Annotated in this window: 53 protein-coding genes (1 of these 53 only partly in view); 8 read left to right on the forward strand and 45 right to left on the reverse strand. The window is 43.3% G+C overall.

Going from position 1 to position 57671, the window contains the following annotated elements; all coding sequences use genetic code 11:
- Positions 1–50: 50 nt before the first annotated feature.
- From JJ692_RS00355 to JJ692_RS00370, 4 genes are all read right to left on the reverse strand, one after another.
- Complete coding sequence (locus JJ692_RS00355) at positions 51–1283, reverse strand: PucR family transcriptional regulator (protein WP_024424315.1); 1233 nt, start codon at positions 1281–1283, stop codon at positions 51–53.
- 126 nt (positions 1284–1409) lie between these two features.
- A complete protein-coding gene (gene pruA / locus JJ692_RS00360) occupies positions 1410–2957 on the reverse strand; it encodes an L-glutamate gamma-semialdehyde dehydrogenase (protein WP_103132586.1) in 1548 nt (515 codons plus the stop codon).
- 23 nt (positions 2958–2980) lie between these two features.
- On the reverse strand, positions 2981–3898 hold the full coding sequence (locus tag JJ692_RS00365) for a proline dehydrogenase family protein (protein WP_206534113.1): 918 nt from the start codon (positions 3896–3898) through the stop codon (positions 2981–2983).
- Between the two features lie 161 nt (positions 3899–4059).
- Positions 4060–4830 carry a nucleotidyltransferase domain-containing protein gene (locus tag JJ692_RS00370; protein WP_103132622.1) on the reverse strand — a complete coding sequence of 257 codons (771 nt, stop codon included), beginning with the start codon at positions 4828–4830 and terminating at the stop codon, positions 4060–4062.
- A gap of 92 nt (positions 4831–4922) precedes the next feature.
- Between JJ692_RS00370 and JJ692_RS00375 the strand changes: the two genes are divergently transcribed.
- Entirely contained in the window at positions 4923–5237 is a 315-nt protein-coding gene (locus tag JJ692_RS00375) for a hypothetical protein (protein WP_024424319.1), read from the forward strand.
- Positions 5238–5272: 35 nt separating this feature from the next.
- Here the strand turns inward: JJ692_RS00375 and JJ692_RS00380 are convergent, their stop codons facing one another.
- Positions 5273–6229 carry an acetylxylan esterase gene (locus JJ692_RS00380; RefSeq protein ID WP_133744729.1) on the reverse strand — a complete coding sequence of 319 codons (957 nt, stop codon included), beginning with the start codon at positions 6227–6229 and terminating at the stop codon, positions 5273–5275.
- Between the two features lie 211 nt (positions 6230–6440).
- Between JJ692_RS00380 and JJ692_RS00385 the strand changes: the two genes are divergently transcribed.
- Entirely contained in the window at positions 6441–7226 is a 786-nt protein-coding gene (locus JJ692_RS00385) for a carbon-nitrogen family hydrolase (protein ID WP_044333518.1), read from the forward strand.
- Positions 7227–7271: 45 nt separating this feature from the next.
- Here JJ692_RS00385 and JJ692_RS00390 read toward each other — a convergent pair whose 3' ends face one another.
- Positions 7272–8189, reverse strand: a complete 918-nt coding sequence (locus JJ692_RS00390) for a LysR substrate-binding domain-containing protein (RefSeq protein WP_103132588.1) — start codon at positions 8187–8189, stop codon at positions 7272–7274.
- 116 nt (positions 8190–8305) lie between these two features.
- On the opposite strand from JJ692_RS00390, the gene JJ692_RS00395 reads away from it, so the two are divergent.
- On the forward strand, positions 8306–9079 hold the full coding sequence (locus tag JJ692_RS00395) for a class I SAM-dependent methyltransferase (protein ID WP_206534114.1): 774 nt from the start codon (positions 8306–8308) through the stop codon (positions 9077–9079).
- A gap of 211 nt (positions 9080–9290) precedes the next feature.
- On the opposite strand, the gene JJ692_RS00400 is transcribed toward JJ692_RS00395, so the two are convergent.
- From JJ692_RS00400 to JJ692_RS00420, 5 genes are all read right to left on the reverse strand, one after another.
- Positions 9291–10667: an MFS transporter gene (locus tag JJ692_RS00400; protein WP_025092801.1), complete on the reverse strand. Its 1377-nt coding sequence runs from the start codon at positions 10665–10667 to the stop codon at positions 9291–9293.
- A gap of 121 nt (positions 10668–10788) precedes the next feature.
- Positions 10789–11796 (reverse strand): LacI family DNA-binding transcriptional regulator, encoded by a 1008-nt coding sequence (locus JJ692_RS00405; RefSeq protein ID WP_197172459.1) that lies wholly within the window; start codon positions 11794–11796, stop codon positions 10789–10791.
- A gap of 77 nt (positions 11797–11873) precedes the next feature.
- Positions 11874–12821: a dihydrodipicolinate synthase family protein gene (locus JJ692_RS00410; RefSeq protein WP_024424325.1), complete on the reverse strand. Its 948-nt coding sequence runs from the start codon at positions 12819–12821 to the stop codon at positions 11874–11876.
- A 344-nt stretch (positions 12822–13165) separates the two neighbouring features.
- The gene (locus JJ692_RS00415; protein ID WP_003214270.1) at positions 13166–13723 is read right to left on the reverse strand and encodes a shikimate kinase; all 558 of its coding nucleotides are present in this window, start codon (positions 13721–13723) and stop codon (positions 13166–13168) included.
- Between the two features lie 85 nt (positions 13724–13808).
- Complete coding sequence (locus JJ692_RS00420) at positions 13809–14582, reverse strand: IclR family transcriptional regulator (protein WP_149126016.1); 774 nt, start codon at positions 14580–14582, stop codon at positions 13809–13811.
- A 148-nt stretch (positions 14583–14730) separates the two neighbouring features.
- Between JJ692_RS00420 and JJ692_RS00425 the strand changes: the two genes are divergently transcribed.
- Positions 14731–16089: a hypothetical protein gene (locus JJ692_RS00425; protein WP_206534115.1), complete on the forward strand. Its 1359-nt coding sequence runs from the start codon at positions 14731–14733 to the stop codon at positions 16087–16089.
- A 39-nt stretch (positions 16090–16128) separates the two neighbouring features.
- On the opposite strand, the gene JJ692_RS00430 is transcribed toward JJ692_RS00425, so the two are convergent.
- The 9 genes from JJ692_RS00430 to JJ692_RS00470 all read right to left on the reverse strand — a co-directional run bounded on the left by JJ692_RS00430 (position 16129) and on the right by JJ692_RS00470 (position 26223).
- Entirely contained in the window at positions 16129–17442 is a 1314-nt protein-coding gene (locus JJ692_RS00430; protein ID WP_025092799.1) for an MFS transporter, read from the reverse strand.
- Positions 17443–17487: 45 nt separating this feature from the next.
- On the reverse strand, positions 17488–18690 hold the full coding sequence (locus JJ692_RS00435) for a CaiB/BaiF CoA transferase family protein (RefSeq protein ID WP_024427254.1): 1203 nt from the start codon (positions 18688–18690) through the stop codon (positions 17488–17490).
- A gap of 125 nt (positions 18691–18815) precedes the next feature.
- Positions 18816–19196 carry a cupin domain-containing protein gene (locus tag JJ692_RS00440; protein WP_024424330.1) on the reverse strand — a complete coding sequence of 127 codons (381 nt, stop codon included), beginning with the start codon at positions 19194–19196 and terminating at the stop codon, positions 18816–18818.
- 23 nt (positions 19197–19219) lie between these two features.
- A complete protein-coding gene (locus JJ692_RS00445; protein WP_133744725.1) occupies positions 19220–20980 on the reverse strand; it encodes a thiamine pyrophosphate-binding protein in 1761 nt (586 codons plus the stop codon).
- 38 nt (positions 20981–21018) lie between these two features.
- Positions 21019–21792 (reverse strand): type I 3-dehydroquinate dehydratase, encoded by a 774-nt coding sequence (aroD, locus tag JJ692_RS00450; protein WP_133744724.1) that lies wholly within the window; start codon positions 21790–21792, stop codon positions 21019–21021.
- 9 nt (positions 21793–21801) lie between these two features.
- Positions 21802–23235 (reverse strand): aldehyde dehydrogenase family protein, encoded by a 1434-nt coding sequence (locus tag JJ692_RS00455; RefSeq protein WP_133744723.1) that lies wholly within the window; start codon positions 23233–23235, stop codon positions 21802–21804.
- Positions 23232–24089, reverse strand: coding sequence for a citryl-CoA lyase (locus JJ692_RS00460; protein WP_080780825.1), 858 nt, complete (start codon positions 24087–24089; stop codon positions 23232–23234). Before JJ692_RS00460 ends, JJ692_RS00455 begins: the two co-directional genes overlap by 4 nt.
- 517 nt (positions 24090–24606) lie before the next feature.
- Positions 24607–25428, reverse strand: a complete 822-nt coding sequence (gene nadE, locus JJ692_RS00465; protein ID WP_024424335.1) for an ammonia-dependent NAD(+) synthetase — start codon at positions 25426–25428, stop codon at positions 24607–24609.
- A gap of 198 nt (positions 25429–25626) precedes the next feature.
- Complete coding sequence (locus JJ692_RS00470; RefSeq protein WP_024424336.1) at positions 25627–26223, reverse strand: DUF1989 domain-containing protein; 597 nt, start codon at positions 26221–26223, stop codon at positions 25627–25629.
- Positions 26224–26334: 111 nt separating this feature from the next.
- On the opposite strand from JJ692_RS00470, the gene JJ692_RS00475 reads away from it, so the two are divergent.
- A complete protein-coding gene (locus JJ692_RS00475) occupies positions 26335–27651 on the forward strand; it encodes an amino acid permease (RefSeq protein ID WP_029706583.1) in 1317 nt (438 codons plus the stop codon).
- Here JJ692_RS00475 and JJ692_RS00480 read toward each other — a convergent pair.
- The 7 genes from JJ692_RS00480 to JJ692_RS00510 form a co-directional block, all read right to left on the reverse strand.
- Positions 27646–28404 carry a YqcI/YcgG family protein gene (locus JJ692_RS00480; protein WP_133744721.1) on the reverse strand — a complete coding sequence of 253 codons (759 nt, stop codon included), beginning with the start codon at positions 28402–28404 and terminating at the stop codon, positions 27646–27648. The two genes, JJ692_RS00475 and JJ692_RS00480, sit on opposite strands and share 6 nt — an antisense overlap.
- A 317-nt stretch (positions 28405–28721) precedes the next feature.
- Positions 28722–28937 (reverse strand): hypothetical protein, encoded by a 216-nt coding sequence (locus tag JJ692_RS19225; protein ID WP_481747503.1) that lies wholly within the window; start codon positions 28935–28937, stop codon positions 28722–28724.
- Between the two features lie 103 nt (positions 28938–29040).
- Complete coding sequence (locus JJ692_RS00490) at positions 29041–29670, reverse strand: LysE family translocator (RefSeq protein ID WP_144472820.1); 630 nt, start codon at positions 29668–29670, stop codon at positions 29041–29043.
- 109 nt (positions 29671–29779) lie between these two features.
- Entirely contained in the window at positions 29780–30970 is a 1191-nt protein-coding gene (locus tag JJ692_RS00495) for an MFS transporter (RefSeq protein ID WP_206534116.1), read from the reverse strand.
- Between the two features lie 54 nt (positions 30971–31024).
- Positions 31025–32071: a Gfo/Idh/MocA family protein gene (locus JJ692_RS00500; RefSeq protein ID WP_024424339.1), complete on the reverse strand. Its 1047-nt coding sequence runs from the start codon at positions 32069–32071 to the stop codon at positions 31025–31027.
- Positions 32068–32934, reverse strand: a complete 867-nt coding sequence (locus tag JJ692_RS00505) for an HAD-IIB family hydrolase (protein WP_073203693.1) — start codon at positions 32932–32934, stop codon at positions 32068–32070. The genes JJ692_RS00500 and JJ692_RS00505 overlap by 4 nt, the downstream gene beginning before the upstream one ends.
- Positions 32909–34234: a DegT/DnrJ/EryC1/StrS family aminotransferase gene (locus JJ692_RS00510; RefSeq protein WP_206534117.1), complete on the reverse strand. Its 1326-nt coding sequence runs from the start codon at positions 34232–34234 to the stop codon at positions 32909–32911. Before JJ692_RS00510 ends, JJ692_RS00505 begins: the two co-directional genes overlap by 26 nt.
- A 109-nt stretch (positions 34235–34343) precedes the next feature.
- Between JJ692_RS00510 and JJ692_RS00515 the strand changes: the two genes are divergently transcribed.
- Entirely contained in the window at positions 34344–35333 is a 990-nt protein-coding gene (locus JJ692_RS00515) for a LacI family DNA-binding transcriptional regulator (protein WP_024424341.1), read from the forward strand.
- 249 nt (positions 35334–35582) lie between these two features.
- On the opposite strand, the gene JJ692_RS00520 is transcribed toward JJ692_RS00515, so the two are convergent.
- The 3 genes from JJ692_RS00520 to JJ692_RS00530 all read right to left on the reverse strand — a co-directional run bounded on the left by JJ692_RS00520 (position 35583) and on the right by JJ692_RS00530 (position 39848).
- Positions 35583–37205: an L-lactate permease gene (locus tag JJ692_RS00520; RefSeq protein WP_024427240.1), complete on the reverse strand. Its 1623-nt coding sequence runs from the start codon at positions 37203–37205 to the stop codon at positions 35583–35585.
- Positions 37206–37248: 43 nt separating this feature from the next.
- Positions 37249–38196 (reverse strand): L-lactate dehydrogenase, encoded by a 948-nt coding sequence (locus JJ692_RS00525; protein ID WP_122631524.1) that lies wholly within the window; start codon positions 38194–38196, stop codon positions 37249–37251.
- A gap of 221 nt (positions 38197–38417) precedes the next feature.
- Positions 38418–39848: a YfcC family protein gene (locus JJ692_RS00530; protein ID WP_024424344.1), complete on the reverse strand. Its 1431-nt coding sequence runs from the start codon at positions 39846–39848 to the stop codon at positions 38418–38420.
- 153 nt (positions 39849–40001) lie between these two features.
- Between JJ692_RS00530 and JJ692_RS00535 the strand changes: the two genes are divergently transcribed.
- Positions 40002–41129, forward strand: coding sequence for a M20 peptidase aminoacylase family protein (locus tag JJ692_RS00535; RefSeq protein ID WP_034623963.1), 1128 nt, complete (start codon positions 40002–40004; stop codon positions 41127–41129).
- A gap of 47 nt (positions 41130–41176) precedes the next feature.
- Here the strand turns inward: JJ692_RS00535 and JJ692_RS00540 are convergent, their stop codons facing one another.
- From JJ692_RS00540 to JJ692_RS00610, 15 genes are all read right to left on the reverse strand, one after another.
- On the reverse strand, positions 41177–41899 hold the full coding sequence (locus JJ692_RS00540) for an SDR family NAD(P)-dependent oxidoreductase (RefSeq protein WP_172881257.1): 723 nt from the start codon (positions 41897–41899) through the stop codon (positions 41177–41179).
- 110 nt (positions 41900–42009) lie between these two features.
- Positions 42010–42762 (reverse strand): alpha/beta fold hydrolase, encoded by a 753-nt coding sequence (locus JJ692_RS00545; RefSeq protein WP_241258006.1) that lies wholly within the window; start codon positions 42760–42762, stop codon positions 42010–42012.
- Between the two features lie 107 nt (positions 42763–42869).
- Positions 42870–43751: a glycine betaine ABC transporter substrate-binding protein gene (locus JJ692_RS00550; RefSeq protein WP_206534118.1), complete on the reverse strand. Its 882-nt coding sequence runs from the start codon at positions 43749–43751 to the stop codon at positions 42870–42872.
- A complete protein-coding gene (gene opuAB, locus JJ692_RS00555) occupies positions 43751–44596 on the reverse strand; it encodes a glycine/proline betaine ABC transporter permease subunit OpuAB (RefSeq protein WP_039182966.1) in 846 nt (281 codons plus the stop codon). The genes JJ692_RS00550 and opuAB overlap by 1 nt, the downstream gene beginning before the upstream one ends.
- 10 nt (positions 44597–44606) lie before the next feature.
- Positions 44607–45872: a glycine/proline betaine ABC transporter ATP-binding protein OpuAA gene (gene opuAA / locus JJ692_RS00560; protein WP_024424349.1), complete on the reverse strand. Its 1266-nt coding sequence runs from the start codon at positions 45870–45872 to the stop codon at positions 44607–44609.
- A gap of 399 nt (positions 45873–46271) precedes the next feature.
- Positions 46272–47366: a toxic anion resistance protein gene (locus JJ692_RS00565; RefSeq protein WP_206534119.1), complete on the reverse strand. Its 1095-nt coding sequence runs from the start codon at positions 47364–47366 to the stop codon at positions 46272–46274.
- A gap of 14 nt (positions 47367–47380) precedes the next feature.
- Complete coding sequence (locus tag JJ692_RS00570; protein WP_206534120.1) at positions 47381–48997, reverse strand: YceG family protein; 1617 nt, start codon at positions 48995–48997, stop codon at positions 47381–47383.
- Positions 48998–49067: 70 nt separating this feature from the next.
- Positions 49068–49883, reverse strand: coding sequence for an HAD family hydrolase (locus tag JJ692_RS00575; RefSeq protein WP_206534121.1), 816 nt, complete (start codon positions 49881–49883; stop codon positions 49068–49070).
- Positions 49880–50989, reverse strand: a complete 1110-nt coding sequence (locus JJ692_RS00580) for a cysteine protease StiP family protein (RefSeq protein ID WP_024424352.1) — start codon at positions 50987–50989, stop codon at positions 49880–49882. The genes JJ692_RS00575 and JJ692_RS00580 overlap by 4 nt, the downstream gene beginning before the upstream one ends.
- A complete protein-coding gene (locus JJ692_RS00585) occupies positions 50982–52313 on the reverse strand; it encodes a phosphoribosyltransferase family protein (RefSeq protein WP_206534446.1) in 1332 nt (443 codons plus the stop codon). Before JJ692_RS00585 ends, JJ692_RS00580 begins: the two co-directional genes overlap by 8 nt.
- Positions 52303–53490, reverse strand: coding sequence for an HpcH/HpaI aldolase/citrate lyase family protein (locus tag JJ692_RS00590; protein WP_103132611.1), 1188 nt, complete (start codon positions 53488–53490; stop codon positions 52303–52305). Before JJ692_RS00590 ends, JJ692_RS00585 begins: the two co-directional genes overlap by 11 nt.
- 99 nt (positions 53491–53589) lie before the next feature.
- Positions 53590–54369 carry a TerC family protein gene (locus tag JJ692_RS00595; RefSeq protein ID WP_024424355.1) on the reverse strand — a complete coding sequence of 260 codons (780 nt, stop codon included), beginning with the start codon at positions 54367–54369 and terminating at the stop codon, positions 53590–53592.
- Between the two features lie 140 nt (positions 54370–54509).
- Positions 54510–55088, reverse strand: a complete 579-nt coding sequence (locus JJ692_RS00600; RefSeq protein WP_007498343.1) for a TerD family protein — start codon at positions 55086–55088, stop codon at positions 54510–54512.
- Positions 55089–55129: 41 nt separating this feature from the next.
- A complete protein-coding gene (locus tag JJ692_RS00605) occupies positions 55130–55711 on the reverse strand; it encodes a TerD family protein (protein ID WP_024424356.1) in 582 nt (193 codons plus the stop codon).
- A 20-nt stretch (positions 55712–55731) separates the two neighbouring features.
- Positions 55732–56334, reverse strand: a complete 603-nt coding sequence (locus tag JJ692_RS00610; RefSeq protein ID WP_024427228.1) for a TerD family protein — start codon at positions 56332–56334, stop codon at positions 55732–55734.
- Positions 56335–56740: 406 nt separating this feature from the next.
- Here JJ692_RS00610 and JJ692_RS00615 point away from each other — a divergent pair, with 406 nt between their 5' ends.
- Positions 56741–57671, forward strand: partial view of an LLM class flavin-dependent oxidoreductase gene (locus JJ692_RS00615; protein ID WP_044333581.1) — the 5' portion only. The gene runs 62 nt beyond the window's last position; only the first 931 of its 993 coding nucleotides appear in the window; the start codon lies at positions 56741–56743; its stop codon lies beyond the right edge, outside the window.

Below are 57671 nucleotides of genomic sequence, written 5' to 3' on the forward strand. Positions count from 1 at the left end.
TCACATGAAAACCCGCAGGTGATCCTGTGCACCTGCGGATTCCATCATGATTATTGATCTTTTTTCATCAGCATCAATTCAATAAACAACTCACACCGCTGGCTAAAATGACTTAAGTCGATCGAGGTCATATCAAAAATTTGTTTCATTCGATAGTTTAATGTATTTTGATGAATAAACAACTGCTCCGCCGCTGGCTTTAGCTTGCAGTTATTCAATAAGTAGACTTCCAGCGTTTTTAAAAACGAAGTTTGACTCTCGCGGTCTTTTTCCTTCAAGCGTAACAAATCTGGATTGAAGTCGTTTTTCTTTTTTTGATGGCTGTAAATAGAGTCTAAAAACCGGAAGACCCCTAAATTCTCATAATCATATGGAATCAGTTCTTGTCCTCCGACAATTTTTACTGCCTTGACGACCTCTATCGCTTCAAATCGACTTGTACTCATTTTCATGACATCACGATACTCCCTTCCCATCCCGATATACAAAGGGGAAGGATGTGCATTCGTTTTTGATTGCAGATGTGCGATGACATCAGCGGCAGTCGCTTTTGGTGAGTGCCGGTCTGACAGGCTGCCTAATATAACGACAATATCTGCTTGAACCGAATAAACGTGATTCACTTTATCCTCTAGCTGCAAGTACGTTCGAATGACATCCTTCACATCTTCTGCCGTCTCACTTTTGTTATCGGCAGCGTGCACGACCATGACGGTAAATACGGCTGGCAGTGGAATGCTTAAGTTCTCAGCCTCCCATTTCAGCTCTTCTTCTGTATAAAAATGATCATCCATGACCTTTTTGAAAAACTCTTCAATCTTGCCTTCCTTTTTCTCAAGCTGTTTCTTATTCTTATAAATCACTTTTCCAACCTGAAAGGAAGCTTCGTGTAAAAATTGCAGCTCCTCCTGAGAGAGGGAGTCCTCAATGTCCTGCACCCAAATAAAGCCTACTACCTCTTGTTTATGCTTGGCGCTCACAGCCACCCGCCGATTAAATCCGAGCTCGTCATGGCCGCTCACATAAAAAGGCTTTGACTCCTTGTGAAGCCGCTCAATTACCCCTGTTTTCTTTAACCAATCGACCACAGACCCCGGACATTCCTTGGAGAAAATCGTTTGCTGATTGACTGGGTCAAACTGCTGAATGCTGTAAGAATTATAAGCAAGGAGCTGACACTCTGTGCTTTCTAAAATGACTGGTTTTTTTAAATAGCCGCTAATAAATGCAATTAATTTATCGACATCAAAAAATGTATGAAGCTTTTCTAATATCTCTTCCATCCCGATTGCTCCCTGATTAAGTGATACATTTATCATACTTCTTTCCAGTCAGATTTGTATAGAAACAAGTCGCAAGCAGGCAAAAAAAGCATGAACCCGTCAGTGCAGGTTCATGCTTTTTCCATATTAAAACATTTCACTAATCGTTTTTGCCTGCATGTGCAGAGCTAGGTAATCTGGACCGCCTGCTTTTGAATCCGTTCCTGACATTTTGAAGCCGCCGAATGGGTGATAACCAACGATGGCACCTGTGCAGTTACGGTTAAAGTAAAGGTTCCCTACATGGAACTCCTGCTTCGCAAGGTTGATGTGATCACGATTATTCGTAATGACAGCACCTGTTAAACCGTATTCTGTGTTGTTGGCTACCTCAAGTGCCTCATCAAAGCTAGAGACTTTCGAGAAAGCCAAGACTGGTCCAAAGATTTCTTCTTGCATTAAACGGGAAGTTGGCTCAAGATCTGCAAAAATGGTCGGGTGGATAAAGTATCCTTCTGAATCATCACTCGTTCCGCCAGTGACTAAGCGGCCTTCCTGTTTGCCAACCTCGATATAATCCGTGATCTTGTCAAAGGACGCTTGATCAATGACAGGTCCCATGTAAACATCGGCAGAAAGTGGGTTGGCTGTTGTTTTCGTTTCTGTGATTTCCTTCACTCGCTCAACCACTTGGTCATACAGCTTCTCATGGACGACAGCCCGAGATCCAGCTGAACATTTCTGACCTGAAAATCCGAAGGCTGATGTGAAAATGGCATTAGCCGCTAATTCAACATCTGCATCCTCATCGACAACCACTGTATCCTTACCGCCCATTTCAGCAATGACACGTTTTAAATGCTGCTGGCCTGGCTGCACTTTTGCCGCGCGTTCAAAGATACGTGTCCCTACTTCTCTTGATCCAGTGAATGTAATCAGGCTTGTTTTCGGATGATCTACTAAGTAATCCCCGACCTCTGCTCCGCTTCCTGGTACAAAGTTGACAACGCCCTTTGGAAGACCGGCTTGCTCAAGCTCTTCCACAAAACGGGCTGCAATGACAGGCGTCGCACTTGCGGGTTTTAAAACAACTGTATTCCCAGTGACGATTGGGGCTACTGTTGTTCCTGCCATGATCGCAAACAAGAAGTTCCACGGCGGAATCACGAGCGTCACGCCAGTTGGTGTGTAAACATATTGATTGCGTTCGCCTTCGCGGCTGTTCACTGGTTTGCCTTTTGCCAGCTCCAGCATTTGACGGGCATAATATTCTAGGAAGTCAATCGCTTCTGCTGTATCTGCATCTGCTTCATTCCAAGGCTTACCTGCTTCTTTGACAAGAAGGGCTGAATACTCATGCTTTTTACGGCGAATGCTTGCCGCAGCTCGGAATAATACGCCAGCTCTTTCTTCTGGAGACGTGTAGCGCCATGTTTCGAATGCTTTCGCTGCTGCTTGAACCGCCTGCTCTGCCTCTTCCTTCCCGGCCTTTGATACGGTTCCAACCACTTCATCCTTTTTCGCTGGATTGATCGAAACAATCTTGTCTTTCGTTTCAATTCTTTCTCCATTAATCACGAGCGGATAGGTTTGACCAAGTGATTCTGTTACTTTAGCTAATGCTTGTTCAAACGCTTTGCGGTTTTCTTCCTGGCTAAAATCCGTGAATGGTTCATGCTTGTAAGGTGTTGTCATTTTTGTCACGCTCCCGTTTCAAATTATTTTCTCGTCATCCCTTTTAAAGCAAAGGCAATGTTTGCCGGCCGTTCTGCAAGGCGTCTCATGTAGTAGCCATACCACTCTCGTCCATACGGAGTATAGACCCTCATTTGATAGCCTTCTTTCACAAGTGCCTGCTGCGTTTCTGATCTCATGCCGTACAGCATTTGAAATTCGAACTGACTTGTCTGTATATTGTGTTTTTTCACAATATTTTTTGTGAACTCGATCATTTGATCGTCATGTGTCGCAATGGCTGTATAGTTCCCTGAGAGCAATTGCTTTTCGATCAGCTTTTGATAATTCAGATCGACATCTTTTTTGTTTGGATACGCCACTTCGGCGGATTCCTTATAGGCACCCTTTACAAGTCTTAAAAATGGCTGCAGCTCATTTAGGTCATCAAGATCCTTTTCTGTTCTGTACAAATACGCCTGCAAGACCGTACTGACATACTCATATTGAGATTTCATCTCTTTAAAAATGTCCAGCGTTTTTTGACAGCGCTGTTCATCCTCCATATCGATTGTCACCATGATACGGTGTTTCTCTGCCGTATCTAAAATACGTTTCATATTGCGATACACAAGGTCATCGTCAATATCCAGGCCAAGTGATGTCATTTTGAGTGACACATGGGAATTGAGTCCCGACTCAGCAATCCGCTGAATGGTTTGAATACACTCAGTCGTCCGTTCATTGGCAATCTCTGCCTTTGTAACAAACTCACCAAGGTGATCAACTGTCACAGCCATTCCTTGGTCATTTAATCGTTTTATGACAGGGATGGCACTCTCAAAATCCTTCCCTCCGATGATTTTCTTAGATGCAACAGCACTTCCCCAATTACGAGCAATATGGTTCAAGAGACTGCTCTTTGACAAAAACAAGAAGAAATTTCTTGTGACCGACTCCATAAAGGGCACCTCCCACTCTTTGTAAGCTATGTCTTTATTGTAAAGCTCATAAGCTGTCCGCTACAATATTTGAAGATGACAAAAATTCTGACTTTTTTTGTGGTTTTATCACAATAAGAGATAAAAAAGAGCCTGCCGTGATCCGGCTGGCTCTTCCCTGCTTACGCCCACACCTCATCAAGGGTAGACTGCAGCAGCTCATTTAATTCTTGCAACAGGTTGTCTTTCGGCTGATTGTAGCTTTTCACCAATTCATCAAATCGCGCGAGCTCTTTGTCGATAAATGGATGGACATAAGCGAGGCGGTTTTCTACATCCATTTCTTCTCCGTCCATTTTACGTTTGAGCAGCTCATGGATTTCCGCTAAAAGCGGACCTTCCTCCACTAGTTCTTCAAGCAGTTCATGAAAGTCCATCGGCGGAACCGTCCGGTATCGTTCAATCCACTGACAGGCAAGCAGCGGACGAAGCACATAGAAATACTTCTTGATTCGCACCTGCTCTCCTCGTAAATGCCCGCTTTCATTCCGCTTCGCCATATTGAGGTAATGATACATCAATGCTGGAGGATAAAACGCTCGATCCTTTAATTCTCTTAGCCGCTTTGCCAAAGAGAAGGATTCAGCATAGATGATGTCAGACGACAGCCATTCCATGATGGACGGATTCGATTTATTGAATAAGCGAAGTGCCTTTCTAAGCTCCCAGCCGCTGATATCAAGCACATCATCAATCGGCCGTTCAATGACATCACGATGTTCTTCCATTGCCCAATACCATTCTTTTCGAGGAACATATAAAAAACGGACATCGTAATCACTATCAGTCGAGGGGAATCCCCATGCTCTGCTGCCTGATTCAACCGCGAGGCAAATCTTTACGTCATACGTTTCTTCGATGATTTTCAGCTCTTCCTTGATTCTCTCTCTCATCATCCATCAACTCTTTCTATAGAAATCTGCATGACTTCTTCACGTTTTGGTAAAATACGAATAAGACATATATGAAAAAGGAGTTGGATCTCATGTCTATATCTCGCATCATGAAATGGATCACCGGGATTTTTGAAGCCTGTCTTGCCATCCCTGTCATCGGAGGACTATTTATTATTAGCAATGGCTATTCACCGCTCATGGTCATGCTTATTCTGCATATTATCACACTCGTCTTATCGAAGCGAGACCAAGGACCAATGATTGGCAGCATCATTGGGATTATTACATCCTGCCTCGCCTGGATTCCGATACTTGGATTCATCCTTCATATCATCACAGCTCTTGCTCTTATTATCACCGCGTTAGTGCCTGATGAAAAAACGAGACAAAATACGAGTTATTAAAAAAGAGGCCCTCCTAGAGCGGCCTCTTTGTTCTTTTATTTGAGTAAGTGCTTTTGTAAGAAGGAGAGCTTCTCTGTTTGAAAAGCCGGGATAAACTCGTGTCCAAAATAGCGATATACCTTAAGGTCTTTATCTGTTTCTAAATGGTTGTATGCCGCAAACACAGTAGATGGCGGGGTAATTTTGTCAATCAGACCGATCGCCATCAATGTTGGCTGTTTCACCCATCCAGCTAAATTGATTAAATCAAAATAGCTTAATGTCTCAAATGCCTTTTCTTCCACTTCCGGGTCACTATTTCTCCGAAAGTATGAATTGATTTCTAAATAAGGCTGCTCCAATGCCACGTCCACTGCACGCTCGAAGTTTGATAAATAAGGGTAATCTGCCGCGACGACCTTCGGAATATCTGAAAGAGCTGCTGCTGCTACCGCTAATGCGCCTCCCTGGCTTCCACCAATTACGCCGATCCGGTGTTTATCCACTTCAGGGAAGGACTGAATGACTTCGAGTGCACGAACCGCATCTAAATAAACACCGCGATAATAGTAGGTCTCCTTTGATAAAATGCCTTTTGTCATCCACCCTAAAGCGTGACCGCCTGGTGTCACTGTCTGATCTTCACTGCCGCCTTGACCGCGGACGAGCATACCAAATGTGGCGTAGCCGTGGAGCGCCCAGTTGACGATGTCGTGAATGCCGCCGTCATAGCTGGCATTATAGCCATGAAAACGAACGAGCGCTGGATGCGGGCCAGTTTGATCAGGTACAGCATAAAAGCCTTCAATTTTAGAATGTCCAAAGCTTTGATATGTCAGGCGGTACACCTTGACGCCTTTCACTGGATAGTCATACGGTTCAAGTGATGGCTTTGCCTCCACTTGGCGCAGTTCTTCGAGCGATTTCTTCCAAAAGTCTGAGAAATCAGGACGTGCAGTTTTCTTTGGTTTATATTTTTTTAGCTCTTCTAGTGATAAATCGAACAATTGCATATCATACTATTCCCCTTTGTTTTATTAGTTATAGGTATCATACCACTCATTTCTTGATTGAGAAAGTCATTTAACAAAACCTTCTGACATTTCTATTGGCAAAGATGATGGAAACCTTTATGATAAAGAAACTGGCCTTGAAGACTAGAATAAACCATTACATACATTCATGATTTTCACATGACATATAGCGAATAAAGGAGGAACCCATATGAAAATCGCCCTTGTCCAAATGGACGTACAAATTGGAGAACCTGAAGTGAATTTTAGAAAAGCAGAAGCGTTTTTAGAAGAAGCGGTCCGCGAGCAGCCTGATCTGATCATTTTACCCGAAATGTGGAATACCGGCTACGCCCTTGAACAAGCCGATCAGCTTGCGGATATAAACGGTGAACGCACAAAACAGCTCTTTTCCTCCTTTGCACGGAAGCACCAAGTGTATCTCATCGCAGGCAGTGTATTAAATAAACGGACAGAAGATGAACACATTACCAACACAATGTATGTTTTTAACCGCCAAGGTGAGCTTGTGTTAGATTATGATAAAATTCATTTATTCCGCTTAATGGATGAGCACAACTATTTAACCGCTGGTGATCAGCTTGGTTTATTTGACTATGGTGAAGATGTAACGATTGGTGCGATGATTTGCTATGACCTCCGCTTCCCGCAGCTTTCCAGAACACTTGTGAACAAAGGAGCGAAGGTGCTCGTCAATACGGCACAATGGCCGTCAGCAAGAGTGGACCATTGGCGCAGCCTGCTCATCGCAAGAGCGATTGAAAACCAGTCATTTATGATTGCTGTGAACAGAACAGGCACAAGCAGAGACACGGCATTCCCTGGACACTCTATGGTAATTGATCCACTCGGCCGCATCCTGCTTGAAACAAAAGATGACGAAGATATTTATTATGCGGAAATTGATCTTCAGCTGGTGGATGAAGTCAGACAGCAAATTCCGGTTATGACGGATCAGCGTCTGGACTTATATTAAAAAGCAGGGGAGCACCCTGCTTTTTGCGTTTAATTAAACGTTTGTTTAAGCTTTCCCTTGATTCTGATAAAGGTCCATGAAGGCTTGAGCGGCTTTCGTTAAATACCTTTCTTCCACATATGCAAACACAAGTGTGCGGGTTGGGCATGAATCAATGTGTAAATAAATGACCCCGTCCCTATCCTCTTGTGCCACCATTTTCGGCACAACGGTCACACCTAGTTCGTTTTTGACCAATGCCTGTGCTGTTTGAATATGACTTGTTTCAAAAGCCGCTTTTGGCTGAAAACCGTGATGACGGCACAGTTCCATGACTACTTGCCGAAAACCGTATCCCTCTTTCAGCATAATAAATGGGATACCTTCAAGAAGCTGAAAGGGAACGATTTCGTGACCGGACGCTTTTTGCCCTGCTTGCTTGATGATCTCGTTCAATTCCTCTGATAACCATGGCTGAGCAGCTTGCGGAACTGCAAGAAGGAGCGGCTCTGTCAGCATTTGTTTCGTTTTCAATGATTCATGCTCGACAGGCATAGATAAAATAGCCAAATCCAGTTTTCCAGCCAATAGTCGTTTTTCGAGCTCACGAGGAGACTCTTCTATCAGTTGAACGTGAACATGGGGATACGTTTGACAAAAGGTTTTTAATAAACCGGGCAAGACATATCCCCCAGTCACTGCTGGCGCTCCAATGTTCAGCTCTTTCCCGATTTCATAAGCTGCTTCTCCCATTTCACGCAGCAAATCATCTCTTTCCTTCAAAATATTCTCAGCCCTTTTAATGAATCGTCTCCCTTGAGGTGTGGGCGTTACTGGTCCATACTTTCGAATAAATAGCGGTGTGTCTAATTCCTCTTCCAGCTTCTTCATTTGCTGGCTTAAAGAAGGCTGTGCAATATGAAGTTGATCCGCTGCTTTTGTAAAACTTTGCTGCCGGTACACTTCAATGACATATTCCATCATTCGTATATCCACTTTCATCACCTCATAGGTTTTAACTATCCATGTCATATCTTTTATGTCTTAGACAAATAACAGAAGGAATTCTACGATAAAGAGACCACAAAGGGGGAAAAGAAATGAATCCATATGCTAAAGCCGAAAACCAATTTTCACAAAATGCCGAGAACTATCGAGATTCACCTATATTTGCAGCCGGAGAAGAGCTGAAATGGATGAAATCAACAGCAAATGCGAAGGGACATGAGCATTTACTTGATATTGGCTGCGCGGCAGGACATACCATTTTTTCCTTTTCAGACGTTATCTCTAAAGGGGTCGGCATTGATGTCACGCAAAAAATGATCGAGATTGCAGCAGCACTAGCGGAAGAACGCCACCTGAACCACATTACTTTTGAGCAGGCAGCCGCAGAAGCATTGCCCTTCTCTGATGAATCATTTGATTTAGTGACGTGCCGATTTGCTGCTCACCACTTTCCAAACCTTCCGGCAGCCATGTCGGAAATCAGTCGAGTCTTAAAAAAAGGCGGCCAATTTCTGCTCGTCGACCATTATGCACCTGAAAACCCTGCACAAGATTCATTTATTAATCACTTAAATAGACTGAGAGACCCTTCTCATGTGCGGGAAAGCTCGTTATCAGAATGGAAAGAGCTCTTCGATGACAACCAATTGACTCAGAAAGAGATTCGTTACTGGGATCTGCATATTGATTATCAGGACTGGATTATACGTGGACGCACGCCAGAGAACATTCAAAAGGAGATCGTTTCCCACCTTCAAGCCGCAGACTCTGACACACAGCAGCTGTTTCAGCTTCAATTCGATGCACAGCATCAGCCCATTTCCTTCTGTTTAAAAGCTGCACTGCTTCAGGGAATCAAGCATTAAACTGATAGAAAAAGTCTACCATCGCCGGTAGACTTTTTTAATCTTCACTTTTTCACAGGTGGCTTTTCATGTTCGTGACACGTCTCTCTTCACGACTAGATTATGTTTCTATTATATGATAATTGAACGAAGATAGGTGAGGCATTTTAGATCCTCTGAATAAAAAAAGAACCTACCCTCTTTGGAATAAGTTCTTCCCTGCATGCGTAACTTACGGTGCAATATCCTCTAATACTTTCTCGCGCGTTTCGATCATTTTAAAAGCAAGAATTGCTCCCACTACCGTCACACTTGCAAAAAGAATAAAAATAGTTGAAACACCGCTTACCTCTAAAATAAAACCTATCATAATAGGAGCGATCGCTGAGGCCAGTCTAAGCCACGCTGTAGCAAATGCCGTTCCAATCACCCTCATACGTGTCGGATAAATTTCAGGTGTATATAGATAGAGGAGAACTGTAATTGTCCCCATCATTCCGTAAGCAGCAGATCCTAAATAGATGACGCTTTCTGGTGAAGTCGCTCCGCTGATCCATAAAGCCGTTAATAAAACACCTGTTAATACAAATGCAATGGTTGCCCAGCGCTTCCGTCCCACTTTATCAATTAAAAATGCACAAGCGAATACCCCTATGGTCTGTAAAATATTTGTGAGAGATGCTGCCCTTAATGAATCTCCGACTGGCAAATGGTAAACAGTATTATAAAGACTCGGTAACCAGTTATTTAAACCATTCGATACAAAGTAGGCAGAAAACCATAGTCCCCATACGACCAATGTTCTTTTACGGTAAAAAGTTGAAAATAGCTCTTTCCAGTCGCCTTTTTCAGTACTGCTGGATACTTGATTTGCGACAGGCATTCGTTTGTCAGTACTAGCTTCAATTTCTTCAATAATTCTTTCGGCTTCATCTAACCTGCCTTTCGAAATAAGCCACCTTGGCGATTCACGCAGCATGAAAAAGAATCCAAAGACGATTAAACCTCCAATGCCTCCAATCAAGAACATCCATTTCCACCCAAAGCTAGGTACAACAAATGCACCAATTTGAGCTGAGATCATTAATCCTAATGGAAAAATCATCTCATAAAGCATAAAAAATCTGCCTCTTCCTTGGGCTCGGGACAACTCATTAATATATGAGGCTGCTACCGGCACCTCTCCTCCAACTCCAATCCCTTGTATAAAGCGGAAAATAAAAAGGGCCATAAAATTACCTGAAAATACACATGCGATACTCATAATAGACATGAGGAACACCGTCCACTTTGCACTAAATACACGGCCGCGCCTTTCTGCTAACCACCCAAAGAAAATAGCACCAATCGCTTGTCCTATATAACCAGACCCAATAAGAAGGCCAATTTGAGCAGGTGATAAATTCCACATGCCGATGAGGACCGGGAGAACAAACGCTAAAGATAGCGCATCAAAAGCATCAAAAAAGGTAGCAGATCCCATAATGATCCGAGGTTTTAAATGCCACCTCGAAAAAGGTACACTTTCCATCCTGGTCAATAGTTGTGAAGCTCTATCAACAACTTGCCCACCTTGAGAATTTGAATTTCCGCTGAGTTCTAACGTCATGGTATCTCCTCCTTATTAGAGGAAATGATGCAAAAGTACATGCCGAAGAGCGCTGAAGAAATCGCTTACATTTTAAATCTAGCTGAAATTCTGTAGCGTTCATACGATTTTTCAGCATCTATCAAATCTTTTTTGGCGTTCCCGTGGTGCCCCGATCTATATAATACATAGGGAAGATATGCTCCATCGCCTCTAACTGTTCTCCTTCTAATAACTGTGTTATTAAAGAAACAGCTTTTCTTCCCATTCCAACTAAATCAACATGAACAGAAGATAAAGAAGGGGTTAGGAAACTTGCAATGGGCACATCATCGGCACCAACGACAGACAAATCATGAGGTATTGACACATTTGCGTTTTCTGCCGCTTTCATGACCCCTATCGCCAAAAAATCTGAAGAGCAAACAACTCCAGTCATGTGCTGGTTTCCTTGGAGAAATTGAGAAACCACTTCTACTACTTTTCCCCCATCAAATTCATCTAACTCAAACACAAGCTCTTTGTTCATTGTTAATCCTAAACGTTTCAGTGTGCGCTCATACCCCTTGTAATACCTCACACTATGCATCGAACTCATTGGACCATTGACCAGCCCAATGGTTCGATGACCTTTATCAAATAAGGCCGTTACAGATTGACAAACACCTTCTTCATCATCTGGCCTGACACATGGAAATGGTGAATCCTCTAAGTAACTTCCGACAACGATAATGGGAATAGCCAAACTTTTTAGCCAATCCATGCTCAATTCTTCATTTCTTGGAGAAAATAAAATGGCACCATCTACAGCCTGCGTCTCAAGTAACCGCTGCTGCTGCACAGATGTAAATGACATCAGCATATTGAATTCGGTCTCATCTAATTCCTTCGCTATGCCGTCTAAAATCGTTGAAAAAAATGGATTATTCAAAATATATGAACCGCGGGGAACCACTACAGCGATATTCCCAGTCTTTCTTTTCACGAGTCCTCTTGCTCCTAAATTAGGGCGGTAGCCTAACTCATCAATCACTTGTTTGATTCTTTCAGCCGTTTGAGCGCCTACTCCTGGTTTTCCACTCAATACTCGGGAAACAGAGGCTATAGACACTCCTGCTTTTAATGCGACATCTTTAATACTTACTGACACATTTCATACCTCCGGGAGTCTGTTGTTTTATACCCTATTATAACCTGACTCACCTTCATCATGAAATCAATGGTCTGTTATCTACTGACGTTTTCCTTAAGCAAACCAACACTTTGAAGGCCTTGGCGAATCTCTTCTTTTTCCTTTTGAGTTAAAGGTAATACCGGCTTTCTAGCAAGCGAACTGCTGATCAAACCTCTCTGGAACATCGCTTCCTTCATTCGCAGATGAGAGGTAGAGGAAGGTTCATCCATTTTATATACAGCATGCTTTAATTCAAAGATTCTATCGTACACTTTATTAGCTGCTGCAAGGTCTTGTTCTTCCACACATTTCACAAGTTCAGCGATCAAATCTGGCACAAAACAGCCGAAACCGACAAGCGCCCCATCAATCCCTTGAACTAATGTTGGCAATAAATATTCATCGTGACATGTGAGCAGCGATACATCTGGTGCATGCTTTTTCAGTGCGCGCACATCGACTTCATATTGTGCCATGTCTCTTTGACCAATTTTGAATGAGACAACATTTTCAATTTCCGACATTTCTAGTAATTGATTCGTTGTATATGAGGTTTTTGTCCACGTTGGATATTGATGGACGATGATTGAAATGTCAATCGCTTCTGCAACATCTTTAAAGAATTGGACAGGTGATTCAGGCTGCATACCGAATCTCAGCCATGAATGCGGCGGCATGAGAAGGATACCTTCTCCACCAGCTTCTTGAACTGCTTTTGCATGCTGGATCGCTTCAATTGTCCCTTCAGCTGAAACCCCAGAAATGACAGGTACTTCCCCTTTTAATTCGTCGGCTGCAATACGCACAGCCTCAGCTCGTTCATGTGGCAGCAAAGTCATAATCTCGCCCGTATGTCCATTGACAACAATCCCGTTAATTCCTTCGTGCTCCGCCACCCAGCGAACAAGCTTACGAAAAGCAGGTTCATCAATTGAATAGTCATCTTTAAAAGGAATTAAGACCGCCGGGAATACACCGCTCCATTTTTCTTTATTTTTCATCAACAAATTCCTCCCCATTCGATTATAGTAAACGTTTACCGTAAGCGTTTACGTAAACAATCATAGAATGTGCTCACGGAAGATGTCAACATTATTTTTTAAAGATTATCATAATTCAAAAAACTCTAATTAAAATTTAGATACTATTTTATTTTTCCGAAAAAGAAAATGATCTATATCAAAAAACTCATCATCATGAATTGATTGAAGGAGGATCACCGCTTTTTCCAAACGGCTGCACTCCAAAAAAAGGATAAATACATTTTGGCTGTCAAAGCATCATCATATGTACGAAGGAAAAGAATTCAATAGAAAAAAAGTCTACCCTCAACGGTAGACTTTTTTTATTTCGAATATAAATCCCAGCCAAGCTTGAGTGTGTCCACAATATAATTGGCGACTTCCTCAGCCTCTAAATGATCTGTTTCCACTCTTGAGTTATGAAGAGAATAAATCTCCCGGCGCTCTTCAAACAGCTCTTTCATCTCATCAAGCGTCCGGTTGTGAAGAACAGGGCGGTTTTCGATTAAAATATCAAGCCGCTGCTTCCAATTCTCCCACGATAGATCAAGGAAAAGAACGGTACAATGCTTCAAGCAGGCGCGTTTGATTTCTTCCTGTTTGAATGCACCGCCTCCAAGGGAAACGATCTTGAGCTGTGTATGTTCACATAAATCGACGATATAATCCTTTTCAGCCTGCCTGAAGAATGCTTCTCCTTTTTGCTGAAACATCTCTGGAATCGTCATGTTGTACTTTTTCTCAATCTCCTGATCGACATCAATAAAATCTCTATATAGCTTTTTGGCAACCAGCTGCCCAATGGTTGTTTTCCCAACACCCATAAAGCCAATGAGGACAATATTCCGCTGTCTTACAGGAATTTCTCTATTGATTTTCATGGTCGTGACACGTCCTCCCTACGACAAGGAATGCTACATAATGTTTCTATTATATGATAAATGGAGCGCGAAAAGATAGGCAATCTTAAAAATTGTGTTTGACGACGTAGCCGAGCTGTTCAGAAAGCCGCTGTGCCTGTTCTTTCACTTTTTGCTGCAACTGAGGAATGACTTCTTCAGTAAACCGATGGGTTGGACCAGATATGGATAAACAGGCTTTCACTTCACCATGAATGTTAAAGATTGGTGCCGCTACTGCCGCAGATCCTACCTCGCGTTCATCGATGCTGCAAGAAGTATATGTGTCAAGAATATGTTTACGTTCCTTTTGCCAGTCACCCTTCATCACATGATCAGCCTCATACGCTAATACTTTTTGTTGAAATTCTTCACTTTGAAATGCCAATAATACCTTTCCGCCTGCACCTGCGTACAATGGCAGCTTTTCACCAATCTTGACAAGATGCCGAATCGATTGCAGCCCTTCCGCTTGTTCAATACAAACCCTGCTTGTTGAATCCAGTACATACAGGTTGACGGTTTCCTTTGTTTCATCACGAAGTGAGTACATGAGTGGCTTAGCCAGTTCCCTCAATTTAATGGACTTCCCTGCAATGTATCCGAGGAGATAAAGCCTTTGACCCAATCGGTATTTCATTGTTTCTTGATTCTTCTCCACAAAATGATTCATTTCAAGTGCCTTGAGCAGTCTCGTTGTCGTAGACATTGCTAAATTCATCTCTTTTGAAATATCCGTTAGCGTCAGCTCTTGACGTTCTTCACTAAAACAATAAAGAATATCCAAAGCACGCTGAACTGTACGCAGTCCTGATTCTTCTTTTGACTTTTTATCAGCCATATTCACTTTCTCCTTTTCCCCTTTGATTTCTTATCGACATCAACGATCGATTTTGCTATAATCCATTTTAAACGTTCCATTAAAAGAAAACAAATTCCACCAGACGGAATAAAATCAATTGAAGATATTTGATGGAGGAGATATTTGAATGTACCTGCTCTTTTTTACACTGCTTATCAGTCTATATATAGTTCATCAACTATTTCCTGCTCCCATACTCTCCTATTTTGTTGGTCTGCTGGCCGCTGCTTCGCTCACCATTTCTTTTAAGAAAGCAAGCGGGCTTTATTTGAAAACAGGTGCTGTATTTCTCATCATTGGGTTGTTCTTATTCTTCTTATCCGGCCAGCCATTGCACACGTTTTTTCTTCACTTTCATTCCATGCTGGGCTTGCTTTCTCTCTTTTTCATGCTGCCTTTTATTCATTCTCTCATACATGTTGGACATTTCGATACACAATTAAATAAACTGCTCACACTGCATACAACGAGCTCAAATCAGCTTTATCGCAAGAGTTCATTTGTCACTCATATACTCGGCATGTTTTTAAATATCGCGACGATTCCCTTACTCTATACATCGCTCAAACCGTCGCTTGAATCCCTAAAAGAACAAGTGAAACAACATCTTTATACACGCAACCTCTTAAGGTCATATGCATTATGTTTAAGCTGGAGTCCTGTTGAAGTGCTGGTAAGCGTCACCATTGATGCAACCAAACTAAAATATTATCAAATTGCACCTATTACTTTTGGTTTAATGGTCGTTGTGCTGGCGATAGATTGGATGCTTTTTTCTCGTCAAAGCAAACGATTACCAAACATCATTCAGTCTTCAGAAACAAACGCCAATCCTCATCGAATTAAGCGAAAAACCCTTCAGCTCGCTTTCATGCTGCTGGGTTTTATGACAGTCGTCTCACTTGTCGATGCATGGATTGGGAAAGGCTATTTATTCGCTGTAGTACTGACGATTATTCCATTTGCTCTATTATTCTCTTCTGTTATCAAAAAAAGAAAACAATATATCGCTGTCTCTGTGCCTCATTGGAAAGAAAGAACCCGTCAGCTCTCCAACTATATGTGTCTATTTTTAAGTGCAGGCTTCTTTGTTGATATGCTCCTTGCGACAAACAGTATGCAGCCGATTCAAGCATTTATTGTCAGTATATCAGACCATGCCATTTGGGTTTATTGTGTCATTGGGTTGTATTTTCTGATCACCGCCCTTTGCGGTTTTCACCCGCTCGTCTCACTTGCTTTGTTAGTCAGCATGATGGCACCAGTCTTCCATGAACTGCCTGCTCTTCCCATTGCCATCATGCTGATCGTTGCTGGCACATCAACTGTTATGTTTAGTCCTTTTAATGTTTCTGTCTCCCTATTAGCTGATTTGATGAAGGTCAATCCTTACCGTATCACTCGCTGGAATATATGGTTTGCCAGCCTTTATATCAGCATGGGTATCGCATGTGCAGCGATCATCACCGTTATCTTTTATACATAAAAAAGAGAACTCATCCTTGAGTTCTCTTTTGCTTTCTCTCTATGGCTTTAATTGAATACGTTCAATTTTACCTACGATAAAGATGTACGACAATGCCCCGCCTAAAGCGACTAAACTGACGAATAAAATGCCTCCATTGTAAGAGCCTGTCGCCGACACGATGAATCCGATAATCAGCGGAGTGATGATCCCAGCTAAATTAGCAAAAAAGTTAAATACGCCGCCAGCCAGCCCCACCATTTCCCGCGGTGCCACCTCAGACAGCATCGTCCAAGAGATATTAGACAGTCCTTGCGCAAATGAAGCGATGGATAAAATGGTCAGCACAAGCGGGATATTTGTTGTAAAGTTTGCTAAAACAATGGTACTCGTCATCAGCAAGCCAACCACTACTGGCAGCTTTCTCGCTACATTCACTGATACGCCCTTTTTAAGCAGCCAATCAGACACATAACCTCCAAACAAGACCCCAAAGAATGCAGCAATATAAGGAAGAGACGCAGCAAAACCTACCTTGAGAAACGCCATATTTTTCGCCTCTGCCAAATAGGTCGGAAACCATGTTAAAAAGAAAAAAAGGGTAGACGCAACAGAGAATTGGCCAATATAAAGCCCGATCAATTTACGATATTTTAGAAGGGCGGCAAAGTCTGCCCATTTCAGCTTCTCCTGTGATGCGACTGTCAGCCCATCGCCTTGCCGGATTAATTCTAACTCATCCTCATTTATCTTCGGATGCTCTTTCGGTTCGTGATAATACTTGTACCAAAAGAAAGCAAATATGATACCGAGCGCACCTGCTGTAATGAAGACGGTTCTCCAATCGAAAGTCGTCATGATCCAAAATAGAAGAGGTGTCGCAAATGCAAGACCCACATACTCTCCAGCAGTATAAACACCTGTTGCAAAAGCCCGTTCCCGCCTTGGAAACCATGTGGTGACAATACGGTTATTTGCAGGAAAAGCGGGAGATTCTGTAATCCCAATAAACAAACGGCAGCCGAATAAAAAGGCAAAGCTGTTCGCAAACGCCTGTAAGCCTGTGAAAATAGACCAAGTAACAAGTGATATCCCATACGTTACCTTTGAGCCAAATTTATCGAGAATAAAACCGCCTGGTATTTGCATCGCTGTATATGTCCAGCTAAATGCTGAAAAAATCAAGCCTAATAAGGCAGGATTTAATTGCAATGAAGATTGAATTGCAGGAGCAACAATGGATACACTGGCTCGATCAATATAATTAATAGCGGTAATAAAAAACAACAGAATCAATATGCCAAAACGGGCTTTCGTTGGTTTCACATATGCGGGCTGCAATTCATTCCCCTTCAGTTCTGAATGCACTTTCATAACCATCCTCCTTTGTTTCCGCAGCGTGCGGTTCGGTTGAGCGTATTAAATTACCCCTTTTTCTTCTAACTGCTTACACTCTTCTTCTGTTAAGCCAAGCATATTTGTTAAAATTTCATAATTATGTTCGCCTAAATCAGGTGCAATGTGACGGATACTTCCAGGTGTTTTTTCAAACTTCGGAATGATCCCAGGCACCTTCACTTTTCCAAGACGAGGGTGATGCACCTCGACGATATTCTCTCGTGCTTTAAATTGCGGATGCTCAAAAATATCCCGAATACTTAAGATTGGGCTCACAGGAACACCATGTGTATCTAAAATTTCTAATACATCATCCCTTGTTTTCGACGCGATCCATTCAGAGACGATCGCATCCATTTCTTTGTTATGCTTCAGCCTGGATGCATTGACCGCGAATTTTTCATTCTCTAGTAAATCTAATCGATTCATCGCCTCTGCCAATCGATTGAAGGTCGAATCTGTACTCGTCACAAGAACCAAATAATGACCATCCTTTGTCTCATAGGTGCCGGCAGGGCTTGAATGTCCACTCAACCCCGGTGAACGCTCACGCACCTTCCCAAGCTTGTCATATTCTGCAACCAAAAACTCTAACATACGAAACACAGATTCATAGAGGGCCAAATCCACCATTTGCCCAGTTCCTTCTGGATGTGTATCCCTGTAATACATCGCTGTCACAGTAGCAAACGCCACATAGATGCCAGCAATATAATCAGTGAGAGAAAAGGAAGGGCTGACTGGATGCCGGTCTGGAAACCCTTGAATATATGTAAAGCCGCTAAACGCCGTCGCTGGTGTTCCAAATCCGGCTTTGTCCTTAAACGGGCCCGTTTGACCATAACCTGATACACGAATCATAATTAAACGAGGGTTGATTTCTTTTAACACATCGTACCCAACGCCCCATTTTTCGAGGGTGCCAGGGCGGAAATTTTCAATCAGCACATCGACCTGACCCGCAAGCTTTTTAAAAATGTCTTTTGCTTCGTCTTTGTGCAGATCCAGTGTAAGGGATTTCTTATTCCGTGAGAGACCAGACCATCTAAGTGGTTCCCCATCTGCAAAAGGACCGACATGCCGCAGCGTATCGCCTTTGCCAGGAATCTCAACTTTGATGACCTCTGCTCCAAAATCCCCTAGAAGCACCGCGCCATAGGGTGCAGCAATCATCGTAGAGACGTCTAATATTTTTATTCCTTCGAGCGGTGTGTTCATATTCATTGCTTGACTCCCTTTCATTCAAGTGATGAAGGGCTAAAATCATTCCTAATTTTAGCCCTTTTCATCTTTCTGATTGACCCGGAAAGCCCTGATGATTCAAAAAGAGGGCTTACCGGTACAGTTGTTTAATCCTTCGGAAGCTGCCCTTGCGGTGTGTAGAGCCAAATGAGCCATAAAGGTTCATCTCCTGTATTGACATGCTGGTGCGGGACACCGTCAGGAATGAACATAAAATCATTTTGTTTAAAGGACTGCCTTTCTCCATCACAAATGACTTCGCCAGATCCTTTAATCACAAAATCAAATTCCTCTGAACCCGGGTGATTGTGCACTGAACTTGCTTCCCCTGGTTCAAAAATGGTGAGACCCGCCATCATATGTTCTGAACCAACTGTATCCGGTGTAATGGTTTGAAATACCTTTCGAACCATTTGCTCCTCTGGACGATCTAAGCCTAACCATAATGGGTTCCCATCTTGAAACGGATTCAATACTTTAATTTTCATTGTTAATTCCTCCCTCGTTCTGATTAATTCACGCTGACATGTGAGCGCTTTGAATTTGGTGAATAAATGTCATTAATATTCCAATGTCCATCCGTAGGAACAGGATCATTTTTCATTGCGACATCAATAACGCAAGGCTCCTGAGAAGCAATGGCTTCAGCTAAAGCTTCTTTGAATTCAGAAGCAGAGGTGATTTTAATCCCCTTCATTCCATAACCTCTCGCAATGGCAGCAAAATCTGGTGAATAGCTTTCTCCATCTTTTCTGAAAACAGTGCCGTACGTCGTTTCATAGTGCGCCATTTGCAAGCCGGCTATTGTGCCAAATGCACTGTTATTCATCACAATCCACACAACAGGAATGTTCTCTTCAACGGCTGTTGCGAGAACGGATGGATTTTGACCGAAGCCGCCGTCTCCAACGAGTGACACAACAACACGGTCAGGCTGGGCAATCTTCGCCCCAAGTGCGGCAGGGGCTCCAAATCCCATCGTTGCAAAGCCGCCTGGCGTTAAAATGGTTCCTGGCGTCAACACTGGAAATTGCTGTCCGACCCCATTTTTGTTCCAGCCAACATCCGTTGTAATAAACGCATCTGGCGGCAATACTTCCCGCACTTCCTGCAAAATACGCTGCGGCTTCATTGGGAAGGATTCATCTTGAATATTCGTCAGATTGCTAGCGTGAAAATCCTTACGATATGCCGCAATTTCCTTTTTCAATTCAGGACGATTCAGTCCTTTTGGCAGCCTTTCTCTCGCCACTCGATTGAGTACAGTCAAGGCTTGCTTAAGATCGGCTACTGCTCCAATTTCAACAGGATAGTTACGTCCAATTTCATTCGGGTCAATGTCAATATGAATGAGCTTGGTTGATGGGAAGCGGAACGTATAATCTGATTCCCACGAGCTCGCATCAGCTTCAGCAAAACGAGTGCCTAAAGCCAATATATAATCCGCCTCTTTGCACTGATCATTGATAAATTTCGTCCCCCAAAATCCTGTCATTCCAAGGGTCATTGGGTGATCATCCGGCATGGCTCCTTTCCCCATTAAAGAATGGGCGACAGGAATACTTAGATGGTCAGAAAATGCCTTTAATTCTTCAGCTGCATCAGCTAATAAAATGCCTCCCCCTACATATAAGAGCGGCCTTTCTGCCTGCAGCAATCGATCTAATATCCGATTGGCCGTTTGATCATCAATAGAAGGTTTTTCAATGGTGTGTGTATGATGGTTGATTTGTTCAAACAGGGACACATCTAGGTCTTTTGAGAACACATCCATTGGAACAGAAATAAGCACCGGGCCAGGACGGCCGCTTTCAGCTAACTGAAATGCTTTTGATAAAATCTCTGGAAATAATTCTGGAATATCGACTCGCCATGCTCTTTTCACAAACGGCCGGTAAATTTCGTATTGAGAGGCATCGGAATGAAGATTGATCTCTTGATGTGGGTGCTTTCCGTAATAATGACTTGGAACATCTCCTGCAATGACAACCATTGGAATGGAATCAAGTGCTGCATTCGCTACCCCTGTTGCGGCATTGGTGAGTCCAGGTCCTAGATGACTGAGAACAACAGCCGTCTGTTTCTTTGCCCGCGCATAACCATCTGCTGCATGTGCCGCTATCTGTTCATGTCTGACATTTACAAATTGAATCGAGCTTTTTTCAAGCGCTGATAAAAAAGCAATATTCGTATGACCGCAGAGACCGAAAATATGCTCGACTCCCCGATTTTCTAAGTACTGAATAACCTGTGTAGAAATATTCTTCTTCATGTTTCTCTCCTCTCACGGTGCAGCTATGAATCTGCTACTCACTTATTCTTTGAAAACACAATAGATAGAACATTGTTCAAATCCTGTATCGCCACTTGCCCGGGAGCTGAGCTTTCTTTCCCTACAGCAAAGGTCATCACAGAACCAAAAAGCCCGCCAATCATTCTTGTAAAAGCCCCGTATTCCGCCATTGCCATGGAAATAATGGGAATTGAGAGCTGCTTTTTCGCATGGCTGGTCGCCGAGAGCAGTGTTAATGCATCGTCATAGGAATGCGGCATCACTGCGATCTTTGCGATGTCGGCGCCGACTGATTCTGCATTGACGAATAGCTGCACGAGACGATCCACCTCAGGGGTGCGATCGAAATCGTGATACGACACAATCAAGGTAACGCCATGTCTTTTAGCAGCCTGACTGACTTGCTGTATATGTGTCACATCATGCATGAATTCATAATCAACGGCGTCCACAAGCTGTGTGGAACAAAGCTCGGCAAGCAGAGAAACCTTCTCAGATTCTGAGAGTGATATCCTTTCGCCTCCCTCCTTTTCAGAACGAATGGTGAATAAAAATGGGATGTCCTTTGCCTTTTCTACCATTCCCTTAAGGGTTTCTATCACTTGATCCTTGTCATGAAGGTGATGAAAAAAATCCGCCCGCCACTCGATCACATCAGGCTTCTTCTCTGTTAACACCTCGACCTCATGAAACAATTCTTCCTTTGTTTGTCCGATGAGCGGCGTACAAATCATTGGCTGACCGCCTTCCTGCACACTTTTTACCTTTTGCTGAAATGCATTCACATCCATACGCCCCTTTCACAGACCATTTGGAAGCACGACCATTTTGGTTTCGGTCATCTCCTCGATGGCGAAACGCGGACCTTCTCTTCCAAGGCCACTTCGTTTAATCCCGCCATAAGGCCAATGATCCAGTCTAAAATTCGATGTCCCATTGATGACAACCCCGCCAGCTTCAAGCTCTTTTGCTGCGTGTAATGCCACATCCAGCTGATTCGTAAAGATCCCTGCCTGCAAACCATATCGACTATCATTTGCTTCTTTAATTGCCTCCTCCAGCTCCTCATAAGGGAGAATGCTGACAACTGGGCCGAACACTTCCTCACAGACGACCTTGGCCTGTTTCGGAGGGTTTAGCAAAATAGCCGGTGTGATGCTCGCTCCATTTCTTTTCCCCCCGCATAAAAGCTGGGCACCCATGCTCTCTGCCTCTTGTATCCATGCCTCAACACGCTGTGCGGCCTGTACATCGACCATACAGCCGATATCACTCTCGCTGGACAGCGGATCTCCAACAACAAGCTGCTCTACTTTTTGTTTTAATACCTCAGTAAACGACGGCATCATTTCCTGGTGGACATAAATTCTTTGAACAGAAATACAGCTTTGACCGGAATTACTAAAGCCTGTTTTGGCACACATGGATGCGGCTTGTTCAATATCTGCATCGTGATGAACAATCGTCGCTCCATTCCCTCCGAGTTCGAGCAGTACCTTTTTTAATCCCGCAGAGGTTGTAATGTGTTCGCCTCCGGCAGCCCCGCCGGTAAAAGAGATGAGATTCGTTCTTTCATCAGTGACTAACTGTTTCCCGGCGTCGACTCCGCCAATCACAAGCTGCAAACCAGCCTCAGGAAATCCTGCTTCGAGAAGGAGTTCGACAAACGCTGTGGCAACAGCTGATGTTTGCGGTGCAGGCTTCAAAATGATGACATTCCCTCCCGCAAAGGCCGGACCGACTTTGTGACAAATTAAGTTGAGCGGTGCATTAAAAGGGGTAATCGCCAGCACAACTCCGACTGGTACTTTAAATGTCATGGCCATTGCTCCCTGTCCGCGCGATGATACATTGCCAGGAATGGTCTCACCTATTAATCGATTCGCTTCTTCCGCCGATTGCGCCAGCGTCTCGATTGATCGCGAAACTTCATCTCTTGTATTTTTAAGCGGTTTGCCTAATTCTAGCGAAATCAATTTTGCAAAATGGTCTTTTTGTTCTTCAAGCAAGGTGGCTGCTTTTGTTAGAAGCTTTGAGCGGTCGATTGCCGATATTCCCGCTATTTGTTTTTTAGCATGCTGCGCACTAGAAAGTGCCTGTTCTATGTCTTCTGATGAGGCGAGATAGGATGTACCGAGCCTTTCTCCTGAGTAAGGATTGATGATATCTGTTTTCACACGACCGATATCCAGCCACTCGCCGTTTATATATGACAACGCTTTTAAACCACTCAAATTTTTTCTCCCTCCTTCAAGTGCCGCGTTCCATGTCCTGCATAACGAACCAATCTTTCTTCATTCGGACAAGGTCCTTTCACGAGGGCTCCTTTTGTCAGCTCCTCATATGCATGCGCCACGATGCCCATTCCTCTGGACAAGGAAAAAATGCCTTTTGCTGCTTCTGCTGGAATGTTTAATTCACATTGGATGGCAGCAGATACACCATCTATATTCATCGTGATTTTCTTCCCTTTCAGTTGTTCAAGCTCATGCCTAATTGCTTCGGCTAACCGTAAATATGTGCCGCTGATAAGACCTTGCTGGACATATGTGTGACTCAGCTCATATAGACGTCTCACCCTCGGATCATCATCATGAAGCTGATGGCCGATTCCTGGGATTTTTTCCTTGCGATTTAACCATGTTTGGCACACTTGCTTTGCCGCAGACTGTATATCCTTTTGATCATCGTAGATCGCTTTGGCCTCGTATAGCATGCGCATGGCCTTCTCTCCGGCTCCGCCATGAATGTCACCTAATAGATTCACCCCTGTTGCAACAGAGGAATTAAACGAAATGCCGCAAGTCACCGCCATTCTAGCTGCTGCAATAGATGGCGCTCTTGGTCCATGATCCGCACCTGCGACAAGAACACTTTCAAAAAGAGCTGCTTTTGAATCATCCAATAATTCACCAACAAGCAGTAAATAGAGCATTTGTGGATACGACAATTCACCAATCAGTTCTTCAATCGGATACCCTCGTAGTTCAATTGAATTTTTTTGAATATGACTAATCTCAGTCTCCCACCAAGCGCCTCCCTCTTTGTAAATTTCCAGTGCACTTCGATTTTTCATTGCGTCAATCATTCCTTTAGCTTCTTATTTGGAGGTGAATCACCCTTTTATTCCATCCAGCGGAATATAATTTCACTTTTCGGAATGTGGTTTCATTGTAAGCGCATTCTTTTCGTTCGTCAATAATCTTTCTGAAAATACTGTCAATAGAAGAGAAATTAAGTGAATCGAACTAATTATTTTTTATTTTTTTGATCAAAAAAAGCAATATTTAGCTAAATTGACTTAAGTAGATCGTTCTACTAATTTAATGAATTTTTGGTTATTTTGTCAAACCCAATTGAAATTCGACATAAAAAAACCTCTCCATCTGGAGAGGTCTCTGATTATTGACAAAGGGCTAAAATGATCTTTATTTTAGCCTTTTGTCTTCTTTTTAGCGTGATAGAAAACCTTTGCAGTCTAGAAAGGACGAGCACCGGAACGGAACGAATTTGACATTCGTGAGTACCGGCGCACAGACCTGACAAAGAATGCGAGGGTTTGTCTACACGCTGAAACCTCTCCATCTTCTGGAGAGGTTTCTTTTTTATTTCCACCAGTCATCAAACATGGAAGCGGGTACTTGGCGTTTATGCTCTGATTGAACATAACGCTTTTCAATCGCTTCGGCGGCTTGATCTGACACTGGTTTTCCTTCTAAGTAATCATCAATTTCATTGTACGTAATGCCGAGTTCTGTTTCATCCGTTTGCTGAGGTTTATCATCCAGCAGATCGGCTGTTGGTTTCTTTAAATACAGGCGTTCCGGTGCTTCTAGGGCTTCTAAAAGCGCACGGCCTTGGCGTTTTGTCAAACCTGTGAGCGGGAGAACATCTGCACCGCCATCACCATACTTCGTGAAGAAGCCGGTTACTGCTTCAGCTGCATGATCTGTACCGATGACAAGCAATCCCTCCTCACCACCTACAGCATATTGCGCGATCATTCTCATGCGTGCTTTGACATTCCCTTTATTAAAGTCAGACAATGGGCCGCCCGTTTCCTTTTGATATTGATCACTGAATGCTGACACGGCAGGTGCAATATCATATTTCCACGACTTGTCTGGCTGAATAAATGATAGGGCGAGCTGTGCATCATCTTCATCCTGCTGCACACCATGCGGAAGGCGTACCGCAATAAAGACCGCATCCTCTTTTCCTTCTTGACGAAGCTCACTGACAGCAAGCTGTGCAAGACGTCCGGCAAGCGTTGAATCCTGCCCGCCGCTAATGCCGAGTACGAATCCTTTTGCCCCGGTTTTTTTCAAGTATTCCTTTAGAAATCCAACCCGTTTTTCGATCTCCTGCTTTGGGTCAATTGAGGGCTGCACATGCAACTCTTGGCTGATCTTTTTCTGCAAACTCATACACTTTTCCTCCTAAGCATCCTCTACATGAAGAGAACAGGTTTTACTCACAATTCATTGATTTAACAACGTTTTTTGAATCTCCATTATACCATGTTTTCATCAAGAACATTTTGTTAGACGTTCCCCTATTTCTTAGATGATCAAACATTCACAAGTGAAAAAGACCACGTCTTTATGGACTGGTCCTTTTCATTTTTAATCAATTTCTACCCGTATAGATGTACAGCTTGATCCATTACACTTCCCAATATCAGCAGGACATGCGGACACGGCCACAATGAGGTCCATTTCAGCCCGCAGGCGAATGTAGTCACCTGGCAGCGATTTTGGCTCCTCCACAGACAGCTTTCCTTTTTCATCAATGACTGTATTCATAAAGGCGTTAAAAGGATAGTACATATCCTCCTTTGGAATTCCAAAGGGCTCAAAGGCAGTCCGCAAATTGTCGTAGCATGTATGCATGACCTCTAAGTGCGTCCGGCCGTATAAAAGCTGATACATCTCTTGCCGGCAGGCGGGCATGTATAAATCATGGCATTCTACTGTATCTTCAATGATCGTAAACATCGGTTTATATAAATTAGAATAAAGCTTATCGCCTTTTTTCACTTTAGACGAGAACAAACTGTCCATCGTCGCACCTTGGTCAAATTTTTCATAAAAATCTTTTTCATGATAGGCCATCACATCTGCTACTTGCTGGCCTTCGACATCAACCACTCGCATACATTGGCCTTTTCCTAAACGAAAGCCGAGTCTACCCTTTGGTAAAATGACGTGTTCTCCGTTCATCACATGCACTCCTTTCCATGACAGTATGCCCAAAATGTCCCCTTGATCATGTATAAAAAAAAGACGCGGTCACAAGCTAATGTCATGAAATAGAAAGGTGTTGCACTTGCATTGAAAGAAGAACAATCTTTATCTTGGTGGCAGCTTTCTCTCATCGGAGTCGGCTGTACAATTGGCACTGGGTTCTTCCTTGGTTCCAGCATCGCCATTACAAAATCCGGTTATTCCGTCTGCATCTCCTTTTTGCTTGCTGCGGCCGGAACGTATCTCGTCTTTAAACATTTAGCTGCGATGACAGCCGATAATCCTGATAAAGGGTCATTTTGTTCCTATGCTCGTAAAGCATACGGACGCTGGGCAGGGTTTAGCAATGGCTGGGTGTATTGGTTTGCAGAAATGCTGATTACAGGAAGTCAGTTAACCGCCATTTCTCTGTTTACCCGCCACTGGTTTCCTTCTGTTCCGCTTTGGGTGTTTTCTGCGATTTATTCCGCTCTTGCCCTGCTCGTCATTATCATTGGGCTTTCTTCTTTTCAAAAGACAGAAAATGTTCTTGCGGTACTGAAAACAGCGGCGATTTTTCTATTTATGATTCTTGCGGTGCTTGTATTATTCGGCATTTTGACAGAACATAAACCGACCCTTCATCTGCCTAACAAGGATCACGAATGGATGCCTCTTGGTCCGCTTGGTCTTTGGAATGGATTGATTTATGCGTTTTATGCATTTGGGGGAATTGAAGTCATGGGGCTGATGGCGGTTCATTTAAAGGACCCGAAGGATGCGGCAAAAGCTGGACGTGTCATGCTGATCATTCTAGCGGTCATCTATATCGTCTCGATCGGACTTGCTCTCTTGCTTGTCCCAGTGACAGCTTTTAATGAGAACAGCAGTCCATTTATTACTTCATTAGAGCCGTTTCATTTATCGATCTTTCTTCATATCTTTAATGGCATTTTCATTATTGCTGGTTTTTCGACATTGGTTGCCTCTCTCTATGCGGTCACAACGCTGCTCGGCACAATGTCAGAGCATCAGGATGCACCTGCTTGTTTTAAACAAAAAGATCCTTCGCATGTGAGATGGTCTTCGATTATCTTAACTGCTGCTGGCTTAATTGTCTCGATTTTGCTTGCACTCTTTTTGTCCAAACACATCTACGAGCATCTCACAACAGCAGCCGGTCTTACCTTGCTGTACACATGGATTTTTATTCTGTTCTCAAGTAAAAAGCTATCCAAGCCATCCACCCGCCAAACGTGCGAAATGATTCTTGCGCTGCTCTTAATTGGAGCCGCTGTATCAGGCACATTAACAGAGGCAAGCGGACGACCTGGCTTTTTTATCAGCCTTGGGATCATTGCAGTGATTGCCATCATGGTGCTATTTATGAGGAAAAAGTGGAAGCAGGATCAGACCGCATCATAATTTCATCATGTTTTTTAATGCAGTAAATGGACATTTGGCGGAGGCTGGTTTCTCCGCCTCTTCATCTGGGAGAAAGTATTGCTTCCATTCATGATTGGTCGGGTCCCCGTACCATTTTAATGATGGGTGAACACTGACCTCATCATATGCTTTGAGCCGCTTGCGAACGAGCTGGCTCATTTTTTGTCCAAACTTGGTCGATCCATTCAATTTCTCAAACACCCATCTAGGCTGAAATGCCATCAAGAGATAAGGGAAGTGGCGGCTTTTTCTGAGTTTGTGAGCAGGAGTGGAACACAAAATAAAATACGCTTCCCCATGGAAGCAATACTCCCACTCATGATGATGAGTATCTAGCGAAATCTCCTCAGGCCACGGTTCTTCATCTTTATGATGCAGCCGTTGAAGCAGCGACCAAAACTGCTGCTCAAACTCTTCAAGCGAGCTTTCCTTTAAATCCTGCGGTGTTTCAAAAAAACAGATAAATGAAGCATATTGACCGGTTTCTTTCGCACAGCCTTGATATTCTCTCAGCAGCTGGGCTAATTCATCCACCGCTTCCTCTTCCCTCGGGTCACCAACAAACCCATAGCGTAAATGATCGAGAAAAAATCCCTGTCTTCCGGGTACACAAGGGAATGTATCGGCTTCATCTCCTACCATCTCGCCAAATTGTGTGAAAGCATCCTGCTTCCATTCTTCTAGTGATCGTAGATTTTGATCAAGGCAACTTTTCGCATACAGCTGGGCCATTTCCTTACACCTCGTTTTAGTGTCTTCTCCATAGCCTATGAGGTGCAAATGGCTGTGGTGACTGTCCTTCCACGACTTCCTAGCGTATGACAAGATGGGTTTCCTATGATCAGACTAGTGAAAGTTAATAGAGAGCCTTTCGTCATACCTACGATGGATTCTCCATCAAAAAGACGGAATCCAGCACCCAATAAATAAGGGCTGCGCAGAAGCTAAACAAATAGACTTTATAGCTGATGAACACAACAAGCCCATAATCAATCCATAAAGCCAAAGCCGAACAAACTACCCATGCCGCAATAAAATAAATCAATAAGTCACGGCTTCGAAAACCTCTTAGGATGCCGGTGTAAAACAAGCTGAATCGGTGCAGCAAAAATGACATAAGCGAGCAAAATGAACAGACTGGTCATCTCCACATAACTAAAGCCCACTTCAGGCGGCATGAATAAAAACGTATAAACGAACGTTGCTGTGATGACTGATAAAATCAACATACACACATAGTTGAATACTGGCAAAAGCATACGCATAGCAGAAGCTCCTTCAAACCATTTTCTATTCCACCATTATTCAAGAATGTGTTATGTCTGTCAATCCTTACAAAAAACAGACTGAATGTGTCAGTCTGTTTTTCTACCCAATCAACGCCATAATTCCTTGATACCCAAAATAGGCGCCGAAACCAAGTAAAGATAAACCTGCAAGAACGGATAAGCCATGTAAAACACGTTCACTTAAATAACGCCTGAACGAACTAGCAAGCAGCGCCATGCTGAAATCCCAGATCAGCATGCCGATAAAAATAGCCAAACTGTACATGAGCATTTGGGAAGCTCCATACTTTTCGATCGTATTGGCTAAGATGCTGCCATAGATGCCAAGCCAAAACAAAATACTGAGCGGATTAGATAAAGAAATGAAAAATCCGGTCATGAACGATTTGCCAATTGATGTGTTTTCGCTGTCCTTTTTCGGACTCTCCTGCAAATTGATTTTACGCAGACTTTCAATGCCGGTATAGGTCAAAACGAAAAAGCCGAACAGCCACAAAAAGGTTTTGACAAGAGGTGCAGTCAAAAGCTGGGCGACACCAAAATAGATGAGGAGCATATAGACAATATCCGCAGCCATAGCTCCCACACCAAAAATCCACGCATGCCAAAATCCACTTTTAATCCCTCTGTCGATTTGGGCTGCATTAACTGGCCCAACAGGCGCTGAAAGTGACAACCCTAAAAAGATATAACCAAAAAACACCGCCACATAGACGTCCTCCTTTTGATGCTGACTTGTACATGTTATTCAAACTTTCTGCGTTTTAGTACAAGTCCATTGTCATCATTTCAGGTGGACTAGCCGTAGGGTCATTCGCTTAGCGGTCTGCTTTCAGTGCCGACTGCTGCGCGTGTACCGTTTCTTTTTTCTTAGAACGATTCATTTGAATTGCAGCTGCAAACAGAAGAACAGCTAAGAAGGCAAAGACAAAGACGGCACTTGCCGCTCCTGCCCATTCCAAACTAAATCCAATCAAAAAGGACAAGCAGGCTCCGCCTAAGCTCGCGGCTGCAATAAAATAACTCGTCGCCTCATCGATGGCATTTTCAATCATTAAGGCAGATGCTGTCAGTGCGATTGGGAACATGCCAGCTGCGCAAAGGCCGATGAAAAAGATGAGAATCAGCTGCGCGGTAATGTGGGTTGTCAGAGCGAATATCACAAGCAGCAGAATCATAAGTGATGCGCTTAGCTTTAAAAAACGCAGCGGATGCAGCTGATCAGCTTTTCTCGCAATCACGGTTCTGCCGATGACGATCGCTGTCCAGAAAGTAGAGACCGCAAAGAGGCCCCAATTTTCTCCCCCTTTTTCCAGCATGATCGACGGCAAAAAGTTCGCAAAGTTCGTTTCAATTCCTGCGTAGAAAAAGGCAAAGCAAATCATAATGACCACGATCATTCGATTATTTCGATCAACAAGTAAAGACGGTTTCCGCGTCCCCCCTGTGGAGGGAGCATCCATCTGTCCATGAGGCAGTTTGTTCATAAAAACCAGCCAGAGCATGAGGAAAAATGTCAGCGCACCCACCTGAAATAAAAACACATACTGCCATGTCTTTTCTGTGACAGTCAGCAGAATCACTAGCGGAAATAACAGCGCACCTAATCCAAAAAAGACCTCCATAATACTGATTCGCTTTGCACTATTAGCCATCGAAATGACATACGCACCGGCTGTTGTCTCAAGACTGCCAGCGCCGCTCCCAAGAAAAAAACCTGCCAGCACAAGCGTTGTCCAGCCCGGCACCAACAGCCCCAGCAGAAGTGAGCCGATCATCAGCAAAAGACCCATCGTCAGCACAGCGCCATAGCCTTTTTTTCTCACTAGAATGGGGGATAACAGAACACCAGTCAAAAAACCAATAAACTGAAAAAAAATTAAAGATGATAATTCCCCGGGGCCTTTATCGTAACTAGACAGCAAATAAGGTGTTAAGCTGCCAAAAAACACATGAATGGTCCCAATAAAAAAATAAAAGACACAGCCAAAATAAAATACCTTTTTCATCTTTTCACTTCCTCTAAAAAGGAGCGGAGTCATGATATCCTCCGCTCCACCTCTTTAATATGCCTGGGCAGAGACGACTGCCTCTTCCCTTTCAAAGCATGTATTGAGCGCAGCCTGAGCGCGATAACCATCTTCAAAATCAGCGACCTTCATATGAGATGGGTATGGATCAGTATTCACCCAATGCATCAACTGATCGCGGAATGTATCGGACCATCCGTAAAATTCATTTGGCGGATCTGTCAGCAAAGTTTGCGGCATTTGATGACGCTCCACACACAATCCATCACTGATCTCATATTCGTTTTTCATGTTCGTATGGTATTTGAATACCTTGTCATGACCAACGACTTCTACACTAAATCCACATTCCTCAGGCTGCGTGCTTTTGGATGTCACCAAATGAAAGAACACTTGATTCTCCATCTGCCCGAAAATTTCGGTATGATCATCCACCTGAACCTTTTTCTCTTCTTTTTCCTTTACATGTGTCAGCATCTTGGTGTTAAGTGATTCTTTCTTCATTTCACTGCCAAATAAGTACCACAGCATATCAATCAAATGAATGCCAAGATCCCCTAGTGCACCGCTCGTACGCAGACTTTCGCCGCTGTCTCTCCATGAAAAAGTCTTTCTTCTAAGGGCACTGTTTTTCTTAAAATGAGTTCTGACGGTTAAAATGCGGCCTAATTCACCGTTGGCAATCAAGTTTTTCAATATATTCACAAAGGATAAATAACGATAGTTAAAGCCCATACTGGCTTGAACTTGGAACTGTTTGGCTGTCTCCACCATTTCCTTCGCTTCCTTCAGCGACACAGCCATCGGTTTTTCACATAAAATCGGCTGTCCTGCTCTTAGCGACTGAAGGGCATGGTCCTTGTGACAAAAATTAGGGGATGCAATGATCAATCCATCAGATGCATCTGCCAGTGTCTCGATACTTGAATACACACGACCGCCGTACTGTTTAATGAATCCCTGTGCGACCGACTCATGCAAATCATAGACACCGGATAATTCTGCACCTTTGATCGTTGATAATGCTCTTGCATGTGCTTTTGCAATATTCCCTGCTCCAACAATTCCAATTTTCTTCATGAATGTGCCTCCTCATGTTTATACATCACTGTTTTCAGTGTTTCATAGATTCCTTTTGCATACCCATGATGACAAATTTGGTGATGGTGCCGTTTGGCTTCGGCTGTCGCATTTTGGACAAGGAAGCCGTGTGTGACGGATTGAAGCATCCGCAAATCGTTCCCGCTATCACCAAAGGCAAAGCCTTGATCTTTCGATAAATCATATTGGTTCAGCATAAAACGGACAATTTCATCCTTCCCTGTTCCGACTGGTAAAAAATCGACATCATAGCAATCCGCAGGATCTCCTGCAAGCGGGTTGCATTTGTTGATGTTGACTGCCACGCCTCGCTCTTTCGCCAGTGTTTGGATAAATGATAGATGATGAAGATCTGTCCGTTCATCCTGCTCCTGATAATAGAAATTCTTCTTATACCCTGAACTGCCCAGCTGCGTTTGCGGTCTAAGGGAAATGCCCTTTTCTCGGATGGTTTCCAGAATGTCTTCGATTTTTTCATCTGAAAAGCCCTGTGCATCCAGCCGCTTCATCCACTCTGCATCTGGCTGTCCAAAATGGGCATCCGACGTATATACAATCTCTGTCCCTAAGTTCGACGCAATGAAATGCGGGAATTGATGAAACCCGCCTTTTTCCATTTTGCTCGTGACAGAATCGAGGCTGCTTCCCGTCACCCAGCCCAGCAAGAGCTGTCCCGCTTCACTCTTTTCTGCTACAAAGGCTTCCAGCCGCTTGACATCCTCTCTCTGCTCCTCTGTCATTCCGTGAGAATAATACGTTTCATCAAAATCACAGAAGACGATCCACTGCGGATTCTTCGGCAGATTCAGCAGTTTTTTATTGAATGGAAGACTTGATAACATGATGAACCCCCTCGATGACCTTCTCCTGATCTTGCAGCGGCATTCCTGGATAAAGCGGCAAGTGAAGTAATTGCTGTGCTGCTTTTTCCGTGTGTGGAAGTGTCGTTTGGCTATATTTTTGAGAAACAAGATTTGTTTGATGCTGATGCGATAGAACCGGGTAATAGACATCCGTCTCTATGCCCATTTCCAGCAATTTCGCTGCCAGTTCATCTCGTTCTCCCTTCAGCACTCTAATCGGGAATAGATGCCATACATGATCATCTGTCAGCGTCGGGAGCTTCATATATCCTTCATCCTCAAGCGTTTGCAGCTGGTCAATGTATCGTTTGGCTAAGTAAAAACGTTTAAAGTTTTGCAATCCTAAATACTTCATTCGTTCAAGTCCAATCGCTGCCTGCAAATTATCAATTTTCGAATTAAAGCCGTAGTCACTGCGTTTGACATTTTTCTTTCCAGCTTCAAAGCCGTGATAACTGATCTCCATGCATTTTTCCGCTAAGGCCTCATCATTTGTAGCGATGGCTCCTGCCTTTCCGCAGACCCCAAGGTTTTTGTATGGATTAAAGCTGAGAACAAGTCCATCTCCATAAGCGCCAAGGCCGCTGCTGCCAATCGCCTGACAACCGTCTTCAATGATTTTCAGCCCATGCTGTTTCGCAATCGCCGAAATCTCCTTCATATCCGCTTGCTTTCCATATAAATGAACCGGTAGAATGCATACCGTTTTATCTGTGATATGCTTCTCTATTTCACTCGGTGAGAGGCAGTAGGTTTCAGGATCAATATCGGCATATACCGGAAGAGCCCCAATGGCAAGCACTGCATTTTCTGTTGCAGCAAAGCTATTGGCCGGCAAAATCACCTCGTCTCCTGGATGGACGCCTGCTGATATGAGACTGATCATCAATGCATCTGTTCCACTTGACGTGGCAATGACATATTTTTTCCCTAAGTACTCAGCAATCGCCTTTTCAAATGTCGGAATATATGGCCCTGAAGTAAAACGGCCAGAGCTCAATACTTCCTTCAGCACCAGCATAATATCATCGATTTCATCTTCTGAAATCAGTTTGTCAACTGGCAGAAACGGTATCTTTTTTTCCTTATTTTGTTTATAATGGAAGAGAATTTTTTCCAAACCTGTGCGCTCTATATCTTGCTCAAGGAACGTCACCAGCTTTTCATTTGCTAGATGCTTTTCAACTGAATCAGCTTTTACTTGAACACCTTGATTGATCATATCCAGCAAAGGAAGATAATCCTTGCTTTTACCTGATATCTTCGTCAATATTTGCATTCCATTCCCTCCAATTAATCAATTCCTTTTGTTAATATTTAACTTGTTTCACATTGTAAATGATGTTATCGATTTCAGAACAATAACTTTGTGTAAAGGATTTGTTAATATGTGTACAATTTATGAAATTGCCAAACGCTGCGGGGTTTCAACCACCACCGTTTCCAGAGTGCTAAACCATCACCCATATGTGTCAGAAGAAAAGCGGCAGCTCATTTTACAGGTGATGAAAGAAATGGAATATACACCGAGTTCAGCAGCCCGCACACTAAGGTCACATCAGACAAAAACCATTGCTGTGTCTGTTCCAGCTGTGGACCATCCTTTTTTTGCACAATTGATTAAAGGCATTTCAAAGGAAGCACTGGATCAAGGATATAAAGCCATCGTGCTTCAGACGTTTTATCAAGAAGCATTAGAACTTGAAGGGCTTCAATTATTAAAAAGAAAAGAAGTAGATGGGGTTATATTGGGTGCGTTAGAAAATACGTGGGAGAAAATTGAGCCATTTTTAACGAACGGCCCCATTGTCATGGCAAATGAATATCACCAAACAGCAAACATCCCAATTATTGGATACGATGAACGGGAAGCCGCCTATAAAGCGGTGGACTATTTGATTCGGTCGGGGCGAAAATCGATTGGGTTTTGCTTTGATACAGAAAGCAGTGAAGCGCAGAAACAAAGGAAACAGGGCTATCTTGATGCACTCTCTGCTCACGGTTTGCCGCTGCAAGATGATTGGCTGTTTGGAGAGGCTTTTACCATTGAAGACGGCTTTCGCTTAATGGAGGTCATCCATCACATGAAGGAAGCGCCTGATGCCATTTTCACCGGCAATGATCAAGTCGCAGCAGGACTCATTAAACAGGCTATTTCATACGGCTATCAAATCCCCGGGGATCTAGCGGTCATCGGCTATGACAACCAAGACATTTGTGAGGTGACAGCTCCAACGATCACCACAATTGACATACCGATCGTAGAGCTTGGCCAGCGGTCTGTACAGCAAATGATCGCACTCCTGCAAGATCAAAAACCATTACAGCGCGAACATATCCAGCTGCCTACCCGGCTCGTGACAAGAGAATCTACATAAAGAAAAAGACTGAGAGAGATCTCAGTCCTTCAGATTGTTGACAAAGGGCTAAAATGATCTTGATTTTAGCCCTTTGTATTCTTTTCAGCGTGATAGAAAACCTTTGCAGTCTAGGAAGGACGAGCACCGGAGCGGAGCGAATTGAAACATTCGTGAGCACTGGAGCGCAGACCTGACAAAGAATGCGAGGGTTTGTCTACACGCTGAGACTGAGAGAGATCTCAGTCTTTTTTATACCTATCTATTAACCTATACAAATTGAGCGAGAATGAATGTCCATATACATACAATACCGAGCAAGATGAAGCTGTACTTCACTGTCTTTTTGAAGAGCTCAGATTCTTTCCCTGTTTCTCCAACAGCTGCTGTAGCGATAGCGATTGATTGTGGAGAAATTAATTTCGCCATCACACCACCGGTCGTATTCGCCCCAATTAACAAACCTGCCTGTGAACCGATTTGAGAAGCAGTGACCGCTTGAAGGTTACCGAATAAGGCGTTGTTACTCACGACAGACCCCGTAATAAACACGCCGATCCAGCCAAGCACCGGGCTGACAAGCGGGAACAAATCGCCCGTTTTGGCAAGAGCAAGTCCAATCGCTGAACTTAGTCCAGCAAAGTTCGCAAGGTTGGCAAAGCCCATAACAAAACAAATAGTAAGAACAGGAACCCAAAGCTCTTTCACCGCTGCTTTTAAGCAGACAGCGCCTTCTGTTAATGTAATATGTCTGCTAAACAGCCCTGTCAGCATGACCGCAATCAGAATGGCGGTCCCCGTTGCACTGATGACATCAATTTTAAAGATCGCATCAATAGGTGTTTCCGTTTGTGCAATTGGTGGTAATTTCACAATTTGCTGATGTAAAAATGGCATTTTCACTAAAATGGTCGTCCAGTTAAGCGGTCCTCCTACAGCAAACAATGCTTTAAATGCCGGCAAACTCCATACCGTAATAACAGCAGTTAAAATATAGAACGGAGACCATGCTTTCAGTATTTCAACGCCGCGATACGTTTGTTTCTGTTCAATATCTGGCGCTCCTTCTTCACGATAAATGTGTTTTGGCTGCCATTTCCGAAGAAATAAAGCCAAAATTCCCATACTTGCTAAGGCAGAAATAATATTGGCAAGCTCAGGACCCATCGTCACCATTGTGACAGCTTGTAAAATGGCATAGGTACCACTCACAACAAGCAAGGCTGGCAGAGTTTCTTTGATTCCTTTCAATCCATCTACAATCAGAATGAGGAGAAACGGAATACAGAATGAAATAAATGGGATCGTATATACAAGGGTTTGAGATAACGCAAGCGGCGTCATATTGCCCATTTGCGCCCCTGTAATCACTGGGATACCCACAGCACCAAATGCACCAGACGCAGCATTGGCAATTAAGCAGAGCATCGCAGCTTTCAGCGGTTTAAACCCAAGCTCTGTTAAGAGAGCGGCACTGATCGCAATCGGTACACCAAACCCAGCAGCGCCCTCTAAAAATGCGTTAAAACTAAAACCGATTAATAAGAGCTGAAGACGTTGATCTTGAGAGATTCCTGCAATACTAGATCGAATGACATCGAACTTACCAGATTTCACGGCAATTTTATAGAGCCATACCGCCATGATGACGATATATCCAATCGGCCACAGCCCATTAGATATACCGAGCAGCACAGCAGATAATGCTTTTTCAACTGGCATATGAAAGAAGAAAACAGCTGTTACAAAACTGACGATTAAGGTAAAACAAGCGGCTAAAACACCTTTTAGCTTAAAAACGGTTAATGCAAGAAGGAAAAACAAGATTGGAAGCATTGCCACCAATGCACTGACGAATTCATTACCAAACGGATCATATATTTGCTGCCACATAGTGATTCATCCTTTTCTGCTCAGATAGGTTGCTTTTGATTGATTAAAAATGAGGAGCCAAAATCTCTTTTAACACATTTACACTGTGTGCAAATTTTTCTTTCTCCGTATCATCCAGAGCAAGCTCCATCACTTCTGTTGCACCATTTCGATTCACAAGGGCTGGTACACCAATGTAGACATCTTCTGCTCCGTACTCTCCATCTAAGTAAGTGCTGACAGTTAAAATGCTGTTTTCATTGTGCAGGATCGCTCTTGTAATGCGGGCTAAACTCATTGCTACGCCGTAATAAGTGGCGCCTTTTTTCTCAATGATTTGGTAAGCGGCATGACGAACATTTTCCATGATTTCATCTAAGTCTTCTTGTTTGTATTGCTCATTTCTCTTCATTAATTCTGTAATTGGTACACTTCCGATATTCGCATGACTCCAAACAGCAAGCTCTGTATCTCCATGCTCGCCAATGATGTAAGCATGCACGTTGTGTGCCGCTGCTTCAAAATACTCACTAAGCATGTATCTAAATCTTGCCGTATCAAGCGTCGTACCACTGCCAATCACTCGTTCTTTTGGAAGTCCACTGAATTTCCAAGTCGCATATGTCAAAATATCGACTGGGTTTGTGGCAACTAAGAAAATGCCATCAAATCCACTTTTCATTACGTTTTCTACAATGCCTTTAAATATATTTAAATTTTTCTCAACAAGATCAAGTCTTGTTTCACCTGGCTTTTGGTTTGCACCAGCACAGATACAGACGATATCTGCATCCTTACAATCCTCATAATCTCCATACCATGTATTCACAGGATGCGGGGCAAATGCTTTTCCGTGGTTTAAATCCATCACGTCACCCATTGCTTTGTCTTGATTCAAATCGATGACAACCAATTCATCTGTGATTGCTTGATTTATTAATGTAAAGGCATAACTGCTGCCGACGAAACCTGCTCCAATAAGGGCTACTTTGTTTACTTTTTCGTTTGTCATTTATCTCATCCTCCTGAGTAAAACTAGGCTGTTTTTATTATGTGAAGTATTTCACATTCATATTGTGCAACATTTCACAAACTTTTGCAAGGGGACTGCTCAAAAAAAATATGTAGCGAATTTGTGAACACATTTATTGTGCTTTCAAAGCGCTGGCTCCATACATATTTCCACAAGAAAAAAGCTGCCAAACGCTCGTCGGCAGCTTCCTACATACATATTTAATAAGGTCCCCAGTTGATCATGACCCCGATACAAATAAATACAAGACCGATGACAAACCAAATGAGGGCAAGCGGCACCATAAAACGTAGCCACTTTACATAAGGTATACCACTTGCAGCAAGCACAGCCATCAATACACCAGAAGTCGGATTGATACAGTTGACTACCCCTTCGCCAAGCATCACTGCTTCTACAGCTACCTGTCTTGTGATGCCCATTAAATCAGCGAGCGGCGCAAGAATCGGGATAAAGACAACAGCCTCTCCTGATCCTGATGAAATCAAAAAGTGAAGAAGCGCACTCGCAATATACATCCCGATCGCACCAGCGATTGGACTAAAGCCTGTCAGCATACTCGCCAAGCCGTTGACCACTGTATCAAGCAGCTTCCCGTTTTCTAAAATGACCGAAATACAGCGTGCCATCCCAACAATAAGTGCGCCGTATACAAGGCTTTGGCACCCAATAATAAACGTTTTCGCAATATCATTGGCCGCTAAACCGCCGAGCAGGCCAGCAGCGATAGCCATAAAAATGAACACACCCGCCATTTCCTTATCGGTCCAGCCAAGCTGAAGTGCGCCATATAAGAAACCTCCAAGTGACAATCCGCACACTGCTAAAATCAGCTTATGTCTGCCAGTAAATGCAGGCTTGTCCACAGATTCCGCATCGGCTCCGCCAAGCCCCTTAGCAGGAAACCATTGATCGCCAAGAATGCTTCCCTTTTCTTTATTCTTCAGACGTCTTGTATATAAATAGATGTACACAATACTAGAAATAAGAAAACAAAGATAAATAATGACACGCAGGCCAATGCCGGAAAAGATCGGCAGCTCTGCAATCGTTTGTGATAAACCTAATGGAGATGGAGATAAAATCGTTGCGTTAAATCCTGCATAACAGCCGATGTATATGACAGCCGCTCCTGCTACAGCATCCCATTTCAAGGATCGTGCTACAATGATGCCGATTGGAATAAATCCAATGACAGAGTTCACGACAATTCCGGTCGTTCCAAGGACTGAAAATAATCCCCCAACAATACAAATAAACAATAATTGCTTCGTTTGAAACCGGCTGATGACATGGTGAATCATCCCGTTAATAGCACCTGTCTTCTCCAGAATGGCAATGGTTCCGCCCGTAAATAGAATCAGAAAAATAATAGAAGAGGACCCTACCATTCCTTCTTGTATCGCTGTAAAAAAGCCAACTGGACTCACTGGTGATTGATCAATACGGTGATAGCTGCCAGGAACGGCTGTTGTGATCTCCCCAGATGTCTTTCGGTCAAACTCACCCGCTGGTACAAAATACGTTGCTATTGTACAAATCAGTGCAATCATAAATAAGAGAACATACGCATCTGGCATTTGAAGTTTTCGTTTTTGTTTCTCTGGTGCTGATACTGTCGCTGTTTTCATGTGTCAAAACCCCTTTGTCCCGATCGGAATTTCACTTAATTTTCAGAATAATCAAATGATGTGTTATATTATAAACACTGTTGATATTTAAGAGCAATATTATTTCATTAAAATAATGTTTTGGCAGATTATCTGTCAGCAAGGAGGCTTCTCATGACAACTTTGACAAACGAAATGAAACAAACCGTGACAGACATCTTTGAACACTTGCATGCCCACCCAGAAATCAGTTGGGAAGAAACAGAAACGACCGCTTATATTGAAGATATATTGAAAAAATTGGGCTGCAAAACTCAAACATTTGACGACTGTACAGGGGTGATTGGTGAAATTGGAGAAGGCGCACCAGTGGTCGCTGTGAGAGCTGATATTGATGCACTTTGGCAGGAAGTAGATGGTGAGTTTCAAGCCAATCATTCATGTGGCCACGATGCACACATGACAATGGCTCTTGGCACCTTCATGGCATTAAAGGAAAAAGAACGACCGAACGGCACGATCCGTTTCATCTTTCAGCCTGCTGAGGAAAGAGGCGGCGGTGCGCTGAAAATGATTGAAAAAGGTGTGCTCGCAGATGTCGATTACTTATATGGCGTACATGTGCGCCCAATTCAAGAAACATTAAACGGACGCTGCGCTCCTGCTATTTTGCACGGATCAAGTAATCATTACGTCGGCACCATTATTGGCGAGGAAGCGCACGGCGCACGCCCACATCTTGGCGTCAACGTAATAGAAGTGGCTTCAACTCTTGTGCAGAGACTCGCGCATATCCATGTCGATCCAAGAGTCGCGCATTCTGTCAAAATGACCAATTTACATGCTGGCGGGGGCAGCTCAAACATCATCCCAGGGAAAGCTTCTTTTACATTAGATGTACGGGCGCAAACAAACGAAGTAATGGATGAGCTAGAAAAAGAAATTGAAAGAGCAGTTCATTCTGTAGCGGATGCCTTTGGCGCTTCCATTACACTTTCAACAGACCATCGTCTGCCTGCCGCCACCTTAAATGAGGAAGCTGTCCAGATTATGTCTCATGCAATTGAACAGGTTTTAGGTAAAGAGCAGCTTGATCCCCCGATTGTCACAACAGGTGGAGAGGACTTTCACTTTTATGCAGCAAAGCTTCCGCATATCAAATCCACGATGCTCGGTTTAGGCTGTGATTTAAAGCCTGGTCTTCATCATCCGTATATGACCTTTGACCGCTCTGCAATCTTTACCGGCATTGAGATTTTGACCGAAGCTGTCTATCAAACACTCCAGCAGCATTCATCATAAATGAAAAAGCCACCCGCCTTCTCATCAAGCGGGTGGTCTGCTTTATATTATGCATTCAGATCTGCCATGGCTGGAACGTTGATTTCTTTTACGCAAGATACCCTTGATAAATGAATCACACATCTCGCAAGCTCCACAATATCCTGGACAGGGATTCTCGTTTCATCATATAGAGTGATGGCCTTTTCGGCTCCATCCTCATACGGAACCTCCGCCGCCAGCTCTCCTGGATTGATACAGGTGACGGATATTTTATCTTTCCTCACATGCTCTCTTAGTGCATTCACAATTCCGCGCAGGCCAAATTTAGATGCAACAAACGAGACTTGAGGCAGGTTTGTATGGTCGAGTCCGGCCGTTGAGCCAATCACGATGATTTTCCCATTCTCTGATTTCCTTACGTGCGGAAGCAGTGCCTGGATGTATGTAATGGTTGAGGTGACATTCACATTGATTAAATGTGCAATATCCTCTGGCTGATCGTGATCAAAGGAATAATCGCCTTCAAAGCCTCGTTTTTCCCATAAACCGACGTTATAGATGAGTACATCAATCGTCTTGTTCTCAAGTGCTTCAAGCATATAAGGGATATGCGTTCGGCTTGATAAGTCGATTTTCAGCCAAATTCTATGAACACCGTCATCTATGTTCAAACTGCTTGGTTCACTTCGCGATACAATCCAAACTGTATCTCCACTTGAAGGGAGACCCTTTACAAAAGCATCTCCTAATCCTTGACTTGCACCGAATATGATATAGTTTTTACTCATAGCTCCTCCTTTTAGGAAACACAAACTGTAAGCGTTTTACACCTATATCATACAGATTCAAAGAGACCGGCGCCCCTTTTATGCTCGTCTTCACTTATTCATTGGCTCGGCTACTGGATTTCCTTTAATTCGACTGGTAATGCACGTGCCTCTATAAAACATTTGATCATTTCTGTAAAAAGTTCTTTCTTCTCAAAAGTAAATGTATGTCCAATACCGGGAACGATGAAGCCTGTTGCCTTCGGATGTGAATTCGTTATTTTTTTTGCTGACCGTTTCATGATGCCTTTTTCCTTTTCTCCCACTGTGACAAGAATGCGTGCCTTCGCTTGTTGAAACGTGTCAGGGAGCTTGTAATGGAGGTTTTCTTGAAACATCGTAAGAAGGGTTTTCTTTTGCAGATGTTTCGATTCCGCCGCATAATGATGCAGTACATGTTGCGAGAGCCCCATCTTTTCGGCTTGGAGCTGGATAAACCAATCTTTCTTTAATAATGGATACGTCAGGGGCAAGAGGGGTCTCACCATGAAATGGAGCCATGGCAAAGGCATCACAAGGGCGCTATTGATGACGGCTATGTCTACGATATCCGGCTCTCTTGATAACACATCAACGGCAATCTGCGCACCTAAAGAAAATCCAATCAGAATCACTTGACGGCCATTCGCATTTTCCTTGATCCATGAGATGACTTCACGGGTGCTTTCATTCATTGAAAATATCTGTTCTTTTGCTCTTGTCCCATGTCCAATGAGATCAGGGGCAAAGCATTCATACGTGTCCTTCAATATTTCAACCTGCTCCTGCCACATCCAGCTGCTTACTCCTCCACCATGCAGAAAAACCATAATTGACTTATCCATTGCCCGACAACTCCATCCTTCTATATAAGAAAAAAGCAGCCGCTTTTTGAGCAGACTGCTTTTTCAACATGCTCCCTTCTATTATAAGGGAACCACTATATCATTGACTATTTTTTCAAATCTTCAATGGAGTTTACGTTCTTCATATATGTCGGAACAACTAGCCCCATTCGAAGACCTTTCATACTTGTACCAAGGTCATCATATTTTCCTTTAAACTTCGCTGCATACGTTTTATGCGTATTTGGCAGCCAAGCGGATAATGATGCATCCGCACTTCCGGTTGCAATTGCTGTCCACATTGGACCTGCTTCAACCTGAGTCAAAGTCACCGTAAACCCGAGTTCACGCAATACTTCTGCCGCAACATTGGTACTTGCAATCTCACTATCCCATGCAACGTAGGCCAGATTGACTTTTCCACCATTCGACTTTTTCACGCCTTTTGTCCATTTCGCTACTTGGTCTTTATGTTTTTTCACATATTTTAAGGCGGCATCCTTTGGTTTCACACCATCTTGGATATCAATCATGACTTCGCCCATGTCATCTTGAGACCATTTAAACTGACTAAGCATTTTGGCTGCTTCCGGCTGATCCTTCGCAAAGCCTTTACGTGAAATCGTATGAATTTCTTCCGCTTCACCATAAGATTTTTTTGGATCATCTAAATATTTTAAATCATAGCGGGAAAACATCCAGTGTGGATTCCAGCCAGTGATGATGATTGGCTTTTTACGGTCGTAAGATTTTTTGAGCGTTGCCGTCATGGCTGCACTTGATGCAGACACAACCGTCCAATCCTCTAAGCCGTAATCCTTTTTCGCTTGATCTGTCAGTGCCATAATCCCTGAACCAGGATCGATTCCGATAATGGTTTTATTCACCTGCTGTGCGGCACTCGCATTTGAATCTGTCTGCGCACCGCAAGCGGATAGTAAAAAGACAAGCAGGGCGGTCATCCCAATGTAGAGAGACTTTTTCCACATTAAGCATTCCCCCTGGTTTTTTTCGTTTTAATGTTTTGGGTAATACGGTCAAGTGTAATCGCCACAATCACAATGGCAATACCTGCTTCAAAACCAATACCTGTTTTCAGCTGCGTTACCGCACTATATACTTCTGAACCAAGTCCTGGTGCACCTACCATTGCCGCAATGACGACCATTGATAGAGCCAGCATGATACTTTGGTTAATACCAGCTAAGATGGTTTTTGTTGCAAGTGGAAGCTGAACTTTGAATAAACGCTGGAATGTCGTTGAACCAAATGCTTCAGTAGCTTCAATTAAATCAGCTGGTACTTGTTTAATACCGAGAATGGTCATACGAATCGTTGGCGGCATGGAGAAAATAACCGATGCCACAACCCCAGGAACAACCCCAATATTAAAGAAGAAGATCGCTGGTAATAGATAAACGAATGCAGGCATTGTCTGCATTAAATCTAAAATAGGTGTCACTATTTTACGCACAGTTTCCTTCTGTGATGCCCAAATACCGATCGGAACCCCGATCACAATGGAAATGACCACAGCGGTCAAAACGAGTGCAAGTGTTTGAAGCATTGGATGCCAGTAGCCTAAATAGTCGATCAGTAAAAATCCAATAAGTGTGAAAAGAGCAACTCCTCTTGTACTGATCCACCAAGCAATGCCGGCAAAAATAAGAGTTAAAATAATGGATGGAATGACGCCAAGTGCAGCCACAATCCCATTTACTGTTCCTGCTAATCCATTTGTGATGCCATCAAAGAAACCACCAAACGTTAATGTTAACCAGTCAACAAATTGATCGATATATTCCGCAAACGGAATTCTAGGTAAATCACTCATACTAAACATCTTATTCTACCTCCTGTGCAGAAGGCTCTTGTGCTTTAATTTCCTCTAGCTTGTTAGAAGACATGTTGATATACTCATCATTTCCTGATAATGCACCAATCAATGCACCTCGGACCACAATGCCCTTCATTCTGTTTTTCTCATCAACAACGGCAATCGGAATGTTCGCATCAGACACCGCATCAAAGATCTCTGTCAAATACGTAGATTCCAACACTGTCGTAAATTCTTTATCGAGAACCGTTTCAAGCGACGCTCCCGTTTCTGCTGCTTTCTTCGCTGCTTGGGCAGAAATGACACCTAATAAATGCTTTTTCTTATCTACCGCATAGATAGACGAAATCCCAAGGTTTTTCATGAGCGTAAGCGCAACACGTGCCCCTTTATCAATCTGAACTGTTTCTGCACGTTTCATAATATGACCAGCGGTTAATACTTTAGAAAGGTCAACATCTTCAACGAAGCGTTCAACATATTCATTCGATGGGTTCATCAGAATTTCTTCTGGTGTTCCGATTTGAACGATATTTCCGTCCTTCATGAGTACAATGCGGTCACCAATACGAAGCGCCTCATCTAAATCATGGGTAATGAAAATGATCGTTTTTCCTACAGATGTATGAAGCTCAAGCAATTCATCCTGCATATCTTTACGAATTAATGGATCTAGTGCGCTGAATGCTTCATCCATTAATAAAATGTCAGGGTCATTTGCTAACGCACGTGCCAATCCAACACGCTGCTGCATCCCACCACTTAATTGATTTGGATATTGCTCTTCAAAGCCTTCAAGTCCAACAAGCTTTAAAGATTCAAGCGCTTTTGGTCTGCGCTCTTCTTTATCGACACCTTGCAATTCAAGACCATACTCAGTGTTCTCAAGAATTGTACGGTGCGGGAACAATGCGAAGTTTTGGAAAACCATGCTGATCTTTTTCCGTCTGACTTCACGCAATTGATCCTTTGACATATTTGTTATCATATCCCCATCAATATATATTTCACCGGAGGTTGGTTCGATTAACCTGTTTAGCATCCGCACAAGTGTGGACTTTCCGCTCCCTGATAGCCCCATGATGACAAATATCTCGCCGTCATACACATCAAAATTTGCTCGATTGACACCAACTGTTGCGCCGGTCTCTTTTAGGATCTCTCTTTTTGTTTTCCCTTTTTCAAGCATTTGAGATGCTTTTTTAGCATTTTTACCGAAAATTTTAGATACATTATTTATCTTGATTTTGATATTTCTCTCTTCAGAATTCATATTTTCCCTCCAAATTAGCATCTTTATAACCGTAACATAAGCGTTATGATGCGAACAATCTTTAGAATTCGCTTATTTCCCCACAATATGTATGAATTCCATATAGAGGTCTGGTCATTAGAGTTTATACGCCGTATTACTCGTAAATCCTATAGAATGCTTCATAAACTACATATTTTACGGGGTATTTCCTCTCATCAGACAATATTTTACTGGAAATTCCTAATTGTGCTAAAAAATAAGTCGAATCCTCGTCATAGCGGTTTTTTGAATCATGGGCGAACCATTCCCCTTAACAGGATTTACCCGAAAATGGTCACATAAAAACCTTTTTCCTCAAATTTTATTTAAATTCATAAAAAAACTGCCTGCAACTTTAGTTACAGACAGCTTGTTTTTTTAGGACTCTAGGGCAGCCCGCTTAATATTATCTTGAAGCTCAAGCATACGTTTTGTTCCATCTTCGCGTAATCGCTTGTTCTCTTCTTCAATCTGTTTCGTCTCTTTCATCCCTTGTACAATTGTATTAAAGGAAGATTCGATCGTTTCAATGTCGATGCTTGGACGGCCAGATAATTTGGCAATCTCCACACTTTGACTTGAAATGTTTTCAGCATTTCGTTTCAGCATTTCATTTGTTCTTCTATCCAGCTCACTCATAGAATCAGCCACAAGCTTTTGTCTCTTCGCTGTAACAGCTTGAATGATCCCATTTTTGAAAATTGGAATCGTGATGATGAAGGCAGAGTTGATTTTACCGATTAATTTCGTATTCCCACGCTGAAGCAAACGGATTTGCGGTGCCGTTTGAAGCGCCACCATTCGTGCCATATCAAGGTCATACACACGCTCTTCAAGCGCTTGAATGCCATTACGAAGCGTATCAAGCTCCATTTGTGCCAGCTGGTTTCCACTAGCTGCTTTTTCTTCATATGAAGGAACCAATTGCTTTAATTCTTCGATTTTCATTTGACCGGCTACGACATACTTTTCCAGCTCCAAATAGTATTGAATATTATGCTCATACATTTCTTCAAGCGTCACAGTCGATTTGGTCATTTCATCTTTATATTTACTAATTTCCACATTAATTTTTTCAATTTCTGCACCGAGCGTTTGATATTTACTAAAAATCTTTTCGATCATGCTGCCGCCCCGCTTAAAGATTTTTGACAGCAAACCACCCTTCGGTTTGTCAAAATCATTTTTATCAAAGCGATCCATAATCTTACCAAGCTGCGTCAGCATTGTTCCTGAGTCAGTAACGCTTGTTGAACGCATCATTGAAAGGATACGATCAGAGAACTTAGAGATTTCAACGGCTGGCTGTTTACCGTATTCAAGCAGTTCCAGCTGATTTTTCGCATCGATCTGTCTCGCAATATTTTGCACTTCTGGTTCATTTCGAAGCTGAACGCGAATATCGTCTGCCTTCTCAATCGTGATTTCCTCTTTATCAATTGAAATGATGTCATTTCCGTTTGTATTTGTCATAAGCTTTGATCTCCTTATCGGTTTTTAATGGATTGAAATAACTTTCTAACGATGGACGGCTCTTTAAACTCCTGGTTCATGACCATCTCATCAAGCCAATGGGTATCAAATAATTGGTCATCGATATACCGTTCGATACACTGATATCCCGCTGGATGATATACGAAAAGATCCACACCCATTTCATTTAGGAAAATCAGGGCGGCCGCATCAGAACGAGTCAGCTCCCCATTATATTCCGTATGGTATAAAATCACTTTCGGTACGGTTTGTGCGTAATCAAAGGTTTGAATCAGTTCAATGAGATCCTGGCTTAAATGCAGAACCTGCTTGAATAAATAAATACGGACATCTAGTTCGGTTTCATTGCCTTCTTTTAATAGCTTCGGATGCTGACAGATTCGAGATATCGCCTCTGCTATCGCACGCTGCGTGCCCTCATATAGATGAGAAAACTGCCACACATTGCTTTTCATTAATAAGTCAGGATCAATCTCTCCATTAGAAGAAAGTGCATGCTGATAATGAAATTGATAATTCGAAGTCACTTCTTTCGTAAAAGGAAAATGGCGAATGGTCTTCGTCTCTTTCCCCTCCATTAACGTGTGAATGCGATCCCAGTATTCACGCTTGTCTCGTGTGACACCCATCATTTTCGCAAAGAGATTTGGAATCTGTATCGTGTCCCGGTCTGCTTTAAAATTCGGGCGGATAAAGGATCGTTCCTTTGCAATTAAAAACAGCTCATCATACGTGGTCTTCAGCGTAATAGAATGAGGAGTATGATCTCTGAATTGCCACGGCTTATACAGCATTGAATCTTCCGTGTGAAGCACCTCTTCAAGCTCTCTTGTCGAGCGGTACGCCACCGTTGATTTCCTCTCAGGCTTTTCAGTAGGGAACGGCTCAAGCTTTGAAGTCCCCGGGTACTGATCAATAAAAGTCAGCTTTTCTTCTGGATCTAATTCGCGGAACGAATCCTCGCCTTCTGGATGAAATAGCACAACATCACAGCCAATCAGCATGACATAGTAAAGAAAATAAAGCTGACTTTTATTCGCCTCTCCATACCAAATGACAGCCGGCATTTTTTCTTCGATATTGACTTCCTTCAGCCATGGACCTAAATGGTTATTTGAAAACTTCACGACATCCAGCAGGACCCGGCGGAAATCAGGATGCTGAAATCCACCCTCGTGCAGCTGCTTGAAATGCTCAAATACCTTGATCAATGAAAGACGGATATGCCGGTTCATCACAGGGTTTGGATGGCGTACAATCAGCTGTTCACCATCTAAAAAAGCAACAAAGCGATTCACGGACAATCCCTTTTCTTCTTGGTTAATCAAATGAATGCGCTGCAGCGCTTGAAAATGCTCCGGCTCAATATGACGATTGAGTGTTTCACTTAAAATATGCATGCCGTCTGTTTCGTATAATTCATGTAAATAAATAAAATAATCGGTTGCATCATGCGGAGTTCCAAGGACCCGGGCGGCGAGACGCGGCAAGGACAACATATGCTCGTCCTTTACATAACCGTCTCTTTCAGGGAGCGGCTTTTTCAGCACGTTTTTCCAGGCTTCCTGCTCCGCCCGTGTATGGGTGACATTGATTTCTTTATAACTCACGCCGCTCCTTCCTTTCTCCTATATTTTCTCGAAAGCTACTACTATCATATCATTCAGCCTTCTACTTCTGCTATCGAATCGAAGGCTTTTTTGCGTTCATCATCTGCTCGATGACACAAGCGGTGATTTCATCCGCTGCGGCCATGCCAGATGCTGCTGTCGGCTCAAGTGATGGGTCAAAGTCCAGAACTTCTCCATGTCTTGGGGCAAAGCCCATATCTGATTGACGAATGAGCCCTGCATCTAACAGAGAATCACCCGCACCATAGACGTATTCAAGCTGCAGCCTGTCCTTTAGAAAAGCAACAGCATCCCACTTATTAAGCGGCTGTGGAATAAAATAAAGCTTCCGTCCCTGAAGAGAAACCTGCCAGCCTCTCTCCTCGCCCCACAGCTTCAATTCAGCAAGCGGAATGTGAGATAGATACTCATCTTTCATAATCAAATAAAGAAATCTTCCCTCTGCTGTACGGGTACGCTTCACCCATGCCGCAACTGGAAGCTCGGAGATCGCCCTCAGCATCTCTCTGACTGGCATACACTCCCTAAGTCTCTCATCAACAATGGCCTGCCAATCCTCAAGCGGCTTGCCATGATGAAGAATACAGCCCCCATTTGTTGTCACGGCATACTCCGGTTTAAGCTCTTGCTCAAAGAAGGTGATTCGTTCATACTGTGCGGTTGTTCTTGTCGTCACTGGAATGAACCAGCCTGATTGATGAATCGTCTGCAAAGATTTTTTCGTTTCAACAGACATATAGGAAAGCGGCCGTTCGTCCAGCACCTCAACTAAATCATACTCTCCTTCATACGCATACTGGTCAAGCACTCGATGTGAGTAAATCAGCGTCCTGTCTAAATCACTGGCAAATGCAAATGTCTTCATGACGTTTGCTCCAGCGGACGAATTAACCCACAGCACGTGTAAGACATATTGGCATATTCAATGACAGGAACACCTCTGTCCTCTGCCAAAAGCAAGATATGCTTCAGCTTCTCCTGAGATCCAGGCTGAATCAAGATTTTCCAAGGGATTCTTCTAAGCAGCACACGGGTCGTCTCACCAACTCCCGGCTTAATCAAATGGGTATTTTCAATTTGAAACTCCTGACCGATTGCTTCAATGGATGCCATTCCCCGCCAATCTGCCGGCGTCCCTTGCGAGAGTATGGTTTCTGCTTTCTCTTGTACATTTGGTCCGAGGCTTGAAAATGCTTCTTCAATTGTATCCACATATAGATTGGACACATCCTCATCAAGCAGCTCTTTATAATACTTTGCCCCATGGAAATCATCGGCATTGATCCAGCGGTTGTTTAATACCGTACGACTGACAAGCCCTGATACTGTCGAATTCAAGCAGGCACTTGGAATGAGAAAGTCCTCCCTCGTTCCGTATACATGTGTACAATAGCCGGGGTCTGCCAGCACAGCCAGCTCACTCGAGAGACGTACACCATACTTTTTTTCAAAATCAAGAACAGCTTTTTGGAGCTCTTTCGAAATCGCCCCTTTTCCAGTCCATCCATCGATAAAAGCAATTTCAAAACCTGGATGTTCTTTCAGCATGTAATGCAGTGCATTCTCGTCTATTCCGCGGTCGCGAATAATAGAGATGCTGTAATGAGGCAGATCGACACCATACGTCTTTCGAATATATCGTTTGATCAGCACCCCGATCGGTGTCCCCGCACGCGCCAAACTGCAAAGCACGGTTTGGAAGCCTCGTTTCTTCACAATCTGTTCTGCTACAACAGCTACTGCTTCTGCTACCTTTTCCTTACTTTCTTCAAGAGATTGATAGAATAAAGTCATATAAGATGCCGTTGGTTTGTACTCAATTGGCAGCATTTCTGAATAATGCGCACCGCTCTGAATCGAACGCTCCCGCTCCTCTGTACTTTTCTCCATCTCAATAGAGGATAAATCTTTGAGTAAGAAGGTTACATCCTGCTCTGGATAGCTCCCCATCTTTGTATACACATTAGCCATTCACCTTCACCTCGTCTGATAAAGTCACAATATGCACATGCTTCACATGCCGCTCAGCAAATAAGTGAACAAGCGGAAGCAATGCCTCCTGAGAGACCTTTTTCTCAAAAAAGAGAAATACATCATCATATTCACCTTTTGGAATGTTGTACACGTAGTGCTGAATTCGGGCATCCTCTGGATTCATAAAGGTAAACCCATTTTGGACAGCGTATCCATCCTTTTCGACTGGGTGAATAGGGCTTCTCGTTGTTGAATGAAAGAGAACGCCTTCCCCCATGTGTGCAGACAGTCTCATCGGCACATACATCAGCTCACCTGTCCCTAAGCAGAGTGTTTGTTTTCCTTTGCGTTCCTGCCGCAGCTTCAATCCCGCTTCAGCAGCTGCTTGGTCGAGCGCTTCCGTATCTGCTGCATTTAAACCAAAACGACCCGTTTCATGTATATATGGCGAATGACCAGCCGAATTTGCTGCATGAGAAAGTGAATAGGGCACCTGCTTAAAGAAAGATTGAAGAGAGTGAAAAGAGAGACTTGGCTGCTTCTCTTGCTCCGCAATCTCATACGAATAAGCTGGCTCATCAAGCGTTTTGCCTCGAAAAATCATCTGCCCTTTTAATAAAGACAATGATGTGATGTGAATTCCAAGCTCCTCTTCAAGCTGGCACATGGCTTTCTCATGCTCCTCCGTCCGCCAGTCCAAAATGGAAAGAATGGTATAAGAATGCCTTGGATACTTTGCATGAAGGTCACGAATGATGTTGATATTGGTACGGCCTGTCGTGACTTCATCATCTACTAACACGATGGGGCGGTCTGTGCGAAGGAATGCTTCGTCTGCATAACAAAGCTGATCTGTTGCATGCGAATGTTCTTCTTCAAATACCAATGACGGGTCAAGATCCAGCAGCTGTTCACGTGTCGTATGAATGTATGATGCGCCTTCTATCACATCATACACACCATGTCCAAGGGCTGTTGCCGTTTCCGCAAAGCCGATGACGACAGGCTTATTGCCAGCTGAAAGCTTTTCTTCTTTGAGTGTTTCATAGGCTGCCGTTAACACCGTGTGATCATCCGTCTTGAGTGCCTCTACAAGAAGATCTTGGTGCGGGGGCGTCTTTCCCGTTTGCTCTTTGGCATATGCCATCGCTAAAAGACCCGAGACAAGGAGCGGTTTTACTGGATGAACAGGAATATGCTTTCCAAGCACCTTACTCACGAATAAAAAGGCTCTTTTTTTGTTCACCCTTGCCGCCATCTCAAAAAGATGCTCTTTTTCCAGCTGGAGCGCACCTTCTTTGAGATCAAGCTCAACCTCCATATGTTCCAAGATGTTCAGCGTATGCCGCTTCTGATTCTGTGAGTATGTCGATATAGCTTCTATTTTCATGAAACACCCCGTAAATGTCTGACTTAATTAATATGTGCTCTGCCCACCTGTAATGCGGCTTTGTTTCATTCATCTTATTAGAGAAAGCACTCTTCATCACGCCAACTGTGCCGTCGGCATGTTCCAGAATGCTTAATGCATCCAAGTACTCTTCCTGTGTCACAACGTACATGCTTTGCACTGGCTTGAGATGTGTGGGATGGATCACTGTCTTTCCATGTATGCCGTTGGCTACATCGAGTCTTGTCTCTTTGAGTAAACCTTGTACGTCATCGAATTCAGATAAGGACAGCTCACCGCCCTTAGAAAGCGCACGGATGAATGGTTTTTGTTCCTTTCTTGCAGGGCCAAAATGCTCCCATACAGCACCTGATACAACAAAGGAACGGCCAAAATAATTGATAATATCTGTGATCAAATCAGCAATCAATCTGATTTCATAAATGGTGGTGTCGCGATCACGGCGAATGCCATATAAGCCGCAAAGATCCGTTGCCCCAATACGAATATTCAAAATATATTCTTCATCATTCAGCATGATCTGCTTTAACTTAGACAGCACCGTATATCTTGTTTCTTTTTCTAATAAATCGGGTGTTTCCAAAATGGGCATACCGTACAGCGTGGTCTTCGTTTGTGCGGACGCCTGTTTCAAGCTGTCCAAATAATCCTTCGCATTATGAATAGAACACTTTGGAAATACAAAACCCGTCAATAAACGAAGAGATGGACCAAGCAAATCTGCCATTTTGAGCAGCTGCTTCGGCGAACGAACCCGAATAAATAAAAGCGGCATTTGTTCAGCCATTTCAGGTGTATGCGTTAATTTGTCCGACAGTTTGGCGAGTTGTACCACTAGATTCTGTTCAGCCATTTCCACTTCTTGATCACCGATGGCATCCTCTAAACAAAATACAACAGAGCAAAGCGCTTCATATTTCTGCGACAGCAGCATGTCTGCTATATCCTGTCTAGTCGCAGGCATATACAAAGTAGCACCTAATGCATGCGCAAGTACGTGCCTTGGCGTCATCAAATGCATCGCCCCCGGCCGTTTGAAAAAAATATCGTGCTGCCTCGCCTCTGATAAAAACTGAAAATACCGCATGCTGTGCCACCTCCTGTTGTTGAGAGAAAATCGAACAAATGACTTGATGATTCAAAAAAGGATGGAGCCGCTAATCAACTCCATTCCTTTTTGATCGTCCTATTCTTCTTTTGAAGCCGCAGCTTCGTTTGTCACTTCTTGATGTTTCTTTTTATTGATTTTATGAACGATAAACGTTCCGATAAATGCTAGGATAATAATCGCAAAGAATACAAGATGCGGAATTTCAATGTGAGCAGCACTCAAGCCCATCTTGATGGCAATGATCCCGATGAGAATAAACGCTGTATTCTCAAGCTCTGGGATACGGTCAATGAGAACAAGGAATAACTGCGCGACTGTACGCATCATGAGAATTCCAAGCATTCCGCCTAATAGTAGAATCCATACTTCCTCAGATACAGCGAATGCTGCAAGAATACTATCAACCGAGAAGGCAAGGTCCATAATTTCAACAGAAATAACGGTTGCCCAGAACACACCAAAGACTCGAATCAACCAGCCTTCTTTTTTCAGTTCCTTCGCTTCATCATCGCCGTCACCTAACCAGAAGTGCTTAATAACAAGCCATGCTAAGTAAGCAGCTCCGAGGACCTTAATCCACCAGAACTTAATAAGCAGCATCCCTACGCCAATGAATAGAAAACGGAAGAAATAAGCGCCAATTAATCCGTAGGTTAATGCCTTTTTACGCTGCTTTTCTGGTAGATGTTTCACCATCACAGCTAATACAAGTGCGTTATCTGCTGATAACAATCCTTCAAGCACGACAAGAGTCCCAATAAGCCCCCAAGAGACAGGGTCTGTTAATACCTCTGCCCACATATGCCAATCAAAAAACGAGGCATATGTATCCAACATATGTTTCAAAATGTCCAACTGGTTTTCCTCCTATAAGTGTAGAAGCATCAGCAGGCTTTCGCCTGCTGCTATTCTTGATCACTGTTTCTTTCTCACTTAGGAAAAGGCCCTCATATGAGCTTTTGACAGCATCTCTTGAACTGATTTGTTTCTCTTATTTACACTTCTAACCCATAATTTTGACAAAGAGCTGCAAGTCCGCCAGAGAATCCGCTTCCGATCGCGTTAAACTTCCAATCACTTCCGTGTCGGTACAATTCACATACCACAACAGCTGTTTCAATTGAGAAGTCTTCGCCTAAATCGAAGCGAATCAATTCTTCCCCGCCCTCTTCATTTACAACACGAACAAATGCATTAGAGACTTGTCCAAAATTTTGGCTGCGCGCCTCTGCATCATGGATCGTAACTGTAATTCCGATACGATCAATGTTAGCAGGAATTTTCGAGAAATCAACGAGAATTTGCTCGTCATCTCCATCTCCTTCACCCGTACGGTTATCACCTGTATGAGTGACACTGCCGCTCGGATGCTGAAGGTTATTATAGAACACAAAATCTGTATCTTGCTGACAACGATTGTTTGCATCTACCAAGAAAGCCGAAGCGTCCAAATCAAATTCGGCTCCGCCAGAATATTTATTCGTATCCCAGCCAAGACCGATCATCACTTTCGTCAGCCCTGGGTTGGTTTTGGTTAAATCGACACGTTGTCCTTTTGAAAGCTGAATCGCCATATTCGTATCTCTCCTGTCTTTGAAAATAGGAAACTATTGCGTTATCCGATATCTAAGCCAAAGTCCGTTGCAATGCGGGCAAGACCGCCTTGATAGCCTGATCCGACAGCTGAGAATTTCCATTCCCCGCCATGACGGTATAATTCACCTACAATAATGGCTGTCTCAATTGAAAAATCCTCTGCCAAATCGTAGCGAATGAGTTCTTCATTCGATGCTGCATTTAAAATACGTACATATGCGTTAGACACTTGTCCGAAATTTTGACTGCGCGCTTCTGCATCATGAATTGTAATGACAAATGAAATCTTTTCAACACTTGCCGGTACAGCTGCAAGGTCAACATTGACCTGCTCGTCATCTCCGTCCCCTTCGCCAGTGCGGTTATCGCCTGTATGTACGACACTGCCGCCTCCGCCAGTTGTTTGGTTGTAAAAGACAAAGTCAGATGGAGAGCTTGCTTTACCTGCCGCATCTAAAAGGAATACACTTGCGTCTAGATCAAAGTCATGTCCGCCGTCATACTTATTGACGTCCCAGCCAAGACCGACGACTACTTTTGTTAAACCCGGATTCGTTTTTGTTAAATCAATTTTTTGACCTTTCGCTAAAGAAATTCCCACTAGGAACCTCTCCCTTCTGTTTAAATATAGTTTCTCGTAATATCTGCAAGCTTCGCATCATTTGTACCATTTCCAAGCGCCGCAAACTTCCACTCATTCTCATGGCGATAAAGTTCCCCGACGATTAACGAAGTTTTTCCTGCATAGTCATCTTTTAAATTATATTTCACTAATTCTTGATTGTTTGAACGATCAACGATGCGAATGTAAGCATTTTGAATCATACCAAAGTGTTGGTTTCTTCTAAGGGCATCATAAATGTTCACGACAAACACCAATTTATTCACATTACCCGGCACCTTGCTCAAGTTGACGAGGACTTGTTCATCATCTCCGTCTCCTTCACCAGTCAGGTTGTCACCTGTATGCTCAACACTGCCGCATTTGCTCTTTAGGTTGCCAAAATAAATCAAATCTTTATTTTCCGTAAACTTATCATTTTTCAGCATGAGCACTGAAGCATCACAATCAACATCAGCGCCGCCTCCGCCGCCAAACAGCTTTCCTAAAAATCCGCCGCCTTGTGATACAGGGTCCCAGCCAAGTCCAACAAGAATATTCGTCAGCCCTGTTTTCCCTTTTGTTAAATCAATACGTTGACCTTTTTCTAATGTAATCGCCAAATCAATCACTCCTCCAGCATAATAAAAATCTATTTATTAAGCGATGGACCCTATTAAAATCATCATACATGAAAATTCGACAAAATTCATGAAATGACATTGGAGCCTCTTACTCTTTTTTCTATTTACTAGTATATACGATCTATGTTCAAGATAGGTTTCAAACACTTTATATTTTTTTAACGAAAGATGCACATTGGAAATGGTTCATGTCGTTAATGAAGTGTTTCATGTGAAACATTGTCGAAAGTTCCCGATGAACAGCTCTTGCTGATAAGGAGTGTATTAATGTGGTTTCATATGTTGATATAGAAAAGATAAAAGCAAAGGATAAACCCTTTCGTTTCCTTCCACCTATGGATTTCTTTATACTTATATTCAGCATGTTGATGAAAGGATGTTGATGATGCCATCACTTCATATATTAGATCAAGTCGCCATCCCTAAAGGTCAGTCTGCTCAGGAGACATTGATTCATACAACGCAGCTGGCTCAGCTGGCTGAAACGCTTGGGTATGAGCGCTATTGGTTCGCTGAACACCACAGCACAAGAGGGCTCGCTAGTACAGCGCCTGAAATATTAATGGCTCATATTGCGGCTCATACAACGACCTTGCGTACCGGATCTGGCGGTATTTTACTTCCTCAGTACAGTCCTTTTAAAGTAGCAGAGGTCACGCGGCAGCTTGAAGCCCTTTATCCTGGACGGATTGAGATTGGTGTCGGCAAATCTCCAGGCGGGATTGAAAGGACGAGGCTCGCTTTGACGGACGGCGTGCCTAAAGATCTGTCTCAGTTTGACCGCCAGCTGAAGGACCTTCTTTTTTACTTATCAGACAGCCTGCCTTCTGGTCATCCGCATGCAGGCGTGAAAGCTGCTCCGCTTGTTGATGCTCATCCGCCGGTTTGGCTGCTTGGGCTGGGAGAAAATAGTGCCATGCAGGCGGCGGAGCTTGGAATCAACTATATTTTTGGCCACTTTATCCATCCTGCACGCGGCACACAAGCATTTGAGACGTATCGATCACACTTTTCTCCATCTGTGTTTTCTAGGCAGCCACAATCTATGTTTGCCGTCTTTGTCATCTGCGGTGAAACAGATGAAGAAGCAGACAGGATCGCCAGCAGTACAGATTTATGGCTGCTTCGTGTTGAAAAGGGACTGGACAGCCGCGTTCCTTCTATAGAAGAAGCAAGCGCCTATCACTACACCACACAGGAAAAGAAAAAAGTGCTGCAAAACCGCCAGCGGATGATTGTCGGCTCGAAGAAAACGGTGAAAGAGCAATTACAGACCTTGATGGACCGCTATCAAACGGATGACATCATGATTCTGA

The organism is Bacillus sp. 3a, assembly GCF_017161885.1.
GTDB lineage: Bacteria > Bacillota > Bacilli > Bacillales > Bacillaceae > Bacillus > Bacillus safensis.

Coding starts and splice junctions, on each gene's coding strand:
- JJ692_RS00415 (WP_003214270.1), bottom strand. CDS start 13,723: ATGAAAATCAATAGAGAAATTCCTGTAAGACAGCGGAATATTGTCCTC.
- JJ692_RS00355 (WP_024424315.1), bottom strand. CDS start 1,283: ATGGAAGAGATATTAGAAAAGCTTCATACATTTTTTGATGTCGATAAA.
- JJ692_RS00370 (WP_103132622.1), bottom strand. CDS start 4,830: ATGAGAGAGAGAATCAAGGAAGAGCTGAAAATCATCGAAGAAACGTAT.
- pruA (WP_103132586.1), bottom strand. CDS start 2,957: ATGACAACACCTTACAAGCATGAACCATTCACGGATTTTAGCCAGGAA.
- JJ692_RS00385 (WP_044333518.1), top strand. CDS start 6,441: ATGAAAATCGCCCTTGTCCAAATGGACGTACAAATTGGAGAACCTGAA.
- JJ692_RS00495 (WP_206534116.1), bottom strand. CDS start 30,970: ATGAAAAAGGTATTTTATTTTGGCTGTGTCTTTTATTTTTTTATTGGG.
- JJ692_RS00445 (WP_133744725.1), bottom strand. CDS start 20,980: ATGAAGAAGAATATTTCTACACAGGTTATTCAGTACTTAGAAAATCGG.
- JJ692_RS00565 (WP_206534119.1), bottom strand. CDS start 47,366: ATGACAAATACAAACGGAAATGACATCATTTCAATTGATAAAGAGGAA.
- JJ692_RS00410 (WP_024424325.1), bottom strand. CDS start 12,821: ATGAAAAATAAAGAAAAATGGAGCGGTGTATTCCCGGCGGTCTTAATT.
- opuAA (WP_024424349.1), bottom strand. CDS start 45,872: ATGAATTCTGAAGAGAGAAATATCAAAATCAAGATAAATAATGTATCT.
- JJ692_RS00580 (WP_024424352.1), bottom strand. CDS start 50,989: ATGGCTAATGTGTATACAAAGATGGGGAGCTATCCAGAGCAGGATGTA.
- JJ692_RS00430 (WP_025092799.1), bottom strand. CDS start 17,442: ATGAAAGTGCATTCAGAACTGAAGGGGAATGAATTGCAGCCCGCATAT.
- JJ692_RS00395 (WP_206534114.1), top strand. CDS start 8,306: ATGAATCCATATGCTAAAGCCGAAAACCAATTTTCACAAAATGCCGAG.
- JJ692_RS00460 (WP_080780825.1), bottom strand. CDS start 24,089: ATGATTGACGCAATGAAAAATCGAAGTGCACTGGAAATTTACAAAGAG.
- JJ692_RS00590 (WP_103132611.1), bottom strand. CDS start 53,490: ATGCGGTATTTTCAGTTTTTATCAGAGGCGAGGCAGCACGATATTTTT.
- JJ692_RS00515 (WP_024424341.1), top strand. CDS start 34,344: ATGTGTACAATTTATGAAATTGCCAAACGCTGCGGGGTTTCAACCACC.
- JJ692_RS00400 (WP_025092801.1), bottom strand. CDS start 10,667: ATGACGTTAGAACTCAGCGGAAATTCAAATTCTCAAGGTGGGCAAGTT.
- JJ692_RS00545 (WP_241258006.1), bottom strand. CDS start 42,762: ATGGATAAGTCAATTATGGTTTTTCTGCATGGTGGAGGAGTAAGCAGC.
- JJ692_RS00505 (WP_073203693.1), bottom strand. CDS start 32,934: ATGTTATCAAGTCTTCCATTCAATAAAAAACTGCTGAATCTGCCGAAG.
- JJ692_RS00550 (WP_206534118.1), bottom strand. CDS start 43,751: ATGTGGAAAAAGTCTCTCTACATTGGGATGACCGCCCTGCTTGTCTTT.
- JJ692_RS00425 (WP_206534115.1), top strand. CDS start 14,731: ATGTACCTGCTCTTTTTTACACTGCTTATCAGTCTATATATAGTTCAT.
- JJ692_RS00600 (WP_007498343.1), bottom strand. CDS start 55,088: ATGGCGATTCAGCTTTCAAAAGGACAACGTGTCGATTTAACCAAAACC.
- JJ692_RS19225 (WP_481747503.1), bottom strand. CDS start 28,937: ATGCGTATGCTTTTGCCAGTATTCAACTATGTGTGTATGTTGATTTTA.
- JJ692_RS00510 (WP_206534117.1), bottom strand. CDS start 34,234: ATGCAAATATTGACGAAGATATCAGGTAAAAGCAAGGATTATCTTCCT.
- opuAB (WP_039182966.1), bottom strand. CDS start 44,596: ATGAGTGATTTACCTAGAATTCCGTTTGCGGAATATATCGATCAATTT.
- JJ692_RS00500 (WP_024424339.1), bottom strand. CDS start 32,071: ATGAAGAAAATTGGAATTGTTGGAGCAGGGAATATTGCAAAAGCACAT.
- JJ692_RS00375 (WP_024424319.1), top strand. CDS start 4,923: ATGTCTATATCTCGCATCATGAAATGGATCACCGGGATTTTTGAAGCC.
- JJ692_RS00380 (WP_133744729.1), bottom strand. CDS start 6,229: ATGCAATTGTTCGATTTATCACTAGAAGAGCTAAAAAAATATAAACCA.
- JJ692_RS00470 (WP_024424336.1), bottom strand. CDS start 26,223: ATGAACGGAGAACACGTCATTTTACCAAAGGGTAGACTCGGCTTTCGT.
- JJ692_RS00390 (WP_103132588.1), bottom strand. CDS start 8,189: ATGATGGAATATGTCATTGAAGTGTACCGGCAGCAAAGTTTTACAAAA.
- JJ692_RS00440 (WP_024424330.1), bottom strand. CDS start 19,196: ATGAAAATTAAAGTATTGAATCCGTTTCAAGATGGGAACCCATTATGG.
- JJ692_RS00540 (WP_172881257.1), bottom strand. CDS start 41,899: ATGAGTAAAAACTATATCATATTCGGTGCAAGTCAAGGATTAGGAGAT.
- JJ692_RS00525 (WP_122631524.1), bottom strand. CDS start 38,196: ATGACAAACGAAAAAGTAAACAAAGTAGCCCTTATTGGAGCAGGTTTC.
- JJ692_RS00520 (WP_024427240.1), bottom strand. CDS start 37,205: ATGTGGCAGCAAATATATGATCCGTTTGGTAATGAATTCGTCAGTGCA.
- JJ692_RS00530 (WP_024424344.1), bottom strand. CDS start 39,848: ATGAAAACAGCGACAGTATCAGCACCAGAGAAACAAAAACGAAAACTT.
- JJ692_RS00420 (WP_149126016.1), bottom strand. CDS start 14,582: ATGGCTGATAAAAAGTCAAAAGAAGAATCAGGACTGCGTACAGTTCAG.
- JJ692_RS00365 (WP_206534113.1), bottom strand. CDS start 3,898: ATGGAGTCGGTCACAAGAAATTTCTTCTTGTTTTTGTCAAAGAGCAGT.
- aroD (WP_133744724.1), bottom strand. CDS start 21,792: ATGGATGTGAATGCATTTCAGCAAAAGGTAAAAAGTGTGCAGGAAGGC.
- JJ692_RS00575 (WP_206534121.1), bottom strand. CDS start 49,883: ATGAAGACATTTGCATTTGCCAGTGATTTAGACAGGACGCTGATTTAC.
- JJ692_RS00535 (WP_034623963.1), top strand. CDS start 40,002: ATGACAACTTTGACAAACGAAATGAAACAAACCGTGACAGACATCTTT.
- JJ692_RS00585 (WP_206534446.1), bottom strand. CDS start 52,313: ATGGAGGTTGAGCTTGATCTCAAAGAAGGTGCGCTCCAGCTGGAAAAA.
- JJ692_RS00435 (WP_024427254.1), bottom strand. CDS start 18,690: ATGAATATGAACACACCGCTCGAAGGAATAAAAATATTAGACGTCTCT.
- nadE (WP_024424335.1), bottom strand. CDS start 25,428: ATGAGTTTGCAGAAAAAGATCAGCCAAGAGTTGCATGTGCAGCCCTCA.
- JJ692_RS00480 (WP_133744721.1), bottom strand. CDS start 28,404: ATGGCCCAGCTGTATGCGAAAAGTTGCCTTGATCAAAATCTACGATCA.